We start from the raw sequence: 55,093 nt of genomic DNA on the forward strand, positions 1-55,093 counted from the left end.
GGCTCGAACCGCGCGATCCGGCGGATCGTCGAAACGGCGGGCGGCGAAGTAACGCTGCACGACGGCGGCATCGAGGATCGCAAGGGCTTGCTGGCCGCGGCGCTGCCAGGCGCGCGGATGGTCGTGTTTCCGGTCGACTGCATCGACCACGATTCGATGAACCTGCTCAAGCGCACCTGCGAGCGGCATCACATCGCGTACTACCCGCTGCGGACCGCCAGCGTGGCGAGCTTCGTCGAATTGATCGGGCGGCTCGATGCGCAGGCACGCGACGTCATCATGCCGAATGCCGCCGCGAGCGATACGTCGTCACGCTTCTGCCTGCGGCACGGGTAGGCCGGCGCGCACGTCAGCGCGACGCACCCTTCAGCGCCGCACCATTTTCGTGAGCGCGGCGATCTCGTCCGCGCAAGCCGCGTACGCGCGCGCCTCGATCCCGCGATAAAGACGGATGATTTCCTCGCCGACCGGCGTCAGCACGCTGCCGCCGCCGCTCTGCCCGCCATGCTCGGACACCGTCGCCGGCGATTTCAGCGAACGGTTCAGCTCGTCCATCAGCAGCCACGCACGCCGGTACGACATGTTCAGGCTGCGCGCCGCCGCCGAAATCGAGCCGTGCTCGCGCACCGCTTCGAGCAGCGCGACCTTGCCCGGGCCGAGCGCGATCGTGTCGGCCTGCTGGATACGCATCCTGAACCGCACCTCAGGCTTGGGGTGTGCCGAAGTCTTCATGTTGTCCGCCGTTAGATCGATGCGGGCAAGCATACACGATGGCCGGCACGGCGAATGCCGGCGGCCCACCTGCCTGGTTCAGCCCTCGGGCACGCGCGCGACGATGCCCGCCAGCCGCCTAGGACAGCACGATGTTCTTGATGACCTTCCGGATGTTCTTGTAGCTGTCGACCGACTCCGCTTTCTGGTCGGTGACCAGCGTGCCGATCCGCGCCGGTTCGCAGAAGCCGATCCGGCTGTTCGTGCCGAGCTTGCTGAAATCGGCGAGGATCGCGACTTCCGCCGCGTTGCTGACCATCGCGCGCGCCACTTCGGTTTCCATCCGGTCGTAGTTCGTCGCGCCGCGCACGTGGTCGACGCCGACCGGCGACAGCAACGCGAGATCGGCGCGATAGCGGAAGATTTCGGCGACCGTGCCGTCGCCGACCGTCGCCGCCGCGCGGCTGCCGATCATCCCGCCGAGCAGGATCGTTTCGTTCTTCGCCTGCGCCGGGTCGCCCGAGCGCATCTTCAGCGCGACGTCGATCGAATTCGTGACGATCGTGAGGCCCGACAGCTTCGCCAGTTCCTCGGCCAGCAGCGTCGTGGTCGTGCCCGCGTCGATGAACAGCGTCTGCGAGCCCGACACCAGCCGGGCGGCCGCGCGGGCGATCGCCAGCTTCGCCTTCACATGCGTCTGCGCACGCTCGGCGATCGGCGCTTCGTCGCCGACCTGCACCGCGCCGCCGTGCACGCGCTTCAGTTCACCGAGCGCCTCGAGGTCGACCAGATCGCGGCGCACGGTTTCGCGCGACACGTTCAGCTCGGCCATGATCCGGTCGGTGGAAACGCGCTGCATCTTCGATAACAGAAGCCGAATCCTCTGGTATCGCTCTTCTTGCCACATGAAATGTCCTCGGAAATGTTCGTCAATATTATTCGAATGACCGTCTACCCAGCGCTTTCCTCCAATTTTTTGATGCCGGCGAGGGTCTGCAGGGATTGACGCGCCACCTGGAACTCGCTGCTCGTCATCTTCGAAAACACCACATCGATGCGATCGTCGTCGGGCGTCGCGTCGTCCCGCTCGATGATGAACCGGACGATCCGTGCCTGGTCGATGCCGGGCATCGCCTGCAGCGACGTGAGCTTCACCGCACCGCGGCTCGCGAGAATGCGCACGCCCCAGCGCTGCCGCGTCGCGAAGAAGCGCTTCTCGATCGGCTTCAGCCCGGCCAGGATCGCCAGCACGATCGCGGTCGCGGCGATCGCGGCCACGTACATCCCGCCGCCCACGGCGAGCCCGACCGCCGCGACGACCCACAGGCTCGCGGCGGTCGTCAGCCCGCGGATGATCTCGCCGCGCAGCATGATCGACCCCGCGCCCAGAAAGCCGATGCCCGACACGACCTGCGCGGCGACGCGCGACGGGTCCAGCGACACGTTCTTCGCGTCCTGGATGTCGGCGAAGCCGAACGCCGACACGACCATCACGAGCGCGGCCCCCACAGCCACCAGCATGTGCGTGCGCAACCCGGCCGCCCACGACAGCCGTTCGCGCTCGATGCCGACGAGGCTGCCGAGCAAGGCCGCCAGCAACAGGCGGGCAATGATTTCCAGCTGACTGATCATGCGAAGTCTCCTTGTCCTGCGGTTCCACTCGATGACGCGCAGCCCGTACGGGCCGCCCCGACTTTCCCTGCCCTCGTCCCGCCCACGTCGCACGGGCCACCCGATGATTTGTATTTTTGTGCGATCTTGCGATTTTGTGCGTTCTAATATACGGTACGCAAAACGACAAAGCCAGACCCAAGTTTGTTTGTTTCATCCGATCCACACGATCAATCGTCAGACCAATCAGGTAACACGATCCGGAACACTGCTTAGGAGACCGACATGATGAAGAAGGCATGGATGCTGGCTGCAACGTTGCTGACGGCGCTGGCAACGGCCCCCGCTCACGCGTCGGAAGGCGACGTGTGCAGGAAGGTGACGCTCGGCGACGTCGGCTGGAGCGACATCGCGGCCACCACCGGCGTCGCGATGATGCTGCTGGACGGGCTCGGCTACGAGGCCACCAAGACGATCGCGTCGCCGCCGATCGTGCTGGCCGGCGTGAAGAAGGCGCAGATCGATGCCTTCCTCGGCTACTGGGATCCGAGCATGACGCCGACGGTGAAACCGTTCGTCGACGCCGGCGCCGTTCACCTGCTACCGCAGCCGAACCTGGTCGGCGCGCGCTACACGCTGGCCGTGCCGCAATACGCGTCGGACAAGGGCCTCAAGCGCTTTGCCGACATCGCCCGGTTTCGCGACCAGCTCGACGGCAAGATCTACGGGATCGGCGCCGGCAACAACGGCAACGCGCTGATCCAGCGAATGATCGACAAGAACGAGTTCGGGCTCGGCGGCTTCAAGCTGGTCGAATCGAGCGAAGCCGGGATGCTCGTGCAGGTGACGCGCGCGGTGCAGGAGCACCGGATGATCGTGTTCCTCGCGTGGGAGCCGCATCCGATGAACCTCCAATACAAGATCGCGTATCTCGATGGCGGCGACACCGTGTTCGGCCCGAACTACGGCTCCGCGAAGGTCTATACGCTGGTCTCGCCCGGCTATCTCGAACGCTGCCCGAACGTCGGCCGGCTGCTGACCAACCTGACATTCACGACCGACGAGGAGAACCAGCTGATGGTGCCGATCATGAATCACGCCGACCCGATCGCGGTCGCGAAAGAATGGGCGAAGAAGAACCCCGGCGTGCTGTCGAAGTGGCTCGACGGCGTCACGACCATCGACGGGAAGAACGCGAAGGACGCGATCGACAAACTCATCGGCGCGTGACGACGCGATACAAGGAACCACTCATGCACAAGAATCTCGCGCTGTTCGACCTCGATCACACGCTGCTGCCGCTCGACAGCGACCAGGCCTGGAGCCGCTTCATCACGCGGGTCGGGCAGGAGGACGACGCGCACACGGCGCTGATCGACGAGCACTACGGCCACTATGCGGCCGGCACGCTCGACATGGACGCGTATCTCGCCGTGACGCTCGCGCCGCTCACGCGCTACCCGCGCGAGCAGCTCGAACGCTGGCATGCGCAGTTCATGGACGAAGTGATCCGGCCGGCCATCACGCCGCAGGCGCGCGCGCTGGTCGACCGGCATCGCGAGAACGGCGACCTCTGCTGCATCGTGACGGCCACCAACGTCTTCGTCACGCGCCCGATCGCGGCCGAGTTCGGGATCGAGCATCTGCTCGGCATCGAGCTCGACACCGACGACGGCACGCCGGCCGGGCGGTTCACCGGGCGCAGCATCGGCGTGCCGAGTTTCCGCGAAGGCAAGATCGTGCGCACGGCCGCGTGGCTGGCCTCGCTCGGCTACGCGGCTTCCGATTTCGAACGGACCTACTTCTACAGCGATTCGATCAACGACGTGCCGCTGCTCGACTACGTCACGCATCCGGTCGCGACCAATCCCGACGCGAAGCTTTCCGGGGTGGCCGGCACGCGCGGCTGGCCTGTCATGAAGTTGTTCTGATTCGGGCGATATGCTCTGCTGTCCATTTTCATGTCTGGAGGGGAAATGAAATACGGAATACGCAGCATTCATTCCAATCATTCAGGAATCCGACTCGATCAGGGTCATTCACGAACCGTCCCGCCTCGCCCTGCGGCAAGCCGTATTCCGCACTGGCGCGGCGTTTTCATGATCACGCTCCTGTGCACGCTGGCCGGTTGCGGCGACGGCGACTCGAGCCCGGCCGGCAACATCGCCGCCGCGCGGGCATCGGCGCCGGCCTCGACGTCCGCGCCGGTCGTGCATTGCGCGACCGCGTGCCACTGACCGACGCACGCCCCATCCGTCACCCACGACAGAGAGCGATCATGCAAAACCCACCCACGACACGACGTCGGTTCCTTGCCGACGCGCTGAAACTCGCCGGCGCCACCGCGGTGACCGGCATGCTGCCCGAAAGCATCCTGCGCGCGCAGTCGATTCCGGCGGCGAGTGTCACCGGCACCCTCCAGGACGTCAAGCACGTCGTCATCCTGATGCAGGAAAACCGGTCGTTCGACCACTATCTCGGCACGCTGCGCGGCGCACGCGGCTTCGGCGATCCGCGGCCGGTCGTGATTTCCAGCGGCTACCCGGTGTGGCGCCAGCCGGCGCCGTTGTCCTACGTGTTTCCGTTCAATCCGTCGCCGCCCGTTTCCGGCGTCGCGAACGGCGACACGTACTACGGCGATCTCGATCACAGCTGGAATGGCACGCACAGCGCATGGAACAACGGCCGCTACGACAACTGGGTCGGCGCCAAAACCAGCGGCACGATGTACTACTTCACGCAGAACGACATCCCCTTCTACCACGCGCTGGCGAGCGCCTTCACCGTGTGCGACGCGTACCACTGCTCGATGCTCGGCCCGACGGACCCGAACCGCCTGTATCTGTGGACCGGCTGCTGCGGCAACGTCGCCGGCTATTCGCCCTACACGAACAACACGATGACCGGCACCGGCTGGACCACGATGCCGGAACGCCTGAACACGGCCGGCGTCACGTGGAAGTTCTACCAGGACAAGGGCAACGGGCTCGACGCCAGTCACGGCTACGGCGAATACAACGGCTCGAAGCGCGATCTCTGGTGGAACGGCAACTACGGCGACAACGTCATCCTGAACTTCCGGCAGTACCAGAACCTCGGCGCCAACGATCCGCTCGCGCCGGCGCTCAACGGCACGCAGATCGATCCGACCGGCGGCGGCAAGGAATACGACACGAATCTCTTCAGCCAGCTGCGGACCGACGTCGCGAACGGCACGCTGCCGCAGGTGTCGTGGATCGCCGCGCCTTACGCCTATTGCGAGCATCCGTCGTGGGCCGCGAGCGGCGGCGAATGGTACGTGAGCAACGTGCTCGATGCGCTGACGTCGAATCCGGCCGTGTGGGCCAGCACCGTGCTGCTCGTGATGTACGACGAGAACGACGGCCTGTTCGATCACGTGCCGCCGGCCGTTCCGGCGAGCGCCGCCGCCGGCACCGGCCGCTCGACGATCTCGACCGCCGCTGAATTCGTCGCGGGCGGCGGCGCCGCATCGGACGGCTCGGCGAGCGGCGACACGCCGATCGGGCTCGGCCCGCGCGTGCCGATGTTCGTGATCTCGCCGTGGTCGAAAGGCGGCAAGGTCAACTCTCAAGTGTTCGACCATACGTCGGTGATCCGCTTCCTCGAAGCGCGCTTCGGGCTGCAGGAAACCAACATCACACCGTGGCGGCGTGCCGTGTGCGGCGATCTCACTTCGGCATTCGATTTCGCGAATCCGGACCAGACGATTCCCGCGATCCCGGCCGCGACCAGCAACATGGACCCGAACGGCTCGACGGTCCTGATTCCCCCTGCCACCACCACCGCGGTGCCGGCACAAACGGCCGGCCGCACTCCCGCGTGCCGGCTGCCGTACGAGTTCTTCGTCCAGGGCAAGGTCAACCGCTCGGGCAAGACGCTCGGGTTGACGATGACGAATACCGGCGCGGCCGCCGTGCATCTGCAGGCGTGGGTCGACGGCACGAGCACGATACCGCGGCACTACACGATCGGCGCCGGCACGGGCACGTGCGTCACGGATGCGCTCGCGCTGAATTCGGGCGGCGGCTACGACTACTCGATCTACGGCCCGAACGGTTTCCTGCAGACGTTGCGCGGCAACATCGGCGCAGCGGGGAGCGCGGGTTCGACGGCCGAAGTCAGCCTCTGCTACGACGTGCAGAACGGCAACGTGCTGATCACGCTGGACAATGCCGCCGGCGCCAGCGCGACGACGTTCCAGCTCGTCGACAACGCGTACGGAATGAACAGCGCGCAGTCGGTCAGCGTGCCGGCCGGCGCGACGCGGACCGTCACGTGGTACGGCGACGCCGGCTGGTACGACGCGAGCATCCGCGATGCGAACGACCCTGGCTTCCTGCGCCGCATCGCCGGCTGCGTCCAGGCGCAATCGGGCACGTTGCTGACGGATTCGGCGATCGGCAATACGAACGGCAAGTTCGTCGCGGCACTGTCGTCGCAGGGCGCGTCGTACGGCACGCTGCGATTCGACTACGTCGTGCCGCCGTGGCGCCACAGCCCGAAGAACTGGGTCGGCATCTATCCGCGCGGCGCGCAGCCGACCAAGGGCGGCTACAAGTCGTGGGCGTACCTGCCCAAGAGCACCGGCTCGCTGCTGTTCTCGTCGACTGCGAACAGCGCGCTCGCATCGGGCCAATACGATGCGTGGTTCCTGTTCGACGACGGCTACACGCCGCTCGCCGGCCCCGTCGCGATCACTATCTGACGTCGCCCGTCCCGGCGGCGCGCAAACACGATGCGCGCCGCCGGGCGGGTCGCCCGGGCTACGCGTCGATCAGAACTTGTGACGCAGGCCGATCCGCGTGACGAACTGCGTGTTCGCGCCCGCGCTGCCGACGAACGACGGCGACGAGCCGATTTCAGCCTGTACCGGCACGACCCGGCCGTTGATCGTGTTGCTGCCCGACGCCTTCTGGTACGCCGCGCTCACGTACACGTCGGTACGCTTCGACAGCGCGTAGTCGACCGCGGCGTTGACCTGGTGCCACTTGCCGTCGTAGCGGCCGTCGAGCTTCGAGAACGTATAGCCGAGACCGCCGCTCAACGCCGGCGAGAACGCATAGCGGCCGCCGATTTCGTAGTTGTTCAGCTTCGACGATTCGCCCGACAGCGGCGTGAACTTCGTATGCGTCCAGTTCGCCCACACGAGGCCCGCCGCGATCGCATAACGCGCGCCGACGCCGACCGTCTCGAGGTCGCGCAACCCGAACGTGTTGATGTTCGCGATGCTCACGCCGAACGCCGGCGTCGCGCCGTTCGGGAAGCGGATGTTCGTGTACGCGGCGCCGATGCCGAACGGCCCTTGCGCGTAGTTCGCACCGAAGCTGTACGCGCTCGACGCACCCTGCGCGCCGTTCGTGCCGGTCGTGGTGGGCGTGCCCGCGAACTGCGTCGAGTTCGAGAACCCGTACATCGCGCCGAACGTGAGGCCCGCGAAGTTCGCGCTCTGGAACTTCACCGCGTTGTTGATGCGGCTCGACGTCAGCTGGTCGAGATCGTTGATGTGATACGCGTAGTTGCCGGCCGGCGTCTGGCTGCCCATCGTGTAGTTCGCGCCGATGTAGTCGGTCGAGAACGAGTATTGACGGCCGAACGTCAGCGAACCGATGCCGTTCTTCGACAGCCCGACGAACGCCTGCCGGCCGAACAGCGCCCCGCCCTGGCCGATCGAGCCGTCGCCGCTGCTGAAGCCGTTTTCCAGCACGAACAGCGCCTTCAGCCCGCCGCCGAGATCCTCGCTCCCGCGGATGCCCCAGCGGCTGCCCGACGCGACGCCGTCGCCGTACTTGACGAGCTTGCCGTGCCCGCCCGTCGTCGCGACCTTGTTCGAATACGTGATGCCCGCATCGATCAACCCGTAGAGCGTGACGCTGCTTTGCGCGTGCGCGGCCGTGCCGAACATCCCGAGTGTGGCCGCGGCCACGATGGTCTTCTTCATGTTGCTTCCTTTTTGTTGTGGACGCGCGCGCCTGCGTCGCGGCAGGACGCGCGGCGTGTTGACGAGAAACCGTACGACGGACGAACGCAAGCCCGCACCGGCAGACGCGCGCGTGCCTCATGCGCGTGCACGATGTTCCGTTTCGATGCCGGTGTGGGCTTGCGGAAGCGGCATGCCGCAGGGCGGCCGCTCGTGTTGCGGCGTCGGCACGCGTGCGCATCGGTGGCGCATGCGTGCCGGCGCATTGCTCCGGCGATGCAGGTCAGACGCGCTTCCGGCTGTCGTGGAGCAGATGGACGGCGTGACGCCGGACGGCATCACGACCTTCGATATATTTTTCGGAATATAACGAGTTGTCACCGAACGGTAAACAATTATTCGGGTTCCTGTCGTCATTCATCCACAGGCAAGCGTCGACGAGCCCGGCGCGAAGCCGCGATGCACGTCAGGCGTCATCGCATCGCGACGCAGCTGGCCGGCGCCGAATTCCCGCATAATCAGGCGGTCGAACGAGCGCCGCGGCCCGCGCGCGAATGCCGCAAACGTATGCGGTGTCGCCCGATCCGTCGGCCGCATGCATTCGACCGTCGCGCACGCAGCCGGTCTGTGCCGGCTCCACGCGCGACGAATTGTGCAGGTGCAAAAAACCACGCAACGACGAGAATGCGATTCGCCGCCCGTCATGGTGACGACGATCGCATCACGGACCACACCACGCCATCCCGCGAAGACAGGACACCGACATATGGACCGAGCCGAACACATCAGCATCGAACCGGCGCTCGCGCTTGCCGCCGACGAACTGGACGGATGCGATTTCTCGTTCGACATCGCGTGGGAATTGAACGCGCCGTATCAGGACTTGCTCGATCTTCGCGCGCTGCCGGTGCGACGCAAGGACTACGGCTTCGATCCGGCCGGCTGGGCGAGCGGCGCGTCGGGCCGCACGGCGCTGTTTCGCGCGACGGCCGGCGAACGGCTCGCCGGCTTCGTCGCGATCGAGGAAAGCTGGAACGGCATGGCCGAGATCGCGGAGCTGGCCGTCGACCGCCAGTACCGGCGCCAGGGGATCGGGCAGTTCCTGCTGGCAGCCGCCGAAGCGTGGGCGCGCAGCCACGGGTTCGGCTTCATGCGGCTCGAAACGCAGGCGAACAACGTCGCGGCCTGCTCGACCTATGCACGCGCGGGCTTCGCGCTCGGCGGCCACGACCGCTTCCTGTACGCCGATGGCGAGAACGCCGGGGAAGTCGCGTTGTTCTGGTACAAGGACCTGCGCGACGGGCAGACCGCGCGAAGCCGCACGGTCGACCCGGCATCGGTGCCGGCGGTGCGCTGAGGCACGGCCGGCCGTCGCGTCGATACCGCGCTACTTCCGCGTCGCCACGATGAACAGGCGCGGAAACGGCAGCAGCACCGTGCCGTCGTCCTGCGCCGGATAGCCGTCCGGCCCGGCCAGCGCGTCGCGATAGCGTGCGACGAACGCGCGCTGTTCGGGCGCGTCGAGCGCCGCGAGGAACGGCCGCAGCGCGCTGCCCTTGAACCATTCGACGACCGCATCCGCGCCGCCGCGCAGCGGGTGGTAATAGGTCGTGCGCCATACGTCCACGCGCGAACACAGCGGCGCGAGCAGCGCATGATAGTAGCGTGCGTCGAACCGCTCGGTGCGCGCCGCCCCTTTCAGCTTGTCGGCCCACGGCCCGTCCGCGGCGACTTCGCGCATCAGCCGGTGCGCCGGTTCATCGAGGTTGTCGGGCATCTGCACCGCGAGATGGCCGCCCGGCGCGAGGCGGCCGACGAGCATCGGGAACAGCGTGTCGTGCGCCGGCACCCATTGCAGCACCGCATTCGACAAGATCAGGTCATAGCCGCCCGGATCGTCCCAGGCGGCGACATCGGCAAGGTCGAAACGCAGTGCCGGCAGGCGCTTGCGCGCAGCCGCGATCATGTCCGCCGACGCGTCGATCCCGTGGATCGTCGCGTCCGGTGCGCGCGCGATCAGCGCTTCCGTCGAATTGCCCGGCCCGCAGCCGATATCGATCGCGGTATGGATCGGCGTCTTCGGCACGGCGGCCAGCAGGTCGCGCACCGGCCGCGTCCGTTCGTCCTCGAACTGCACGTACTGGGTCGCGTATTGATCGAGCGGGGTCGTCACGATGGATCTCCTGGTCGGCATGAGCGGCCGCGTTGCATCGCGCACGGCGATGCAACGGGCCATCGATTCAGCGCATTCTGCGACTGCCGCCGACCTTCAGTAAAATGAATTTAATATCGTGATTGATTCAAGATTCTGATGAAGATCGATACGCTCGGTGTCCAGGCTTTCGTCGCGATCGCCGACGGCGGCAGCTTCAGGCAGGCAGCCGACACGCTGCACGTCACGCAAACGGCGATCACGCAGCGCCTGCGCAAGCTCGAATCGTATCTCGGCGTCGCGCTCGTCGAGCGCACGACGCGCCGCACCACGCTGACCGAGATCGGCCGGCGTTTCCTGCCGCAGGCCCGCCGGCTGCTGAACGAGCTGTCCGACGCGCTGACCGAAATCCGCGAGACCGGCCTGAGCCAGCGCGGCGACGTCACGATCGCGTGCGTGCCGACGGTCGGCGTGCAGTATCTGCCGCGCATCCTGCGCGCGTTCTCCGGGCATCGGCCGCACGATCGCGTGAAGATTCTCGATCATGCGTCGGCGTCGGTGCTGCAGGCCGTGCTGCGGCGCGAAGCGGAATTCGGCATCAGCATCGCCGGCGACCAGCACCCGGAACTCGTCAGCGTACCGCTCACACATGACCCTTATGTGCTCGTGTGCCGCGACGATCACCCGCTCGCGAAGCGGCGACGCATCCGCTGGGCGGCGCTGCAGCCGCATCCACTGATCTTCGCCGGCGAAGTGAGCGGCAATCGCGGGCTGCTCGAAGGCGCGCTGAAGACGAGCGGCGTGTCGCTGCATTCGTTCTACGAGGTGCAGCGCAGCTCGACGGCGCTCGGGCTCGTCGCGGAAGGGCTCGGCGCGGCCGTCGTGCCGAAGCTCGCGATCCAGAAGAACGCGTATCCGATGATCCGTACGATCGAGCTCGTCGAACCGTCGGTGTCGCGCACGCTCGTGCTCGTCACCCGCCGGAGCGCGCAACTGTCGCCCGCGGCGCGGGCGCTGTACGACATGATCGTCGAGCGGGCAGCGCCCGGGCGGTGATCCGCGAGCGGTGCGGTACGACCCGCGTGTCACGGGATGCCAGGCAACGACCGGTTGCCGCTCAAAGCACCTTGACCATAAACACGCGCGCCGCGCCTGCCGGCTCGCACGGCACTTCGCCGAACGTCTCGTAACCGTGCTTCCGGTAGAAGTCGGGCGCCTGGAACGAGATCGTGTACAGCACCGCACGCGCGCAACCGCGCCGCTTCGCCTCCGCTTCGGCCTCGCGCAGCAGCCGGCTGCCGAAGCCGCCGCCGCGCAGCGATTCGGGCAGATAGAACAGGTCGATGAAGAACAGGCCGAGCGACGTCCGGCCGGTGAGACCGCCCAATACCTCGCCGGTCGCGGGATCGGTCACGTAGACGTCGAGCGCGGCTGCATCGGCGCGCCCCGTCATCGCATGGTTGAATTCGCCGAGCTTGCGGCTGATGAAGTCTCGGGCGGCCGGTTGCCCGGTGTCGGTCAGTTGAAGGATAACGTCGGGATGCGGTGTCATCGGAGGCGAACACGTGCGTGAATGGAGCGCCGGGTGTGCGGCAGCCGCGGCGGACGTCGCACGACTATAGCGCGTCGTCACGCGTTCACGCCATCGCGAACGCCGCCGTCGGGCCGCGACGATCGCGCCCGCCACGCCGGTATCGCGTCCGCGATGAAGCAAGTCACTTCTCGTTCAGCTCCTTCCAGCGCCGGTACACGTCGATCGCGCCGTCATGCTTTCGCTGCACCATCGGCAGCCGGCGTTCCTCGATCGGTTTCGCATATTCGGCATAGAACGTATCGAGCTCGAAATACTTGCGGTCATCCCGATAGAACGGCGCGTAATCCTCGCGCGTCGTGATGTAGATCACGCGTTTCGGGCTGCAGTAGTACAACGAACCGAGGCACATCGGACACGGGCTCGCGAGGATGTAGATCTCGCAGTCGGTCAGGTGCTCGGTGCCGAGCGTGCGGCACGCGTCGCGCACCGCGAGGATCTCCGCGTGCGCGGTCGGGTCGCTGGTCTGCGCGACGAGGTTCGGGCTCTCCGCGACGATCTCGCCGTCGCGGACGATCACCGTCGCGAACGGGCGGCCGCCCTCTTCCACGTTCTTCATCGCGAGATCGATCGTTCGTTTCACAAAATCCATGGTTGCGTCCTCGTTGAAACGGCATGGCGGGAACGTGCGCCGGCCGGCGCACGTCGGGCGGCACCGCGTGGCGGCGCCGCACCGGCGTCAGAACGGCTTGGTCGGCAGGTACTTGCCGTCGAGCGTGATCACCGCACGCGAGCCGCCTTCGGGATCGTCGACCTTCTTCACGTCGAGCCGGAAATTGATCGCGCTGATGATGCCGTCGCCGAACTTCTCGTGAACGAGCGCCTTCAGCGTCGTGCCGTACACCTGCAACATTTCGTAGAAACGGTAGATGGTCGGGTCGGTCGGCACGCGATCGTCGATGCTGCCGCGCAGCGGGATCGTCTGCAGCAGCAGCACCGCGTCGTCGTCGAGGCCGAGCTTGTCGGCGACGATGCGCGCCGCGTCGGCCGGCAACGCATGCTGGCCGAGCAGCGCGGCCGTGACGAACGCTTCGCTCAGGCCCGTGCCCTCGGTGAGCTGCGCGAACGACAGGTTCTTGCGCGCTTTCGCGAGGACGACGGTTTCCGCCAGCGCGTGGCGCGCCGTCTGACTGTGCTGGGACTGGATCATGGTAATGCCTCGTAGTGGAGTGGGAGCGATTCAGGCCGCGACGGGTAGCGTCGCGGGGGTAGCGCGGACGCCGGGATGGTCCGCGAGGGACACGAACCGGCCGGTCGCGCCGTCGTAGGCGTCGATGCAGCCCGATTCGATGTCGTAGACCCAGCCGTGCAGCGCGAGACGCCCTTCTTCGAGCGCGAGCCGCACGGCGGGGTGCGTCTTCAGGTTGGCCAGTTGCGCGACGACGTTCTCGCGCACCATCGAGTCGATCCGCTCGCGCTCGCTGCGGTGCGTGCGCGCCTCGTTCACGACCCGCGCCGAATCGGCATAGCGCAGCCAGTGGCCGACGGCCGGCATGTGATCCATGCACTGGCAGGTCGCGATCGCGGTCATCGCGCCGCAATCGGAATGCCCGCAGATCACGACGTCGGTCACGCGCAGCGCGGCGACCGCATATTCGACCGACGCCGACACGCCGCCCGGCTCCGGGCCGTACGACGGCACGATGTTGCCGGCGTTGCGGATCACGAACAGGTCGCCCGGCTCGCGCTGCGTGACAAGTTCGGGCACGAGCCGGCTGTCCGAGCACGAGATGAACAGCGCCCGCGGGTTCTGGCTGCGCGCGAGATCGCGAAACAGCGCGGCGCGCGCCGGGTAGGCGTCGCGCTGGAACTTCAGGAAGCCTTCGATGATGTCCTTCATCGCGTGTTCTCCGGTGCGGATGGAATCGATGAAGGGCAGGTTACGCCCGACTTCCGATAACGTAAAAGACTGATTTATGATCCACCGGATAAGCACGACTTATGGGAACCGCCATGCTGCTGCGTCACATCCACTACTTCCTGGCCGTCGCCGAACATCGCAGCTTCACGCGCGCGGCCGCCGCGCTGCACGTGTCGCAGCCCGCGCTGTCGCAGCAGATCCGCCAGCTCGAGGACACGCTCGGCGCGCAACTGTTCGACCGCACCGGGCGCGTCACGCGGCTGACCGATGCCGGCGACGTGTATTTCCGCTATGCGCGGCAGGCGCTGCACGATCTCGCGGAAGGCCGGCGTGCGATCCACGACGTGCAGGATCTGAGCCGCGGCTCGCTGCGCCTCGCGGTCACGCCGACCTTCACGAGCTATCTCGTCGGGCCGCTCGTCGAGGCGTTTCACGGCCGCTATCCGGACGTGTCGCTGTCGGTGCGCGAGATGTCGCAGGAGCGGATCGAGGCGCTGCTCGTCGACGACGAGCTCGATGTCGGCATCGCCTTCGAGGACGTGCAGACGGCGGATATCGACGCGCAAACGCTGCTGGTCGAAACACTCGCACTCGTCGTGAACCGCGGGCACGCGCTCGGCGGCAAACGCAAGGCCGGGTTGCGCGCGCTGCACGACGCACCGCTCGTGCTGCTCACCGCGGAATTCGCGACGCGCACGCAGATCGACCGTTATTTCCGCGCGCACGACGTGCAGCCGCGCGTGCTGATGGAAGCGAATTCGCTCGGTGCGGTGATCGAGATCGTGCGCCGCACGACGCTTGCGACGCTGTTGCCGGCGACGATCGCCGTCGAGCACGACGATCTCGTTGCCGTCGCGCTCGATCCGGCGGTGCTGCGGCGCACGGCCGTGCTGTTGCAGCGCCGGGGCGCGTATCGGAGTGCGGCCGCGCGTGCGTTCGTCGAGCTGGCGCTCGCGCACGGGGCGGAAAGATCGAGGCGGGAAGGCAGCGCGCGTGCGACGCGCAACAAGGCGTCCGGCTGAATGCCGTCATGCGCGACGGCAAGCAACGCCGTCCCGCGCGGACGTCCGGCGTTTCACTCGACCGAAACGCCCGCGTGACGTTGATCCGACGCGCAGGGAACGCGCGTCAGTTGTACCCGAGGATCGCCACCGCCGCGACCTCCGGCCGGTCGATCGCGCCGCCGACGAGCGACGTCGTCGGCTCCTGCAGCACGGCCTGATACGAAGTGACGCGCCCCGCTTCCGGCGCGCCGGCTTCGTCCCGAACCGGTTGATCGAAGGCATCGATGCCGCTGAGGCAGTCGGATTGCGTTTGCATGAAAGTCATCTCCATTCCTTTGCTTTGATATGTCGTTGATGGTCTAGCTGGCCTGCTTCAACGCAACCGCCTGCACAGGCGCGCCGTCGTGCGCCGCCTCGGACCGCGCCAGCTGGGCGCGCGTGCGCCGCGTGATGTGGATCACCGCGAACACGACCGGCGCGATCAACAGCCCTTCCGCCAGTTCGGGATCGACCGGCAGGTTCATCACGTGCAGCGCCTTGAACGCCGCGGTCGCGAGCGACAGCACGTAGTACGAAATGGCGGCCACCGACAGCCCTTCGACCGCGTGCTGCAAATGAAGCTGGTTGCGCGCGGTGCGCTCCATGCCGGCCAGGAGCCGCGTGACGTCCTTTTCCTGCGCGAGATTCACGCGGGTGCGCAGCAGGTCGACCGCCCGCGCGATTCGCGCGGCGATCTGTTCGTGGCGCGCCCACACGCTGCGGCAGGTTTCCATCGCCGGCGCGAAGCGCCGCTCCATGAATTCGGCGAGCGTCGGCATGCCTTCGATACGCTCCTCGCGCAACTCCTGAATACGCGCGAGCACGAGCTTTTCGTACGCACGCGACGCGCTGAAGCGCGCCCCCGATCCCGACAACGATTCGACCCGCACCGCGAGATGCGTGAGCTTGACGAGCAACGCCGCGTCGTCGCCGTCGGCGCCGCTCGCGTCCATCCGCTGCATCAGCGCATGCAGCGCCGCATGGATCTCGTCGAGCTCGCGGCTCATCCGGCGCGCGACGGGCAGCGCAAGCAGCGCCATCATCCGGTACGTCTCGATTTCGTACAGACGCTGCAACAGCCGGCCGCCCTGCTCCTCGCGGAAATCCTCGTCGACGACGAGAAAGCGCATGAAGCCGTCGTCGCGCACGTGCCAGTCGCAGAACACCTTGCCGCCGCCGAGCACGTGGCTGCCGACGAGCGCGGGCCCGTCGATCCAGCGCCGCAGGTCGCCGCACACGCGCCGCGCGGCGTCGCCCGACAGCAGTTCCATCCGTACCGCGACGAAGCGGATGCCGGCCAGCCGCGCGAACCACGCGGCCGGAATGCCGGCGATCGCGCGATCGTCGAAATAACCGGTGTCGCGACGCGGCGCGACGAACGTGAAGGTCGAGAATTCGGTGTGGCGCTCCCACTTCAGGTACCAGCCGCACGGCGACTGCACCGCATGGTGCGTCGCGCCTTCGTGCGGCGCGTCGATCCCCGTGTCGCGGCACAGCGCGTGCAGCAGCGTTTCGTGGATGTCGGGCTGGCCGTCCGCATAGATCGCGTAATGCGTGAGCGACACGGCTTCGGCGAGCCGCAGGAACGGCCGGGCATGCAATTCCGCGGCCAGTGCGGCGCGCAACGGATGGTCGATCATCGATACACCACGCTTCCTTGTTCGGTGCTGCACGCCGGATCAACCGGCCTGAACGCCGCGCCGCCCTGGGGCGAAACACCAGCGTGATCGCACTATGGCAGACACACAGCAACAATAAAAACGCATAATGCTGATCGTTACGTTCAGTTTTCCTGATACCCATGAAGATGCTCGATCACGACGTGCTGGCCACCGTCGTCGCCGTCGCGGAAACCGGCAACATGACCCGCGCGGCCGAGGCCGTGAACCGCTCGCAGTCGGCCGTGAGCATGCAGATCAAGAGCCTGGAGGACGCGATCGGCCGGCCGCTGTTCGTGCGCAAGCCGCGCAGCATCGTGCTGACGCGCGAGGGCGAGGTGCTGCTGGGATTCGCCAGACGAATGCTGGCGCTGCGCGACGAGGCATGGGCGGCCGTGGTGCGGCCGGAAGTGACCGGCAAGGTCGTGATCGGCGTGCCGGACGACTATGCGTCGTCGCTGCTGCCGTCGGTGCTGAAGAAATTCTCCGCGACCTACCCGAAGGTCGAGATCCAGGTGATGGGGCTGCCGAGCAGCGCGCTCGCGCCGCTGATCAAGGAAGGCACCGTCGATCTCGTGTGCGGCACGCGCATCAAGGGGCTGTCGGGCGATTTCATTCGCCACGAGCCGATGGCGTGGGCCGCGATGACGAACGGGCCGCGCGTCTGGGAGGAACGGCCGCTGCCGATCGCGGTGTTCATGCCGGGCAGCGTCGCGCGCGAGAACGCGATCCGCAGCCTCGAACGCGCGAAAGTCCCCTATCGCACGTCGTATGAAAGCCCGAGCCTGCTCGGGCTGCTCAGCATGGTCGAGGCCGGCCTCGCGGTCGCGCCGCTCGCGCGCTGCGCGATTCCCGCGCAACTGTCGATGCTCGGCCGCTCGCACGGGCTGCCCGACCTGCCGCCGCTCGAGCTGATCCTCGCGCGCAGCACCAAGTCGAAACGGCCGCCGTGCGACTTCCTCGCGGAACAATTGATGGAAGACCTGCAGCGGCAGACCGGGCAGACCGGCGACGCGTGAGCACGCCGGCGCCGGCTCGCAGCAAGGTCAGCGATGGCCGGTCGCGCCATGCCCGGCCGCGCGCAACGCCGCGTTGACGATGCCGGCCACCGTATCGACGAGCGCTTCCAGCGTGTCGCCGTGCACGTGTCGCCCGGCAGGCGGAACGTGCTCGCTGCGCCGGCCGCCCCACTGCGAGCCGGCCGTGACCGACAGCGTCGCGCTGAACCGCTGGCCGTGCCGGCGGCCGAAGATGCCGATACGCCGTTCGGCGACGTAAGCCTGTTCGGGAAGAAACAATCGGATCTCGACCGCCGCTTGATCGGGGTCGGCCGCACACGCATCCGCATCGAACGCCGGTGCGAATGCCTTGACGATGCGGAACGTCACGTGGGAATCCCACGCGGCGAGCGGCCCGCCGGCCGCGTCGACGCGTTCGGCGTCGACCGACCACTGATGGCGATCGGGCACGCGAATCGCCTGGCGCAGCAGCACGTCCGCCGCGCGAACCGTCACCGTCAACTGCCGGGCAAGCTGCCTGCCCGACGGCAACGCCGCGGTATGCGCGCGACGGGCAGCCGGGCGCGCAACACGCACTTCTTCCGTAAGGTACATGGGCCCTCCCTGTTCAGGGGTCGCGCCGCGTTCGACGCAGCGCACAAACGTCCACCATCGCCAGCCGGCGAACAGCGCCGCGGCCGGCGAATCGGCGGCGGATTAGCCAAGCAATCGCCGTTCCCGGCTCAGCGGGCGTCGGCCGGGAGCCGCAACCGGCGCGCGATCGGCCCGATTACCGCATCGACTTGCTGCGCGATCAGCGTGTGCAGCGTGAAATCCAGATCTTCCGCGGCGATGTCGAAATGCACATGGATCACGTTGCGCACCGCGCGGGCGCTGACGACGTACACGCCGAGCGGGGAATGCAGCAATGCGGCAAGCCGGGCGTGCGCGGCCGCGGCGGAGCCGGCCGTCAGCGTGACCGGCAGTTGCAGGCGCGGGCGCGGCGGCGCGAACGGTACGACGTGGCCGGATGGGCCGGCGCGCAACCGGCGGCCGGCGACATCGAACGCGGGAAAGGGATGAATGAAGGTCATGGCGCGGACGGAAGCCGTCCCGGCTGTCAACACGTCCCCAGCTTAGAAGGGACCATATAAACGCCGTGCAAAAAAACGGTGTGCCCGTGCAAAAAACGGCATGCCGGCCGGGCCCTGGCCCGTCTTGACGACGTGATACGGCCGCTCGGCCGTCGCGCGTGCCCGTCAACCATGACAGGTCGACAGCCGGCGATCCGCCGATACACTGTGAGCCGTCCCGACGGCCTCGATCGATGTCACCGATGCCTGCCGCCGGCTTCGATCGCGCACGGCCTGCCGCTTCCCGCCCGCCCCGCGCACCGTCCGCACCTTTCCAAGGAGTTGCACTTGAAGCCCTGGCGCCCTGCGCTGCTCGCCTTCGCCGGCCTCCTGGCCGCCGCGTCTTCCGGCGCCCATCCCGTCTGCACGGTCGTCGCCGACGCCGCCACCGGCAGGGTGCTCGTGCAGCGGGGCGATTGCACGACCCGCGTGACGCCGGCATCGACGTTCAAGGTCGCAATCGGCCTGATGGGCTTCGACGCCGGCGTGCTGAAGGACGCGCACACGCCCACGCTCGATTTCCATGCCGGCTACCCCGACTGGGGCGGTGCGCCGTGGCGCGAGCCGACCGACCCGGCACGCTGGATGAAGCTGTCGATCTTCTGGTATTCGCAGCAGGTCACGCAGGCGCTGGGGCAAGCGCGCTTCCAGCAGTACACGAGCGCGTTCGGCTACGGCAACGCCGACGTCACCAGCAACGAGGGCGAACGGCCCGGCGTGATGGGCGCGTGGGTCAATGCGTCGCTACGCATCTCGCCGCTCGAACAGGTCGCGTTCATGCGCAGGATCGCGCAACGGACGCTGCCCGTCAGCGCGCACGCGTACGACATGATGGCGCGCATCACGCTGATCGACGCGCAACCGGGCGGCTGGACGGTACACGGCAAGACCGGCACCGGCTCGCCCGGTATCCAGTACGACGCCGCACACGCATACGGCTGGTTCGTCGGCTGGGCGACGCAGGGTGCGCGCACGCTGGTGTTCGCGAACCTGATCCAGGACGACGCGCGGCAGACGCCGAATGCCGGCCTGCGCGCGCGCGACACGTTCCTCGCGGCGCTGCCGACGCTCGCCGAACCGGCCCGGCCGCAATGAGCGCCGCGCCCCGCAACGCCCGCATCGACCTGCTGCGCGGCATCTCGATCCTGCTCGTGCTGCTGCATCACTTCAACATCGCGTATTCGCTGCGCGACACCGCGCTCGCGCGCGTGCCCGGCTGGGACACGATCCATGCGATCGTGCGCAACGGCAACTACGGCGTGACCATGTTCTTCGCGATCTCGGGCTACCTGATCACGTCGAACGCGCGCCGCCGCTGGGGCAGCCTCGGCGCGCTCGACGTGCGCGCGTTCTACGTGTCGCGCATCGCGCGGATCGTCCCGTGCCTGCTTCTGCTGCTCGCGCTCGTCAACGGCCTCGCGGCGGCCGGCGTGCCGATCTTCGCGAACCACGCGCCGCAGGGCGTCGCCGTGTCGTACTGGCTCGTGAATCTGGCGTCGCTCACGTTCTGGATGAACGTGCTGATCGGCGCGTACGGATGGGTCAACTACGCGCTCGGCGTGCTGTGGTCGCTGTCGGTCGAAGAGGTGTTCTACCTGTCGTTTCCGCTGCTGTGCATCGCACTGCGTCGCGACACGCGGTTGCTCGCGTTCTGGCTGCTGATCGCCGCGATCGGTCCCGTGTACCGCTACACGCATCCGGGTGACGAAGGCGGGTTCCTCTATGCGTACTTCGCGTGCTTCGACGGCATCGCGATCGGCTGCTGCACCGCGCTGCTCGCCGAACGCGCGCAATGGCGCAAGCTTGCAGCCACGCCCGTGCAGTGGCTTGTCGCGACACTGATGACCGCGCTCTATCTCGCGTGGCCGATCGCCGAAAGCCATGTGCTCGGCGTGTCCGCGATGGCGCTCGGCACGGCCGTGCTGCTGATCGGCGCCCATGCGGAACGCGCCCCCGCTCGCGGTCGCCTGCTCGCGCCGCTGCGCTGGAGCGGCCGGCTCAGCTACGAGCTGTATCTGTTCCATCTGATCGTGCTCGGCGCGCTGCGCACGTTCTGGCCGCCGTCTGCCACGCATGGCGACGGCAAGCTGGTGCTGCTCGTCGCGTATCTGGCGCTGTCGGCCGGCGTGAGTGCGGTCATCGCGCGCGGCTATGCGACGCCGCTCGACCGCTTCATCAAGCGTGCCGCGTCGCGGCCCGCGGCGCCAGTGACGGACAGCGTGCGCGTCTAGCTTCCCGCACGTCGCGGCGAACAAGGCGGAAGCGGCCAGGGCCACGCGGTATCGCCTGCACGATACCGGCCGGCCCGACCGCAAGCGCCGCTTGCGCCGCGTCGCTCAATCGAGATAGTCCGCGTATTCCTTGCGCGAATAGCCGGCGAGCGTCTGCCACGGCAACGGGTCCCGCCGCGCGGCCGGCGCCGGCGTCAACGTCAGCTTGCGCGTCACGCGGCCGTCCGCGCTGCGGTATTCGACCGACAGCGGCGCCTGCAACCGCTCGCTCCACAGAATCCGGTTCGCGCCGCGCGCGCCGGGCGTGTCCACGGCCTGCTCGTACCAGACGGTGCCGGGCGCGTCGCCACGCTTGGCGACCGCGAGCCGCTTCAACTGCGACGGCGGCGTCACGTAGTACGCGTTGTCCCACGAGCCGTCGAAGCCCGTGGTTTCGTACTCGGCCGGCGGCACGCTGACGACCGTCCGGTTCGCCACGTCCACGTACTCGATGCGAGCCGACTTGCCGTCGTACGTGACGTGCCGCGCGGCGGCCTGGAAGTTGAAATGCTTGTGGCCGGCGTGGGCCGCGGCCGGTTTTACCCCGGCGCGGCGACCCGCATCGTGATCGTGGTCATGACCGTGATCGTCGCCATGCTCGCCACCGGCCGCCGCCGCGGGCAGCACGCGCTCGACCCACACGTGGTCGTCGCGCCGCACCATCCGTTCACGATACAGCGTCGTGCGCGTCACGCCGTCGGCCGTGACCGTGCGGCTTTCGTGCTGCAGCACGGCGTCGAGATCGGCGGCGGCCACCGCGGGCAGTGACACCCACCCGCAAGCGAGCACGCAGAGAAGCTGACGTTTCATCGTGACGTCACCCGGCTCAGAAGCCGAACGCCGAGCGCACGAGACCGAACACCTTCGTGTTGTCGATCGTGCCCTTGAACGCCTTCGCGTCCGCGCCGTCGGCGAACAGCATCACGTCGCCGCCGCCGTGCGTCTCCGATCCCGCGCTGCCCATCCGCACGCCGACTTCCTGCAGGTACGCTTCGTTCATCGCGGTGGCCGAATCGACCGACGCGCGCACGTTCGGCCGGTTGGCGCCGTTGCCGAACACCAGCGTCGTGTAGGTATTGCCGTCGGCATCCTTGCTCGGCTGACCGTCGCGATAGTTGCGGCTGATGTCGAGAATCGGGTTGCCGCGCTTCGAATAGCCGTTGATCGTCATCGTGTGGTCGTGGTCGGCCGTCACGACGATCAGCGTATTCGCCAGGTCGACCTTCGACAGCGCGACGCGGATCGCTTCGTCGAACGCCGCCGTGTCTTCGAGCGCGCGCCTCGCGTTAGTGCCGTGCAGCGCGTGATCGATCCGGCCGCCTTCGACCATCAGGAAATAGCCGTTCGAATTCTTCGACAGCACGTCGATCGCCTTCGACGTCATGTCGGCCAGGCTCGGCTGCGTCGGCCCTTCGCCCTTGCCCGCGACGCGATCGAGTTCGTACTCGAGATGGCTCGTCGAGCTGAAGAGACCGACCAGCTTGCCGTTGCCGGCCTGCGCGAGCTGATCCCGGGTCGCGACGACCGTGTAGCCCTTCGCCTTCATCTCGTCGAGCAGGTTGCGCCCGTCGGCACGGCCGCGCTTGTTCGACACCGGGTCGAACGGCGTCCAGTGGTTGCGGCCGCCGCCCATTAGCACGTCGACGCCGTCGCCGAGCGCCGCGTTGTAGCCCGCGCCGCCGGGCACGGCCTGCGCGGCGATGTCGTACTGCGCATCGCGATGGCAGATGTGCGAATAGGTCGCGGCCGGCGTCGCATGCGTGAGCTCGGTGGTCGTGATCGCGCCGACCGCCTTGCCGCGCGCCTTCGCCAGTTCCAGCAGCGTCGCGACCGGCTGGCCGTTGCCCGGTGCGCAATGGTTGACGGTCTTGTTGCCGTTGACGTCGCTGCCCGGCGCGACCGCGCGCGTGTCGGACGACATCGACAGCACTTCGTTGTTCATCTTCACGCCGGTCATGTACGCGGCCATCGACGGCGCGCTGTCGGTCGTCTGCGCGTCGTTCGAGAAGGTCTTGACGCGCGCGGTGCGGGCCAGCTTCTCCATCGTCAGTTGCCCCGACTCGCCGACCTTGTAGATCCGGCTCGCGGTCACGGTCGTCGGCCCCATGCCGTCGCCGAGAAAGAAGATCACGTTCTTCGCCTGGCCGGCGGCCTGCGCCGCGCCGCACGCGAAACCCGCGACAGCCAGCGCCGCCGCGATGCACTTGATGGTCGACATCCTGTATTCCCCTGTACCCGTGTTGTCGGCGCTCAAAGCTGCACCGCGTTGCGCACCAGCTCGAAGACCTTGTTGTTCTCGATCACGCCGTGGAACGCATCCGCGCCGCGACCGATCGCACCCAGGAACACATCAGTGCCGCCGTGCGTCTCGTTGCCCTTGTCCATTCGCACGACCGCCTCCTGGCGATAGTCGTCGGCGCCCGTCACCGCATCGGTCAGCGCGGTGCCCGCGCGGCTGCCCTGCACGCGGTTCTCGCCGTTGCCGAAGCCGATGATCGTGTACGGCGCGCCGTCCGCGTCCTTCGCGATCGCGCCCGTCTGGTAGCTGCGCAGCACGCCCAGCACGCCGGGCTTGCCCGCTTCCGTCTTGCCGGTGCGCGCCGCATAGCCGTTCAGCACCAGCGTGTGATCGTGATCGGCCGTGACGACGATCAGCGTGTTCGTCAGGTTGGGATCGGTCTTGCGGACCTTGTCGAGCGTCGCCTTGATCGCGTTGTCGAACGCGATCGTGTCCTGCAGCGCGCGCTTCGCATTGGTGTCGTGCAGCGCGTGATCGATCCGGCCGCCCTCGACCATCAGGAAATAGCCGTTCGGGTTGGCCTGCAGCACGTCGAGCGCGCGCGTGGCCATGTCGGCGAGGCTCGGCTCCCTGGTCGCGCCGCGATCGAGGTCGTAGCTCATGTGGCTCGACGCGAACAGGCCGACCAGCTTGCCGCGCTTCGTCGCATCGGCGGCCAGCAGGTCGTCGCGGTTCTGCGCGAACGCGTAGCCTTTCGCCTTCAGTTCGTTGACCAGGTTGCGGCCATCGGTGCGCTTGCCGCCGCCGTCCTTCGGCACGAAGAATTGCGCGCCGCCGCCGAGCACGACGTCGACGCCGTCGCCCAGCGCGCCGTTGTAGCCCGCGCCGCCCGGCACGAGCTGCGCGGCGATGTCGTTCTCGGCATCGCGGTGGCACACGTGCGCATACGTCGCGGCGGGCGTCGCGTGCGTGACGCGCGTGGTCGTCACGACGCCGGTCGCCATCCCGTTCGCCTTCGCGATTTCGAGCAGCGTCGACACCGACTTGCCGTTGTTCGCGCCGCAGTTGCCGGTGAGGCCCGCGCTCGGCTCGATCGCCTTCGTGTCGGGCGACATCGAGATCACTTCGTTGTTGGTCTTGACCCCGGTCATGTACGCCGACATCGACGGCGCGCTGTCCGTCACCTGCGCATCGTTCGAATAGGTCTTCACGAACGCGGATTCCGGCAACGTATCGATCGTCAGCGCGCCGTCTTCACCGACGCCGTAGATGCGTGCCGCCGTCAGCGTCGTCATCCCCATCCCGTCGCCGAGGAAAAAGATCACGTTGCGCGCCGCCGTCTTCACCGGGGTGGGTGTCGAGCTGGACGGGCCGTCGTCGCTGCCGCATCCGGCCAGCGCAAAGGCGCCGGCACACAGCAGCGCCGCCATTTTGATTCGATTCATGTTGCCGATCTCCCCCGCCGTTGATGCTTTCGAAATGAAAGGCGATGGTAGGAAGCCGATGTGACGGCAAGATGAATGGAAACTGGAAGGATCGGTATGGCTGATGAAAGGATGGAACGAGGCGCCGCGTCCGGGCGCCCCGCGCGACCGGGCTCAGCCGGCGTATGCGGCGGCGGCGCAGCGCACGGTGACGATTCGTGCAGGTGGAAGATTGGCCCAGACGATCCGGCTGCCGCTGGCAACGAATGCCGAGTCGCCGAGCGGATGACGGCCTGGCGGGCGCAGGTCGTAGGTGAATTGAATCATCACGCCGTCGGCCGACAGCACGCGATGGCATTGACCGACGATCGCCGCCACGGCTTCACGGGGCAGCGTGCGCAGCGGCAGGCACGACACGATCGCGTCGACCGTCGCGCCCGGCGGCAGCAACCGCTCGAGCTGCCGTGCGTCGCCCGACACGATCGAGATACCGGGAAAGTGCCGTCGCAGATGCTGCACGAACGCCGGCGAGCGTTCGACGACGACGAGACGCCGGGGCGCGACGCCGCGTTCCAGCAGCGCCGCGGTGATCGCGCCGGTGCCGCCGCCGAGTTCGACGACCAGCCCGTCGCCATCCGGCACCGCGTCGGCCATCTCGCGCGCCAGATGCCGCGAACTCGGGCACAACGCGCCCACCGCGGCCGGCCGGCCGACCCACTCGCGCACGAACAGTGCCGAGACACGCCACGCGTTCGGCCACGTCATAGGCGGGCCTCCGGCGCGTGCGCGGTCGGCGGCGACAGGCCGACGACTGCGCGGGACAGGGCTACGGCGACACGGGCAAGGTTCATGCGCATCCTCCTGGGCGAATCGGTCCGCCGCGGGACACGCGACGATCAATCGATTCTAGGAAACGCAAACTTAAGACGACGTGAAGATTGACCCTGATTCTCCTGACCAATTCGTGCCGGATCGGCCGTCGATTGCCGATCCCTCATCGATGCGCTGACGCGAGTGCGCGGGATAACGCGCGTCGACCAACCGGGCCTGCCGCAGCGCCGTGTCGACCGCGGCGCGATCGCCGGCCGTCAGCGGTACGGCGGCCGAAATGGGGCCAGCATTTCGGCCGCCATATCGTTGTCCCCCGCCGTTCATCGAAACCGTGCGCAAGTGGGCGGTACAGCCCCGCCTGCGAACCGCGCGCCACGCTCGCCGCACGACGCGCGATACACCGTCACCGCAAGTTGGTTCTCGCCAGTTCGACGATCTCGTCGCCGCGCCCGCTGAGAATCGCGCGCAGCATGAACAGGCTGAAGCCCTTCGCATGCGCGAGCTCGATCTTCGGCGGCATCGCGAGCTCGTACTTCGACGTGACGACGTCGACCACCGCCGGCCCGTCATGCTCGAACGCGGTGCGCAATGCGTGTTCGACGTTCTCCGAATGCTCGACGCGCACGCTGAAGATGCCGGCGCCCTTCGCGATCGCCGCGAAGTCGGTCGGGCTCAGGTCGACGTTCGTGTCGAGATAGCCGGCCGCCTTCAGCTCCATCGACACGAAGCCGAGCAGGCTGTTGTTGTACACGACGATCTTGATCGGCAGCTTGAGCTGGCGCGCGCTCAGCAGATCGCCGAGCAGCATCGACAGCCCGCCGTCGCCCGACAGCGACACGACCTGCCGCCCCGGATGCGCACCTTGCGCGCCGAGCGCCTGCGGCATCGCATTCGCCATCGACCCATGGTTGAACGAGCCGTGCAGTTGCCGCTTGCCGTTCATCGTCAGGTAGCGCGCCGCCCAAAGCGTCGGCGTGCCGACGTCGGCCGTGAAGATCGCATCGTCGGCCGCGACTTCGTCGATGATCTTCGTCAGGTACTGCGGATGGATCGCGCGGCCCGGCGGCTCGGCCACCGCGAGATCGTCGAGCCCCTTGCGCGCGGCCGCGTAGTGCTTCAGCGCATTCTCGAGGAAGCGCCGCTGCGTCTTGCGCGTGAGCCGCGGCAGCAGCGCCGCGATCGTTTCCTTCACGGTGCCCACCAGCCCGAGCGCGAGCGGCGCGCGATGGCCGAGCTGCGAGCCCTTCCAGTCGATCTGCGCGATCTTCGCGTGGGCCGGATAGAACGGCCTGTACGGGAAATCCGTGCCGAGCATCAGCAACGTGTCGCACGACTCCATCGCGTGATAGCCGGAACTGAAACCGATCAGCCCCGTCATCCCGACGTCGAACGGGTTGTCCCATTCGACGAACTGCTTGCCGCGCAGCGCATGCACGACCGGCGCGCCGAGCGCGTCGGCCAGCGCGACCACCTCGTCGTGCGCGCCCTGCGTGCCGCTGCCGCACAGCAGCGTGACCGCATCCGACCCGTTGAGCAGCGCCGCGAGCCGGTCGAGGTCGGCATCGGCCGGCAGGATCGCCGGCGGCGCCGCGTCGCTCCACGCGGGCGCTTCGTCGGGGCCGTCGCCGAGCGCGATGTCGCCCGGCAGCACGATCACCGCCACGCCGCGCTCGTCGATCGCGGTACGCATCGCGCGCGCCAGCACGCGCGGGAACTGCGACGCGTTCGTCACGAGTTCGGCGAAGTGGCTGCATTCGCGGAACAGCTCCTGCGGATGGGTTTCCTGGAAATAGCCGAGACCGATCTCGGTGGACGGGATGTGCGCGGCGATCGCGAGCACCGGCTGGTGATTGCGGTGGCAGTCGTACAGCCCGTTGATCAGGTGCAGGTTGCCGGGCCCGCAACTGCCCGCGCACACCGCGAGCCGCCCGGTCGACGCGGCGTCGGCGCCGGCCGCGAACGCCGCGCTTTCCTCGTGCCGCGTGTGCATCCAGCGGATCGAGCCGAGCTGGCTCAGGCTGAACGACAGGCCGTTCAGGCTGTCGCCCGTCACGCCCCAGATGCGCTCGACGCCCGCTGCCGCCAGCGTCTTCGCCAGGTATTCCGCCATCGTCTGTCTTGCCATGATGCCCTCACAGTTGGGTTGTCGCGACATGCAGCCACTGCCCTGCATCGGCGCATGATAGTCAAGGACGCGAACTGACGTATGAACGGTGCAATTGCGATTCGTTCCGCGCGGCCGACCGACGCGAAACCGGCCGTCCCGCCGCGCTACAGCGGCAACGCATGGGTCGACAGGATCTCCTTGAGCACCATGAACGAACGCACCTGCCGTACGCCCGGCAGGTACAGCAGTTGTTCCGCGTGCAGCCGATTGAAGCTGTCGTTGTCGCGCGTGCGCACGAGCATGAAATAGTCGAACTCGCCGGTCACGACATGGCACTCGACGCACCCCGACACCTTCTGCGCGGCCTTCTCGAACGCGGCAAACGTTTCCGGCGTCGAGCGATCGAGCACGAAGCCGATCACGACCAGCATCCCGGCGCCGAGCGGCTTCGGGTCGAGCAACGCGACGATGCCGCGAATCAGCCCCATTTCCTTCAGCCGCTCGACGCGCCTTAGGCACGCCGGCGCGCTCAGCTTCACTTTCGCCGCGAGGCTCACGTTCGAGATCGACGCGTCCTGCTGCAATTGCCGCAGGATCGCGCGGTCGATGCGGTCGAGCGCCGGTGCGGCGTCGGCCGGCGATGCACTGCTTCGATCTAATTTCATTGCGCAAACCTCGTTTTAGACGAATTGAAATTGTTTATCTTCCGCTCATATCGTCGATAACGTAGGTTGCCGCAATTGATTTCGCAAGCTCATTTCCCGTGCTTCTGCCTATCATTTTCGTCATCGGAGCACGGCCTGCCGGCCGCGCCCGAACGATCCGATTTCCGCCTCGCCCCCTGTTCCGGAGCCCCGCCGATGAATCTGCAACGCTTCCCCCGTTACCCGCTGACGTTCGGCCCGACGCCCATCCAGCCGCTCAAGCGCCTGAGCGCGCATCTCGGCGGCAAGGTCGAGCTGTATGCGAAGCGCGAGGACTGCAACAGCGGCCTCGCATTCGGCGGCAACAAGACGCGCAAGCTCGAATATCTCGTTCCCGACGCGCTCACTCAAGGCGCGGATACGCTCGTGTCGATCGGCGGCGTGCAGTCGAACCAGACGCGCCAGGTCGCGGCCGTCGCCGCGCATCTCGGGATGAAGTGCGTGCTCGTGCAGGAGCACTGGGTCAACTATGAAGATCCGGTGTACGACCGGGTCGGCAACATCCAGTTGTCGCGGATGATGGGCGCCGACGTGCGGCTCGTAGCCGACGGCTTCGACATCGGCATTCGCCGTAGTTGGGAAGAAGCGATGGAGAGCGTGCGACAGGCGGGCGGCAAGCCGTATCCGATTCCGGCCGGCTGTTCCGAGCATCCGCTCGGCGGCCTCGGGTTCGTCGGCTTCGCCGAAGAAGTGCGCGCGCAGGAAGCCGAGCTCGGCTTCAGGTTCGACTACGTCGTCGTCTGCTCGGTGACGGGCAGCACGCAGGCAGGGATGGTCGTCGGCTTCGCGGCCGACGGGCGCGCGGACCGCGTGATCGGCATCGATGCTTCGGCGAAGCCGGAACAGACGCGCGAACAGATCACGCGCATCGCACGGCATACGGCCGAGCTAGTCGGGCTCGGCCGCGATATCGTCGAACGGGATGTCGTGCTCGACACGCGTTACGGCGGCCCGGAATATGGGCTACCGAGTGACGGCACGCTGGAAGCAATTCGGCTGTGCGCGCGGTTGGAAGGCATGCTGACGGATCCCGTTTATGAAGGAAAATCGATGCACGGGATGATCGACAAGGTGCGGCTCGGGGAATTCGAGCCGGGGTCGAAGGTGTTGTACGCGCATCTCGGCGGGGCGCCGGCGTTGAGTGCGTATAACGGGATTTTTCGCAACGGGTGACGTCGCTTTTCGAGACAGTTCGCACTTAACGGCCCCGGTACCCAAACCGACACACGTATAAATTGAAATGCCGCCGGCAAGCCGGCGGCGAAAGATGCAGCCGCATATCACGTGGCGCACCTGAGGCACTCGATTCGACGTACTCGGATCGTGCTAGTTGCAACGACTCGCGCAATGCAGCAGCGGGCAACGCGCCCGCCTAATTCTGCGTGAGCGGATTTAGCGTCGTGCACAGGAAGCCCGTGCAGTTCTTCGGCGTGAAATAGAACGATGCCATCACCGGCGTGGGGGTGCCCAGAGCCAGATCGCTCAGATAGGCGCCTCCTTGCGCGCCGAACGCATTGGCCTGCTGCACGAAGCTCGCGCCGGTCGACTGGATCGCGGCCGACTGGTACGTGAAGGTCGGCGACTGCGTCTGGTCCTTCACGTAGATCCACGAGATCGCGGTACCGAATGCCATGCCGCCCTTCGCGCGATAACCCTTCGCCCCTTCGCTGTTGGCCTGTGCAATGAAGTCGTTGACGGTCGACGTCGGCGCCAGCGCGTCGTACGTATAGGTCGCGTTCGACGCGTTATTCTTCATGTACACGTTCGCCTGCACGGCGCCCACCATCAGCGGGCCGAGCAACCAGTAGCCCGACTGGCCCTGGCCGTTCGCCTGCGTGAGGAACGCGTTGGCATCGGCCGGCAGGCTAGTCGTCGTGTACGTGTAGGTGGCGGATGAACCGCCATCCTTTCGATAGAGATCGCCGTACGTGAGCGGCCCTTCGTAGCGGTAGCCGCTCGCCCCCTGCGCGTTGGCCGCATTAACGAAGGACGTCATGTCGGCCGGTGCCGTCTGCAACTGGTATGTGTAGGTCTGCGCGCTGCCATCGTTCACGAAGATCGACTGCGTTCCGCCATTGCCCGCAGTGTAGAAGTAGTCACCCAGATAGCGATAGCCCTTCGCGCCTTCGTTGTTGATCAGCGTCAGGAAGCTCGCCTTGTCGGCCGCGACAGGCTGCGCCTCGTAGCGCCACGTCAGCGTGACGCCGCCCGAGCCACCCGAACCGCCGCTGCCGCCGGAACCCGTGCCGCCCGTCCCGCCGCTGCCGCCGTTGTTGGTCGTGCCCGATCCGCCGGACGCCGCGGGCGAGGAATTGTCGTCGCCACCGCCGCAAGCGGTCAGTGCCAGGCAGGTCAATGCAATCAGTGCAACGGCTTTCATCGGGATCACCTTCGGAACGAACAGGACGAACGCAGCCGGTGCGCGCGCATCGTGCCGCACGCACCGACCCTCACGAATCGGACATCAGGAATCAAGGCAATCGGCCGGCGGCCCTCGCCGGCCCGGCGACGTCAGTTGACCTGCAGCTGGCCACCGCGGCCCAGCCCGCCCTTGACGTCCTGCGCCTTGTAGCTGCGCAGCGCGACGACCATCTTGTTGTACGCATCGATGAACGCGACGACCGTCGCCTTGCCTTCCGGCGTCGACGAGAAACCCGCCAGCGCCCCACCCACGCCGCCACCGAAGCCGCCCAGCGCCGCGCCGTAGTTGGTCGCCGTCGAGCTGCCTTCCGACGCCGCGATCTGCACCGCCGAGCGCACGTCGAACAGCGTCAGCGTCACGACCGACGCCTTCGTCTGCAGGTGGCCCGCCACCGCCGCCACCGCGCTGTTGCCGATCAGCCCGCCGATCATGCTGCCGATCCCGCCGATCGGCGAATCGTTGATCACGATCTGCGGCTCCATGTAGTAGTCGGCCGCGACACGCTGGCCCTTCTGCTGCTTCGAGCCCGCGCGGTATTCGCCCGAGTTGCGCTGCAGCTGCGTGATGCGCGACAGGCGCGCGTCGCTCTTCTGGTTGCCGATCGACGTGATCACGAAGCAGTTCGACTGCTGCACCGCCAGGCGCAGCAGCGGGTCGATCGTGGTCATCTTGGTCGCGCTGCCGAACGGGCCCCACCAGTCGGCATTGCGGCCGTCGTCGACCGCGATCGTGCCGAGCGGCGACGTGCAGCGCTGCAGTTGCGAATCGGCACCGGCGCTCGCGCCGCCAGCCGCGGCGCCCGTCACGCCGGCGTTCTGCCCGCCGGGCGTCACCACGCCGCCGCAACCCGCGACGGACGCGCCAAGCGCTGCAACCAGCGCACCTTGAGTGAGACGTTGGAGAAGGTTGGTCTTCATTGTCGTTGTCGATCGATTAGAGTCGTTGTTCGGCTTATGTGTCCGTGCGAACTTCGATAAGCCCCCCGGCGTGGCGCGCGATGGTGGTCTCCCCGCGGCTGCCCCCGTTGCTCGATGCCCGGTCAGTAGTACCAGTACGTCTGCTGCCAGACGCCGTAGTACGGATAGCCCGAGTACCAGTAGCCGTAATAGACGTCACGCCATTGCGTGCGCCATTTCCAGTCTTCTTCGTCTTCCTTCTTGGCCTTGCGCGCGAGATCGAGCAGCTTTTTCGATTCCTTGTCGCCGCGGCCGACCGCGATCGACAGCCACTTCTCCGCTTCGCGCGCATCCGAGCCCATTTCCTCGAGGCCGAACAGGTAGAAACTGCCGAGCGCCTTCTGCGCGTTCAGGTCGCCGCGTTCGGCGGCCTCGCGCATCCACTTGAGCGCCTGGTAGCTGTCCTGGCGCACGCCGTCGCCGCGGAAATAGCGCAGGCCGAGGTCGTAGGCGGCCTTCGGCTGGGTCTTCGCGGTCTGCTTGAGCGCGGCGATGCGCGGCTCTTCGCGGTCTTCCGCCTCGTCCCTTTTTTGATAGGAGACCTGATCTTTAGGGCGATCGGAACAACCTGTGTCGTCGCAGATCCGTACCGTGTTCCCGGTGACGGACGGATCCTGCGCGCACGCGGCCAACAGCAACAACAGCCCCGGTGCGAGTAAACGGCGATACATGGGTACTTTCCTCAAATTTTTATCGGCGCCGCAATGCTTCGAGCTATCCCACCCCGCGAGCTCGTACCCGGTTGCGCGCGGCGCAGCGGATACAATTCCATCCGCCAACGCCGACACGCAGTCCTAGGCTCTCTCAGGTTCTCTCTTCGAATCGTTCCATCACTACTTCATTGCTGCCGCTTTTCGCTGTCCGACCAAGGCCGGAATCGATCTCCAAACATGACGCAACAAACAATAGTGACGTGGTGAGCAATAATAATGGAGAAAAACGGCATGTCAAGGCCCTTAGCGTGTTTGAAGTTTGCGTGACACGTCAGCTTTGATATGCTCTACCTCGCCCAAAACCCCTGGAGACCCCATCGAGATGTCCACCACCGAGCAGGCCAACGTCGATCTCATCACCGCCAACAAGGTGCGCGATCTCCTGAACCGGAACGGCATTCCGCCGCGCAGTCACAATACGACGATCGCGAACGTGCTCGGCCTGAGCTTCTCGGTCGTCACGCGCAAGATGAAAGGCCTGATCCCGTGGAACCTGTCGCAGTTGCAGGACATCGCGACGCACTTCGGCGTGCCGCCCGCGATCCTGCTCGACGACAAGGGCACGCAGCCGGCCGCGGCCGAGATGATCGACGCGACGTTCGTGATCGAGTCGAAGCGCTTTCGCTGCCGCGCCGCGATCTCGACGAAGGCGACCAGCCAGATCGAAACGGATTTCGTCGCGCTGCAATGGCAAGGCGAATGGATCGTCACCGAACGCGAGCACGCGCGCGAGGGCCGCACGTATCCGGTCGACGTGATCGAGCTGCGCTCGGCGCAGCCGAACGTGTACGCGGCGCGCATCGCCGTGGTCGACGATTCGCACGACGTCGCCGAAACGGTCTGTGAATACTTCATCGAGAAAGGCGTGAACGCGATTCCGTACTTCGACGGCGCAAGCTTCCGCAAGGCGCTAGAGGTCGAGGATTTCGATGGCTACATCCTCGACTGGATGCTCGGCGACCAGACGGCGGCCGAACTCGTGCGCGGCATCCGCTCGAGCGAGAACAGCGGCGCGCCGATCTTCCTGCTGACCGGCAAGATCTCGACCGGCGAAGCGAGCGAGGACGAGATTGCGCACATCGTGTCGCACTACAACGCGCGCTGCGAAGAAAAGCCCGTGCGCCTGCCGATCCTGTTCGCGGAAGTCGCCCGCGAACTGAAACTCACGCTGCCGGCGGCAGCGGCCGCGACGAACTGAGCACCGAGCACGGAAACGGCGACCAGCGCGACAACCCGCTACACGCACCATAAGACCGAGGGAAAAACATGCGCATTTCAACCATCTGGATCAAAAGCCTGCTGACAACCTGCCTGCTCGGGATGGCCACCGCGGCGTGGGCCGCGTCGTCGTTCACGTTCACCGTCGACGGCAAGATCAGCAAGAGCAACCAGCAGGGAAAGATGAGCTACGTCTTTTCCGAGCAGGCGCTGATGGCGCTGCCGCAGCATACGATCGTCACGTCGACGAGCTGGACGCCGAAGGCGACCTTCACCGGCCCGCGCCTGTCCGACGTGCTGAAGACGGTCGGCGCGCACGGCACGCAGATCGAATTTCGCTGCATCGACGAATACACGTTCACGATTCCCGTGTCGGACGCCGACAAGTACGGCGTGATCCTCGCGCGGACGATGAACGGCAAGGTGCTCGGCAACGACAACTACGGCCCGTTGTGGATCATGTATCCGCGAGACCAGTATCCCGACGAGCTGAAGACGCCGCTCGGCGAAGCCAAGTTCGCGTGGCAGATCATCGGTCTGACCGTGAAGTGACATGACGCGGCGGCGATGGAAAAATAGAAAAATCATCCTGGTCCTCGGCTCGCTGTGGATCATGGGGTTCGCCGCGTGGGCGTTCCTGCTGTGGGATCTCCTCGCCACCTCGGTCAACGAGGGCGTGCTCGAGGGGCCGCGCGAAGGCGTGTTCTGGACCGCCGCGCAATACCGAAACGTCTATACGCGCTTCGATCGTCAGCTGATTCTTTACGCGACGCGCGAGGACGACGACTTCGATCACCTGCAGATGCAGCTCGACAGCCTGTCGGTGTCGTTCGGGTTCCTGCAGCGGCCGTCGGAAGTGTCCCAATACTGGCTGCGCATCCCGCGCGCGCGCAACGAGATCGACGCGCTCGGCGAATTCATGATGCGCCTGAAGCGCGAGGTGCCGCTGCTGCGCGAGTCGCCGAAGCAGGCGCGGCAGGTGATCGACGAAGTCAACGCGTACTGGCCGAAGGTCAACGGCCTCGCGAACTACTTCCGCGCGATCGAAATGGCGCAGCGCGATTTCACGTTCCATCAACTGAAGGACAAGCAGCGCGCGATCCTGATCCTCGGCATCGTGCTCGGCGTGATCCTGTGCGCGCTGTTCCTGCTGCTGTTCTATACGATGCGCACGCGCGACGACCTGCTCGAACGGCAAAACGCGGCGCTCGATGCGGAACGCAAGGCGTCAGACCGCGCGTTCGAGATGATCGAGGCGAAGAACGCGTTCCTCGGGATGGTCAGCCACGAACTGCGCACGCCGCTGCAGGCGATCTGCGGATCGATCGAGATCCTGCTCGCGCGCCCGCAGTCCGACGCGAACCTGAAGACGATCCGGCGGCTGCAGAATTCGGCGCTGTCGCTGGAGGCGCTCGTCAAGGACCTCACCGACTACATCAAGCTGCGCTCGACGAAGCGCGTCGCCGAACTGGATACCGTCGGCATCGCGCCGCTGCTCGCCGAAGCGCTCGAACCGCTACGCGAGAAGATCGTCGCGAAACGGATCGCGGTCACGCAGCTCGTCGAGCCGCCCGGCCTCGCGATCCGCTCCGATCGCAAGCTGCTGCGACAGGTGCTGTCGAATCTGATCGAGAACTCGGTCAAGTACACTGTCGGCGGCTCGATCACGGTCGCGATCACGCTTGCCGACGCGGCGGCCGGCCAGCAATTGAAGATCGCCGTGCGCGACACCGGCGCCGGCATCGCGAAACAACATCTGTCGAAAATCTTCGAGCCGTTCTATCGCGCGAACGACGCGGTCGGGCTGCACGTCGACGGGATCGGCATGGGGCTCGCGGTCGTGCGCGAAATCGTGACGACGCTACGCGGGCATGTGGACGTGCGCAGCGTGGTCGGCGAAGGCAGCGAGTTCGTCGTGACGCTGCCGGTCGAAGTGCCGGGCGTCGATACGGCCGGCACTGCCGCCGGCGATGCGCCCGCGCCGCCGCCCGCGCTGGCGTACCACGGCCGGCGCGCGCTGGTGGTCGACGACAACGACAACGCGCGCGAAACGCTCGGCGCGATGCTCTCGGCGCTCGGCGTCGACGCCGATCTGTGCGGCACCGGGCAGGAAGGCGTCGCGCGCTTCGGCACGGGTCGCTACGACCTCGTCGTGCTCGATCTCGAACTGCCGGACCTGAGCGGATTCGACGTGGCGCGGCGTATTCGGGCGGTGGCGGAACCCGACGACAACGGTCGGCATCCGGCGATCCTCGGCGTCAGCGCGTATGAATCGGCGGCGCTGCGCGAGAACCAGCGGGTGTTCGACGCGTTCCTGCCGAAGCCGGTCCACCTGCGCGAGCTCGGCGCGCTCGTCGAGACACTGCTCGCCTGAGCCGCGCGCCGGCGCGGCATCACGCGTGCCCGTTGCCCGGCGATTCGCCTACTCGCCTACTCGCCTACTCGCCGAGCAGATGCAGCACGATATCGCGCCGGTGCGCCGCGCGACGATGCTCGAACAGATAGATCCCCTGCCACGTGCCGAGCACCATGCGTCCGTGCTCGACCGGGATCGATAGTTGCACCTGCGTGAGCGCCGTGCGCAGATGCGCGGGCATGTCGTCGACGCCTTCGGTGTCGTGCTCGTAGCGCGTGTCGTCCTCGGGCGCGAGCGTCGCGAAATAGCGTTCGATATCGCGCTGCACCGACGGATCCGCGTTCTCCTGGATCAGCAGCGACGCCGACGTATGGCGGCAGAACACCGTGAGCAGGCCGGTTCGGATCGCCTGCTGGTCGACGAACGCGCGCACCTGCGGCGTAATTTCGACGAGGCCGCCGCCGCGCGTGTCGACGCCGACGTGCGTGATGGCCTGTTGCATCGCCATGACCTCAGGCCAGCGCGGCGAAGCCGTCGGCTTCGATCTGTTTCGCGTCGGCGGGGCGCACGACGCGTGCGACTTCGACCCCGTCGCGCAGGAACACCAGCGTCGGCCACAGCTTCACGCCGAACGAGCGGCCGAGCGGACGGCCGGGGCCGTCCTCGATCTTCAAGTGCCGCACGGCAGGATGCGCGGAGAACGACGCCGTGATCGCGGGCTGCGCGCCTGCGCAGATCCCGCACCAGTTCGCGCCGAATTCGATGACGGTTGCGCCGCCCAGTGCGTCGACTTCCGCGCGGGTCGGCGCGTTGGCGGTGTAGCGTTGCTCGGTGTCCATCAGGCCCTCGTGTGCGTTGGCGGAACGTGACTGCACGCGCCGGCGCGATGCGGGCGGGTGCGGCCTTCGATTTCTTACTGTAGCGGAAAAGCCCGCGCGCTGCCGGCGCGGTCCGCGCGCATCGTCCGGAATGACACGACAAGATTCGGAGCGCCGCATCGCCGCGACGGGATCAGCATGGGAACCGATCCCGTCAACAAAGGCCTCGACCATGAATGCACCGCATTGCGTCACCGAACCGAACATCCTCTACTTCGGCACGCCCGTCGTGCTGGTCAGCACGCTGAACGAAAACGGCACGGCCAATCTCGCGCCGATCTCGTCCGCGTTCTGGCTCGGCTGGCGCGGCGTGATCGGCATCGCTGCCAGTTCGCAGACCACCCGCAACCTGCTGCGCACCGGCGAATGCGTGCTGAACCTGCCGTCGTCGGCGCAGGCGGACGCGGTCGACCGGATCGCGCGCACGACGGGCACGTACCCGGTACCCGACGGCAAACGCGCGAAGGGCTACGTATTCGAACCGGACAAGTTCGGCACGGCTGGGCTGACCGAAGCGGCATCGCAAACCGTCACGCCGCCGCGCGCGCTCGAATGCCCAGTGCACATGGAGGCGATCGTCGCGGCCACCTACGGAATCGGCGACGACACGCCCGACCTGCGCGGCCGCATCCGCGTGTTCGAGCTGCGCATCCAGCGCGTGCACGCGCATCCCGACCTGCTGATGGACGGTCATCCGGACCGCATCGATCCGGACAAGTGGTCGCCGCTGATCATGAGCTTCCAGAAGTTCTACGGGCTGGCGCCGCGGCAGGTGCATCCGTCGCGGCTCGCCGAGATTCCCGAACGCGCGTATCGCAGCCCCGACATCGAGCGTTCGCGCGACGCGGGCACGCTGGCCGGTAGCGCACGGTAATGAAGCGCGCGGGAGAACGCCTGTGAATCCGATACGCCGCCCTGCTGCCCCCCGGGCGGCCGATGTCGCCGCGCCGGCCCGGCATCGCCTCGTGCTGCCGGCGCTGTGCATCGCCGTGCTGATCGCGCAGATCGACACGGCGATCGTCAATCTCGCGACCGAACCGATCGGCGCCGCGTTCGGCGCCCGCGTCAGCGCGCTGCAGTGGGTGATCGACGCGTACAACCTCGCGTATGCGGTGCTGCTGCTCACGGGCGGCCTGATCGGCGACCTGTACGGTCGGCGGCGTGCATTCGTGCTCGGCGCGACGGTGTTGAGCGGCGCGTCGGTCGTGTGCGCGCTCGCGCCGACGCTGGGCGTGCTGATCGCGGGCCGCGCGCTCGCCGGCGCGGGCGCCGCGCTGCTGATCCCCGCGTCGCTCGCGATCGTCCGCGTGCTCTGGCGCGATCCGGCCGAACGCGCACGCGCGCTCGGCATCTGGGCCGCGTGCGGCGGCATCGCGATGATCGTCGGCCCGACGCTCGGCGGCGTGCTGATCCACGCGTTCGGCTGGCGCAGCATCTTCGGCGTCGTGATTCCGTTCGGCATCGCCGCGATCGCACTCGCCAGCGCCGTCGTGCCGGAATCGGCCGATCCGCGGGGCCGGCGCTTCGATCCGGCCGCGCAGGTGCTCGGTGCGATCGCGATCGGCTGCGTCGTATTCGCGACGATCGACGCGCGCCACGACCCGCTGCGCGCGGCGCTGCTGATCGGGACCGGCGCGGCCGCGATCGCGCTGTTCGTACGGATCGAACGGCGACTCGGCACGGCCGCGCTCGTGCCGCTCGACCTGTTCGCGAATCGCACGTTCCGCGGGATGCTGGTCGGCAACGGCGCGATGACGTTCGGCGGCTACGGGATGCTGTTCGTGCTGCCGCTCGCATGGCAAAGCCACCACGTGCTCGACGCCACTGGTGCCGGCCTCGCGCTGCTGCCGATGTCGGTGCCGTTCGCGCTCGTGTCGTTCGGCTCCGGTGCCGTTGCGGCCCGCGTCGGCGCACGCACGGCCGGCGCGGGCGGCGTCGCGCTGATGGGGCTCGGGCTCGCCGCGATCGGCATCGGCGCGGCCGGGTCGACGAATCCGCACGCGCCGATGCTCGCGTGGGCCGAGGCGGGGCTCGCGCTGACCGGCACGGGCCTCGGCCTCGCGGTCGGCTCGCTGGCCGCGACGGCCGTCGGCGCGGTCGACGCCGCGCGCGCCGGCACCGCGGCATCGCTGATGAACGTGACGCGGATGATCGGCGCGGTCTTCGGCGTCGCGCTGCTGGGCGCGCTGTACGACGCGTGCGGCGGCGGCGCGTCGGGGCTGCGGGTCGCGATGCTGACGGGCAGCGCGCTGCAGCTCGGGGGCGCGGCGCTCGCGTGGCGCACGGCCGGCACCGGCACGCAGGCCGGCGCACCGAGGCCGATCGGATAAGATACGGCCGGCCACGCACCTTGGCCCATGACCGAACCGACGGAGTGTTTTCAGTGATTCAACCGACCCCAGTATTCAAGGACAACCTCGCGCAACTGCCGGCCATCGACGGCATCGCGCGCATCGATCTCGTCGGCGCGAACGGCGACGTGGTCGCGACCATCGAGAACCAGCCAGGCAAGCAGGGCTCGCTCGCGGTGTACCACTATCTGAAGCAGGCGTTCGGCACGCTCGACGCGAAAGCGGCCGAGCACGGGCTCGCGGTGTTCGCCGAGCATACGGCCGACGCACGCAATCGTCCGGGCGCGCACCCGAACGTCGATCGTCTGCTGGCGATCGTGGCCGGCGGCGACGCACTGCGCATCGACGTCGTCGCGAAGGACTGAGTCGGCGGCGACACGTACGCGTGCCGCCAGGCGGCGCGCGCGACCGTGACGGACGGGCGAAAAAGCGCTTGCCGCGCCCGTCCCACTTTCCCCGGAGACAAACAGCGTGCTTCCTTCCGTTGCCTCGCCGCTCACCCGGCATCTGGCGTCGATCGTTTCGGTCGCGGTATTTGCCGGCGCCACGTTCGGCGGCACGGCATCGGCCGAGCCGCTGCGCACGGCCTCCGATATCGCCGGAGCGTCGCTCGTGCCGCTCGGCAAGCTGCCGCACTCGCCTGAAAGAGGTTCGCTCGATCCGTTCTGCACGCAATATCGCGCGAAGCCGACCACGGCGGCCGGCCGCGAAGTCGCGAAGCGCGACTGGATCGTGACATCCGAGGCACCGCTTGGGCGCTACACGGTCGTGAGCTTCGCGAGCGGATTCAACGCCGGCACGAGCGCAATCTGTTTCGCGCGCAACGGCAACCTCGGCGTATTCGACGGCGCGACGCTCGTCGCGCTGGGCTACACGGCGCGCAAGGCAGGCTGGCAGCTCGGCTCGGTCGATCGTCTGGAGAATGGTGCACTGCTCGTCTGGGGCGGCGACGGCCCCGGAGCGCCTGTCGGCGAGCTGCACGAGGAAAACGGCGGCCTGCGGCTGACCCGCGTCGCCGCCGAAAGCACGCACTGCAGCGGCCGCGCGGTCGTGCCGAACGTATACGGCAAGCCGCTCGACGCGGCCCGCAAGATACTGATCGCGCATGGCTGGCAACCGCTGCGGCCGCGCGAGAAGCCGGACGCGATGGACGGGGCTGCAACGCTCGCGAAGCACGGCATTATCGAAGCCGAAGCGTGCTCGGGCACCGGCATCGGGTATTGCGCGCTGCGCTACCGGAATGCGGCCGGCGTGCTCGGCGTGACGACGGTGGGCGGCGAGCCGGACCGGCCTTCCGAGAACACCGTGATCGACTATCAGGTTGCCTGTCGCAAGCAGTGAACGGCGTGCAGGCGGCGCATGCGCGATGCATGCGTCATGCGATCCGTGCCGCCAGGCCATCGTCCGTTCGCTCGATTGACCGGCTTCGCCCGCCCTCCTAAACTGGATTCCCTTTTACGCCGCACCCGCAAAAGGGACTGCCATGATCGACTTCTCCACGCTCGCGCTGTTCTCCGGCGCGTGTCTCGCGCTGACCATTACGCCGGGCCCCGACATGTTGCTGATCGCGTCCCGCAGTGTGAGCCAGGGGCGACGCGCCGGCTTCGCGACGCTCGCGGGCATCCAGGCCGGCACCTACTGCCACGCGCTCGCGGCCGCGTTCGGTCTGTCGCAGCTGTTCGTTGCGGTGCCGCTCGCCTATGACGCGGTGCGCTTCGCAGGCGCCGCGTATCTGCTGTATCTCGCGTGGAAAACCTTCCGTTCGAGTGCGACCGCGTTGTCGCCCGTCGCGTCGCCACGTCGCCATTCGACCGCGACGATCTTTCGCCAAGGGCTGACGACGAACCTGCTGAACCCGAAGATGGCGCTGTTCGTGCTCGCGCTGTTCCCGCAGTTCGTGCGGCCCGAGCACGGCTCGATCGCCGTGCAGATTCTCGTGCTCGCGACGGTGCTCAACCTAATCGGGATCGTCGTGAACGGCGCGGTGATTCTGTCCGCGAGCCGGCTGAGCCAGCGGATCGGCGCGCGCCGCCGGCCGTCGAAAGTACCGCAGTATCTGCTGGGGTGGGTGTTCGTGGGGCTGGCGGCGCGGCTCGCGATAGCGGGACGGCACTGAGGGCAGCCAGCAGCGCGAACGGAACCGTGCGCGCCCCGACGACACGCGAGGCCGTCAGTCGTCGCGACCGGTACCCGAATCACGCGTGTCCATCACCACGCGCAACGCACCGCTATCGAGGATGCTTGCCGGCGTCACCGTGCGGCGGTGCCACGGAATCCGGCCGAAATACCAGATCCTCCAGAAGCCGAGCGGATGATCGGGATTCCGGTGCAGCAGCGTGTAGAAGGTCTCGACGTCGCCGAGCACGATCCGCGTCGCCTCGCACACGACCTCGCGCACGAAACGTGAGCAAAACTGCCGGCGCGACGCGAGATTGAAACCCGTGTCGTAGACCACACCGATCCGGCGCATCGCCGCGGCGACGAGTTCGCGACGCTGCGCGGCGTCGAGCGGCTGCCTGAGCCGCGCGATCACGCATGCGCCGCGATCGGAGCGCGCGAGAAACCGCGACATCGTCGTGACGCGCGACAGCGGAAACGTGCTTTCGGCGATCAGCGTCTCGCCGCCACGCTCGCCGACGACGATGCCGACGTGATTCGTCCATGAACGCGTCGCGCTCGCCACTTCGAGAAACGGCCGCACGGTGACGCGGATGAAGACGATGTCGCCGATTTCCGGTTCGGCCGGCAACGGCTCGGCAAGCGAGTCGGGAGCGCCGGCGAAAAGGAGCCGCCGGCGCGCGCCGGGCGAACGGATCAGAAGCGGCTGGCGGCCGGTGTCGACGACCATACGAACCTCGCGCGAGTGGACATGGCGCGAGCATGGCAGGCGCAGCCGCACGCCGCATCCGCTTCATCTGCAAGGGCGGGAATCCGCGCCGCCGGGTGGCGGATTTCGATACTGGCGTGACACGCGAAGCGCCCGAACCCAGCACCCTTCAGCGCGTCGCACCCAGCGCCACGCGCAGCCGCTCCATCAACCGCGTGTAATGCCGCAGCACGTCGTCCTTCGACACGACATTCGCGGTCGAGAAACGCTCGGACCACGCCGGCTTCCATTGATACGAACCGTGCACGCTGCGATCGCCGTCGGGCGCCTGGATCAGCGAGCGGATCCGCGCGTCGCGGCCGGGCCCCGTATGCATCTCGAACAGCGCGTGGATGAACCTGTGATACGCGTCGTACACGTCGTCGTCGAACAGGTAGCGGTAGATGTGGAACGTGCGGTCGAGGTCACGCTTCGCGCGGATCACGTCGTCCGGCGAGATGTCCTTCCAGTAACCGATCCACGTGTAGAAGCACAGCAGCGCATTGAGCTGCGGCGCGACCGTGTCGTACAGCGAGAGCCGCTTCTCGATCAGCCGCTGGTTGGTCCACTGCACGAGCTCGAGCCGCTTCAGTCGGCGCGCGACGAGCCAGCCGAGACAGGCGACCGACAACGGCGTCAGCACACCGAGCGCGAGCTTGACGATTTCCAGCGAATTCCACGGCGTATTGAATGGCTGCATGTAGGGCTCGACAGGAAGAAACGCATCCTCTGCGACGCGCTGCCCGGCGCGCCACGCAGCGCCGCTGGGCCGATCGCGTCGGCATTGACCGTTAGTTGCTTGCACATCGAACAGTACGCGAGCGCACCGGCACTCCGTGCGACGCGACTCACCCCGTCAGTGTATCGGGCGATTGTCACCGCGCGATGACCGCGCGTCGACGCGCCACCGCGCGCCCGCTTCGCGCTAGGTCGGTAGCGCCGACGTGAGCTTGACCTTCTGCATCGGAATGTCGGTCTTCACGCTGAGCACGCCGGGGATGCGCGTCAGGTATTCCATCTGGAAGCGCCGGTAATCGTCGATGTCGGCCGCGACGACGCGCAGCAGGAAATCGCAGTCGCCGGCCATCAGGTGGCATTCGACGACTTCCGGCATCTGCTGGACGGCCTCGGCGAAACGGTTCACCGATTCCGCGTCCTGCCCCTTCAGCCACACGCGCGTGAAGATCGTCAGCCCCTTGCCGACCTTCGCCGGGTTCAGCACGGCCACGTACTTCTCGATCACGCCGGCTTCCTCGAGCAGCCGCACGCGCCGCAGGCACGGCGACGGCGACAGGCCCACCTCGTGCGCGAGCTCCACGTTTTGCATACGGCCGTCGCGCTGCAGCGCGCGCAGGATCCGGCGGTCGATAGCGTCAAGTTTCATTTGGCATCCGATTCCAAAAAATTCGTGTATCACGCGTTCAATGCCAAATTCTGAGAAAAATCTGGCGACAACGCAACCCGATTCGAGTCAAAAAAGCAGACAATTCCTCCCCCGAAGGAGGAGTGATGAGCAGTAGCGTTTCAACGTCGTCCGGGCTTCGCGACAAGCCCGCCTATGTCGCCGAGATGGGTCGCGGTTTGCGCGCGGCGCTGCCCGTCATGCTCGGTTTCGTGCCGTTCGCGCTGGTGCTGGGCGCGCAGGCGGCGCAGAAAGGACTGAGCCTGTTCGAGGTGCCGATGATGACGGGCCTGAACTTCGGCGGCGGCTCCGAATTCGCGGCGATCCATCTGTGGACGTCGCCGCCGCACATCGCGCTGATCGTCGCGATGTCGTTCCTCGTGAATTCGCGCCACATCCTGATGGGCGCCGCGTTCGAGCCGTATATCCGGCGCCTGCCGCGCCGCCGCGCGTTCGTCGCGCTGTTCTTCATGTGCGACGAGAGCTGGGCGATGTCGCTCGCCGACGCGCGCGAGCGCTCGGCCACACACATCAGCGTGCCCTATTACGCGGGCATCTGCATGGGGCTCTACCTGACGTGGATCTCGATGACGACGCTCGGCGCGGCGGTCGGCCCGACGATCGGCAACGTCGAACAGTACGGCTTCGACATGGCGTTCACGGCCGTGTTTCTGGTGCTGCTGCGCGGCATGTGGAAAGGCGTGCGTGCGAGCCGCCCGTGGTTCGTGAGCCTCGTCGTCGCGGCGGTCACCCATCTCGCGCTGCCCGGTGCGTGGTACGTCGCGGCCGGCGCTTGCGCGGGGCTGATCGCCGCGCTGCTGTGGGAGCCGCGCGATGCCTGAGCTTCCGGATTTCGGCACGGTCGCGACGATCGTGCTGATGGCGTCGACCACCTACCTGTCGCGCATTCTCGGCTACGTGCTGCTGCGCAACCGCACGCTGAGCCCGCGGATGGCGTCGGTGATGGAGAACGTGCCCGGCTGCGTGCTGATCTCGGTGATCGCGCCGGCCTTCGTGTCGACGCGCCCGGCCGACCTGCTCGCGCTTGCGCTCACGCTGCTTGCGGCGACGCGCCTGTCGATCCTGCCGACCGTCATCGTCGGCGTCGTGTCGGCAGGCCTGCTGCGCTACCTGCTCGGCTGAGCGGTGCCGCCGGCCACCCCGGCACCGCATTCCACGACACGACGAACGGGCGCGCGATGCGCCCGTTTTCACGTCCACGCCGGCCGGCGTCATGCGCGCGACACGACGATCCTCGCGCGGGAGTGCTAGCCTTGTGGCTTGCGCCACGCCGCACTTCCCGTCTCATTGCCCTTCGCGAGGATCGTCCCGATGCAAGCAACCCGCCCGCTGTTCGACCGTGTCCTGCTCACCAACGACGACGGATTCGACGCTCCCGGCCTCGACATACTCGAACAGGTCGCCACGCAACTCGCCCGCGAAGTGTGGATCGTCGCGCCCGCCGAAGACCAGAGCGGCACGTCGCATTCGCTGAGCCTGCACGAACCGCTGCGCGTGCATCGCAAGGGCGAGCGCCGCTTCGCGGTGCGCGGCACGCCCGGCGACTGCGTCGCGATCGCGGTCAGCCACCTGATGAAGGGCGCGCGGCCCGACGTCGTGCTGTCCGGCGTGAATCGCGGCGCGAACCTCGGCACCGAAACGGTGTTTTCCGGCACGGTCGGCGCGGCGATGACGAGCATGCTGGTCGGTGTGCCGGCCATCGCGCTGAGCCAGGCCTTCACCGATCGCAATGCGGTGCCGTGGGGCACCGCGCTCGCGCATGCGCCGGACGTCATCCGCCGGCTCGTCGCCGCCGGCTGGGACAGCGACGCGTGCCTCAACGTGAATTTCCCGCCGCGGCCGGCCGACGACGTGCGCGACCTGAAGGTGACGAACCAGGGCGCCGGCACGCTGCAAGGCGTCGAGATCGTGTCGGGACGCGACCCGCGCGAGATCGACTATCACTGGCTGAAGCTCGCGCGCGCGCCGCGCGACGACGATGCGGATTCGGAAACGGTCGCGCTGGGCGAAGGGTACATCGCGGTCACGCCGCTGAAGTTCGAGCGCACGCACGATCAGGCGCTCGCACGGCTGCGGTCGAACCTCGGCTGATCGATCGCGCGTTCGAACGGACCCGGCGGTGGCGCATACGATGCGCGCGCCGCCGGTTCACCGCGTCAGCCGTCGCCCGTCACCCCATCAAGTCAGGTTCAACCCGCCGTCGAGCATCACGATCTCGCCCGTCACGTAATCGGACGCGACGAGCATCGCGACCGTCTGCGCGATATCGTCCGGCGTCGCCGCGCGACGCATCGGCGCGCGCTCGCGCCAGAGCTGCTGCGCGTCCGTCCAGTCGGCGGTCAGCGGCGTATCGACGAGCCCCGGCGCGACCGCGTTGACGCGAATCGCCGGCGCGAGCGTGCGGGCGAGCAGCCGTGTCGTGTGATTGAGCGCGGCCTTCGCGGCCGCATACGGAATCGACGCGCCCTTCGGCCGCACGCCGGCATGCGAGCTGACGTTCACCACACATCCGGCCCGCCCGCGCGACGCCGACTCGCGCAGCGCGGCCTCCGCTTCGGCCACCAGCCGGAACGGCGCGATCACGTTGATTTCGTGCATCTCGCGCCACACGTCGGGCGTGGCGGCCGCGAGGTCGTCATGCGCGATCACGCGGCTGACGCCCGCGTTGTTGACGAGCACGTCGAGCCGCCCGTGCACGGCGAGCGCGTCGCGAATCAATCTCACGCGCTCGGCATCGTCGGCGAGATCGGCCTGCACGTAAGCCGCGCCGAGTTCGCGCGCCATCGCACGCCCGGTCTCGGCCGAGCGACGCGAATGCAGGATCACCGCGTAGCCGTCGGCCGCGAGACGCCGCGCGACGGCCGCGCCGATCCCCGACGTCGAGCCGGTGACGAGCGCGACCGGCCGGTGCAGGCGCGCCGCGCGCGGCTCGCCGGCGGTTTCGGTTTCAGGTGCCGTTTCGGCAATCGGGGCAGACATCGGCGGCAGCGGCGCGTCCATGGCGTGGAACCCAGTCAGTGGCGTTCCCGCATCATAAGCGCGACGAGGCACAGGATCGAGGCGCAATCGATCCGGCCCCTTCGTGCCTGCCGCGCGCGCTGCTACTGCGCGCGGGTCGTGCCGCCGGCCGCCAGCAGCGACGGCGCCAGCGCGCTGTTCGGGTCGTGGCCGTTCCACTGGCCGACCCACGCATCGTTCGGGGTCGAGCCCATCACGAAATCGAGCCTGCCGCCGGCCTTGATCTCGTCATAGGTGATGTACGGCCGATGCAGCGGCGCGCCGTTCAGGCTGACCGACTGCACGTAGCGATTGACCGACGACGGTGCGGCGCCCGACGCGGTATGCGCGGTGATCGTGAAGCGTCGCGCACCGCCGAACGTCAACGCGCCGCCGGCGCCGCTGCCTGATGCCATCGGGATGTCGACCGATGCCTCCTCGAACAGCGGCGTGCCGAAATAGAACACGCCGCCCACCGGATTCAGCGAATAGATGCCGAGCGCGGACAGCACGTACCACGCGGACAACTGGCCGCAGTCGTCGTTGCCGGGAATCGCCGCATCGCGCACGCGCCGCGGATCGTTCAGCGCGGCCTTCAGGCTGTCGCCGCTCAGCAATGCACGATCGCCGGCCGTGAGCGTCAGCGAGTACATGTCGTCCATCACCGTGCGCACGCGGTCCTGCGTCTTCGACGGCATGCCGGCGACGTCGTACAGGTACGGCAGGTGGTTCGCCGGTTCGTTGCCCGCGAAGTACTGGCCGCTGCGGCCGGTCAGGTCCGGGAAGCCCTGGTTGTACTGGAAGGTCAGCGGGTTGGCCGGATCGAACGTGCGGTCGAGCTGCGCGACGAACTGGCTTGTGCCACCGAGCAGCGTGATCAACCCCGGGAAGTCGTGGAAGATGTTCCACGTGTCGACCCACGAATTCGATTCGGAGAAGTCGGTCTTCTCGGCGGCCGTCGGATCGAAGCCCGCGACCCAGTTGCCCTGCGCATTCTTCGGCTGCGAGAACTTCCAGCCGTTGTTCGGCGCCGGGTTGAACACGTTCCGGTAGTTCTGGCTGCGCGTCAGATAAGGCTGGTAGTCGGCCGTGCTCTTGCCGGCCGCCTTGCCGACCGCGGCCGTCGCCCAGTCGTCGAACGCATAGTCCTGCGTGGTCGACACCGACGCGTTGTCGCCCGCATAGACGTAGCCGCGCTGGCGATACTGGTCGAAGCCGTGCGCGCTCGCGCGCTGCGTGGTCGTCAACGCGGTCCAGATGTCGTCGATGCCCGCGCTCGTCAGGTGCTTCAGGTACGCATCCGCGATCATCGGAATCGACGGGTGGCCGGCCATCGTGAAGGTTTCCGTTTGCGCCAGCGGCCACACCGGCAGCTCGCCCTTGCCGTTCTGCGCGAACTGCGTCAGCAGCGACTTGACCCAGCCGTCGACGCGCTCGGGCTGCACCAGCGTCATCAGCGGCGCCTCGGCGCGGAACGTGTCCCACAGCGAGAACGTCGACGAATAGTCGAAGCCCGGGTTCGCATGCTTGCTGGTGGTCGGCGGTGACGTCGTGCCGTCGTTCGACGAATCCATGCCGACGTAGCTGCCGTCCGCGTTGTTGTAGACCGTCGGCGCGAGCATCGTGCGGTACAGCGACGTGTAGAACATCGTCCGCTGGTCGGCGCTGCCGCCCTTGATCCGGACCCGGTCGAGCGCGGCGCTCCACACGCGCTCCGCCGCGCCGCGCACCTGGTCGAACGACTTCGCGCCGACTTCCGACGCGAGATTGGCCTGCGCATCCGCGATGCTTGACGGCGAGATGCCGACCTTCACCGTGACCGCGCCGCCGTCGCCGCCGTCGGCGAACGTCAGGTACGCCTTGAAGCCGTCCGCGCTGAACGCGACGTGCTGCGTATCGAACGGCTTCGAGAACCGCGCGACGAAATACGTCGGCTTGTCGTTCGCCCAGTTGTTGGTGAACTGCCAGCCGGCGATCGTCCGCGCGTCGACGACCTGGATCTTGCCGCTCGCGGTCGAGCCGCCGATCGGGTTGTCGATGCTCACGATCATGCTGCGTTTCTGCGTCGCCGCGCTCGGGAAGTACGTGTAGCGATGCACGCCCGCGTGCGTGGTCGCCGTCATTTCCGCGAGAATCTTCGCGCCCTGCACGTTCCACGGCGTGTTGCCGCTGCCGACCGGCGCCAGCTTCACCCGGTAGTAGCCGGGGCTCGCGGTTTCGTCGTCGTGGCTGAACGACGCGTCGTAGGTGATCGATGCATCGGCGGCAACCTTGGCCAGCGTCGCGGTATCGACCGGCGCGAGCGTCGGCAGGAACCGCACTTCGCCGCCCGAGCCGATGCCGGTCCCCGACAGGTGCGTATGCGTGAAGCCGGTAATGAACGGATCGTCGTACTGGTAGCCGGATGTGCGATCCCAGTTCCACGGCAGCGTATGCGCGCCGCCGGCCGTGTCCGGCCCGAGCTGCACCATGCCGAACGGCACGGTCGCGCCCGGATACACGTGGCCGTGGCCGCGCACGCCGCTGCTCCAGTCCGCGTTGATGTCGAGGTTGGCCGTGCCGATCATCGGATCGACGCTGCGCAACACCGATCGCTTGTGCGCGCCGCCGTTTTCCCCCTGATCGTTCTGATCGCCCTGGTCGTTCTGGTTGCCTTGATCGTTCTGGTTGCCCGGTGCGTTCGACATCTGCGCCAGCACGCTCGCGTCCGTCGCCCCCTGATCGCCCCCGCACCCCGACAACACGGCAAGGCATCCGATACCCACCACGTGACGTAGCTTCATCCGTTCGTCCCTCCCTCTCTCTGCGTCGATCCTGTCGGCAAGACCCGCTCTTCGATCCTCCCGCCCTATTGCGCGCCCGCCGCCCGCGGGAACGACGGCATCGTGGATGCATCGGCGCCCCACGTCGCGGCGCTCGCATCCGCCGTCATCGCATACGTCAGCTTCCCGCCCTTCGCGATGTGCTCGAGCGGCAGCCACGCGGCGGGCCACGACGTGCCGTTCAGCTTCAGCGACTTCACGTAGAACGACGCGCTGTCGCCCGAACCCGCGCCCGGCGCGGCGATGTGCAGCAGGCGGTAGCTGCCGTCCTGCTGCCCGACGCGCACCGTGATCGCCTCGAACTGCGGGCTCGACAGCGCAACGCCGCTCACACCCGGCACGACCGGGTAGAGACCGAGCGCGGCCCACACGTACCAGCCGGACAGTGCGCCGAGATCGTCGTTGCCGGGCAGCCCCGCCGCGCCGGGGCCAAATGCGTTGGCGAGCGACGCGTGCAGCACGCGCTGCGTATGCGACGGCGCGCCGGCCCACGCGTAGACCCACGGCACGGCCATCGTCACTTCGTTGCCGACGTAGAAATACGGCTGCTCGGTGCCGATGTTCAGGTGCGTGAAGAACGTGTCGAGCCGCTTGACGACCGGCGCGGCGCCGCCCGCCTGCGCGATCACGCCGGCGAGATCGTGCGGCACGTACCACGTGTATTGCTCGGCATTGCCCTCCATGAAGCCCGACCCGTCGGTGACCCACGCGCCGGCCGACGTCTTCGGCCGGATCACGTCGCGATCGAACAGGTGTTGCCAGTTGCTGCTCGACTTCAGCAGCGCGCCGGCCGTCGCCGTGTCGCCAAGCGCCGTCGCGAAGCGCGACACCGCGAAATCGCGCAGGGCGTATTCGAGCGTGTTCGACGCGGTCTGGTTGTCGCCGCTGCCCGATGCGGGCACGTAGCCGAGCCGGTCGTAGTCCGCGCGGCTGCCCATCACCGGCGTGCCCGCGCACGCGGCGCCCGGTGCGGTGCTGGCTTTCATGATCGCCAGCGCGGCCTGCGTATCGAAGTGCGTCGCGCCGAACGCATACGCGTTCGCCGTGATGATCGAGCCCGCATCGCCGGGCATCACGGCCGTCTCCGTATTGAAGTACGCCCAGCGCGGGAACGCGCCGCAGGCCTTCGCATCGAGCACGAGCGACTGCACGATGTCGCTGGTGCGCACCGGATCGAGCAGCGCCTGCAACTGGATGAACGAACGGTCGATGTCCCAGCCGGAGAAATTCGCGTACATCGTGCGGCCGTTTTCGACCCGACGCGTCGGCGCGGTCGATGCGCCGTTCGACGCGTAGAAATCCGGATACTGGCCGTTCACGTCGTTGAACACGTTCGGATGCAGCGACGCGTGATACAGCGCGGTATAGAACTTGGTCTTGTCGGCATCGCTGCCGCCCGCGACCTGGATCGCGTTCAGGCGCGCGTTCCATGCGGCGCTCGCCGCGCGGCGCACCTTGTCGAAACGCCAGTTCCGTTCGCCTCGCGCATCCGTTGCCGGATTCTCCGCACGCAGGTTCGCCTTCGCGTTCGCTTCGCTGACGAACGAGATGCCGAGCTTCATCATCACGTCCGGATGCTTGCTGTCGACGTTGAAGGTCAGCGTGACGGGGCGGTTGTTCGACAGCGCCGGCTTCACCGCGAACGGCTGGCTGAATTCCGCGTAGTAGTAGACGGGCACCGCATGTCCGGCCCAGCAGAATCCGCCGCCCGCGATCGTGCCCGACAGCGCGCGGTCGCCGACCTCGCTGACCGTGTCACTCGTCGTGCCTTGCGCGCGGTTGTTCAGCACGGTCGGATCGATCGCGATCGTCGCCTGCTGGCCCTGCGCGAGCGCCGGGTACGTGAAGCGCGCGAAGCCGGTGCGCAACGTCGTCGTCAGCTCGGCCTTGATGCCGTTGCCGAGCGTGACGCCGTAATAGCCGGCCTGCGCGGTTTCGTTCGCGTGATCGAACGTGGCCGGCGTGCCGGCGTCGCCGGGCGCGAGCTGCGGCATCACGTTCAGGTAGCCGCCGTTCGCCCAGCAGCCGGTGCCGCTCAGATGCAGGATGCTGAATGCGTTGATCGACGTGTCGCCGTACCAGTAGCCGCCGGAGAAACCGGAGCCGTCGCCCTTGCGCCCGTCGTATTGCGCGGTGGGCGTCATCGGGCTCCACTGCATCATCCCGAACGGCACCGTCGGCCCGGGGAACGTGCCGCCGCCGAGACCCGAGCCGACCGGGTCGGCCGGCTGGTCGGTCGCGTAGTCGGTGCCGATCAGCGGGTTGACGTACTGGACGACGCGGATGTCGGCGTTTTTCCTTGCCGCTTCGTTGCCGTTGCCGTTGCCGTTGCTGTTGTCGTTGCCGCCGTTGCCGTTCTCATTGCCCTGCGACTGCGTGGACGTCGACATGTTCGCCGCCACGGCCGACGGCGAATCGCCATCGCCGCCGCAAGAAGCCACGGCCACGCACAGCGCCAGCAGCGCCGTTCCCAACCCCCAGTTCCTCGACATCGCCTGTCTCCGTTTCGTTCTTGAATCAAGCCATTGGTTCGAACTACTGAGCTTTCGATCAGGAATCTTTTCGTGACTTGTCGCGCACCCGTGCAATCGGTCGAAAATGCCGGGCGCGTATTTATTTCCGCATTCTGGTATCCGAAAAAAGCTGCGCCGACCTATCGAAATACCGGCACCCAGAAACGGACAATGGACACCAGCGTGCCCAAATAAACGCGTTTTCTCTACCCCGTGTTTTTACGAATTTTTATTTTGTTTATCTAAACAAAAGGCGATTGATTCGATTTTTATACGGAATCCGTCACGGCGAATGCAATTCGTCATTACGGCTGTTTCGGCAGCTCGACATACTCCTCGAGCTCGCCCGCAATATAAAGCCGCTTGCCGATGCGCGGGTATTCGCACACGTCGTGCTCGAGCCGCTGGCCGCCGACGAGCAGCTCCAGCGGCGCATCGCCGGTGTTCTGCACCGTATGCGCGTCACCGCCGCGCGGAAAGCCGATGAAATCGCCGGGCCCGATTTCGCTGGCGTGCTCGCCGATCGTCACCGCGCCGGTGCCGGACAGCACGTACACGAATTCCTCTTCGTACAGGTGGCGGTGATATTCGGCCGATTCGTGACCGGGCATCAGCGTGAGCAGGTGAACGCCGAATTGGGTCAGCCCGGTCAGGTCGCTGAGCGGGCGCTTGAGACGAACGGCATTGGGATTGAGCGAATGCACCGCGCGCGTCGGTTCCATCTTCGCGATATCGGCGGCCTTCAGCAGTTCCCGGGGAAAGGGAGTCGACATGGGGATCTCGCAAGCGTGAATGCTTCGGTTGAACGCACGGCGCCAGCGCGGCGCGCGCAGCGGCCATTGTCCGACATTTTCACGCTGGCAAGGGCGCGCCGAACCGCACCCGGCGACGCAGTCAACGCGCGCAATCGGCCAGCAGGTTCGCCAGCACCGACGCGCCTTGCGCGAGGTGCACCGGATCGGCATCTTCCGCTTCGTTGTGGCTGAGCCCGGCCTTGCACGGCACGAACACCATCGCGGAAGGCGCGACGTATGACAGGTTCACCGCGTCGTGCCCCGCGCCGCTGCACATCTCCAGGTATGGATAGCCGGCGGCGGCCGTCGCCTGCCGCACGCGCGCGACGCAGTCCGCATCGAACACCACCGGCGCGTATTCGGCGATCGTCTCCACCTGCACGCGCGTGCCACGCAGCGCGGTGCGCTCCATGCAGATCGCCTCGATATCGGCGACGAGTTGCTGCAGCGCCGGCCGCGACGGGTGGCGCACGTCGACGCTGAAGCGCACCTTGCCCGGTATCGTGCTCGGTGAATTCGGCTCGCACGCGACATGGCCGACGGTCACGCGCGCATCGGCATCGAACGCATGGCCGTGCTCGACGATCGCGGCGATCATCGCGGCCGCCACGCCCATCGCGTCGCGGCGCACGCTCATCGGCGTCGTGCCCGCATGCGACTCGAAGCCGGTCACCGTGACGTCGAGCTCGTAAATGCCCTGCACCCCCGTCACGACGCCGATCGGCAAGCCGGCCTGCTCCAGCACCGGCCCCTGCTCGATATGCGCTTCGAAATACGCTTTCGGCATCTGTCGCTCGCGCGCGGGGCCGGCGAAACCGGTACGTTCGAGTTCGTCGCGCAGCAGCACGCCCGTCCGCATGCACGGGCGCGCCAGTGCGTAATCGAGATCGAGCGCGCCCGCATAGACGGCCGAGCCCATCATGCCTGGCGTGAAGCGCGACCCCTCTTCATTGGTCCACGCGACGACGTCGATCGGGTGCCGCGTCGCGACGCCGTGCTCGTTCAGCGTGCGGATCGCCTCGAGGCCCGCGAGCACGCCATAGACGCCGTCGAAGCGGCCGCCGAGCGGCTGGGTGTCGAGATGACTGCCGCACATCACGGCCGGCAAGCCGGGCTGCGTGCCGGACCGGCGCGCGAACACGTTGCCGATTGGATCGATGCGGATCTCGCAGCCGGCTGCCTCGCACCAGGCGATGAAGCGGCGCCGGCCTTGCGCATCGTCGTCGCTCAGCGCGAGCCGGCAACTGCCGCCGTGCGCGGTCGCGCCGATCGTCGCCATCTCCATCAGCGAATCCCACAGCCTCTGCTGGTTCACGCGCATCATCGTCGCCGCTCCTGAAAAGCACCGAGCATATACACTCGAACCAATAAGAAAAATCCAAGATTTCGTTGTGGACGATAATTTTTACTTGTCACCCGGCGCTCCGCCCGGAGCCCCGCGCTTTCTTTCTCATCGGATCGATCGCCCATGAAGCTCAAGCAACTCGATGCGTTTCTCGCGGTCGCCGAGCATCGCACCATTCGCGGCGCGGCGCGTGCGCTCGGCGTCACGCAGCCGGCCGTCAGCGGCATCGTGCGCGAGCTCGAACACGAGCTGGGCGTGCCGCTCGTCGTGCGCAGCGTCAAGGGGATCGCGCTGACCGATTACGGCAGCGCATTCGCGATTCGCGCGCGGCTGATCGTCGAGGAGATCCAGCGCACGCGCGACGAGATCGAACAGTTGCGGCTGGGCACGACCGGCTCGGTATCGATCGCGGTCAGCCCGACCGTCGCGTTGACGATCCTGCCGCGCGCGTTCGCGGCCTTCACGCGCGACCTGCCCGGCGCGACGCTGAACGTCGACGATGCACTGACCGCGACGGACCTCGCGCGGCTGCGCGACGGCTCGCTCGACTTCATCGTCACGCACCAACTGTCGAACGCGCTGCCGGACCCGGACGAATTCGCGAGCATTCCGTTGTTCCGCACGGCGTTCGCGGTCGTCGCGCGAAGCCGGCATCGGCTCGCGCGGGCCCGCTCGTTGCGCGAGCTCGTCGATGCGCACTGGTGCGTGCCGCGCTACGGCGAAGGCGGCGATGACCTGATCCGCTCGATCTTCATGCCGTTCGGCCTCGACGTACCGAAACGCGTGGTGCACTGCCCGTCGTTTGCCGCGACGCTCGGGCTCGTGTCGCAGACGGAGGCGCTCGGCGTGTTCGCGCGACCGCTCGCCGAGGTCGAACGCCAGTCGCGCGGGATCGTCGCGTTGAATCTCGCCGAGCCGATGCCGGCGCTGACGGTCGCGATCGTGATGCGGCGGCATGCGTTGCTGACGCCGGCCGCACTGCACTTCATCGAGTGCCTGAAGGGTGCGTCCGCAACCGTGTCGGCCGCGGACGACGCGTGACGCTCAACCCACGTGCACGCCGCGCAGCTTCGTCAGCAACGCGACGAGACGATCGATGTGCGCGTCCTCGGTGCGCCACGACGACACGCTGATCCGGAACGCCGGCCGCCCTTGCCACACGGTCGCG

57 protein-coding genes (2 of these 57 running past the window's edge) are annotated in these 55,093 nt (G+C 67.3%); 24 read left to right on the top strand and 33 right to left on the bottom strand.

Annotated features, from left to right (window positions below; all coding sequences use genetic code 11):
• On the top strand, positions 1-336 hold the 3' portion of the coding sequence (locus DFS13_RS12545; RefSeq protein WP_060212928.1) for a DUF2325 domain-containing protein. The gene continues 1,014 nt to the left of window position 1, outside the view; 336 of the gene's 1,350 nt are visible here — the last part of the coding sequence; the start codon falls outside the window, past its left edge; it ends in the stop codon at positions 334-336.
• 30 nt (positions 337-366) lie between these two features.
• Here the strand turns inward: DFS13_RS12545 and DFS13_RS12550 are convergent, their stop codons facing one another.
• The 3 genes from DFS13_RS12550 to DFS13_RS12560 form a co-directional block, all read right to left on the bottom strand.
• Positions 367-690 (bottom strand): winged helix-turn-helix domain-containing protein, encoded by a 324-nt coding sequence (locus DFS13_RS12550; protein WP_006495828.1) that lies wholly within the window; start codon positions 688-690, stop codon positions 367-369.
• Positions 691-850: 160 nt separating this feature from the next.
• Positions 851-1,618, bottom strand: coding sequence for a DeoR/GlpR family DNA-binding transcription regulator (locus DFS13_RS12555; RefSeq protein WP_006482225.1), 768 nt, complete (start codon positions 1,616-1,618; stop codon positions 851-853).
• A gap of 44 nt (positions 1,619-1,662) precedes the next feature.
• Positions 1,663-2,343, bottom strand: coding sequence for an MgtC/SapB family protein (locus tag DFS13_RS12560; protein WP_060212929.1), 681 nt, complete (start codon positions 2,341-2,343; stop codon positions 1,663-1,665).
• A gap of 264 nt (positions 2,344-2,607) precedes the next feature.
• Between DFS13_RS12560 and DFS13_RS12565 the strand changes: the two genes are divergently transcribed.
• The 4 genes from DFS13_RS12565 to DFS13_RS12580 all read left to right on the top strand — a co-directional run bounded on the left by DFS13_RS12565 (position 2,608) and on the right by DFS13_RS12580 (position 7,048).
• The gene (locus DFS13_RS12565) at positions 2,608-3,552 is read left to right on the top strand and encodes a choline ABC transporter substrate-binding protein (RefSeq protein ID WP_006482222.1); all 945 of its coding nucleotides are present in this window, start codon (positions 2,608-2,610) and stop codon (positions 3,550-3,552) included.
• 23 nt (positions 3,553-3,575) lie between these two features.
• Entirely contained in the window at positions 3,576-4,253 is a 678-nt protein-coding gene (locus tag DFS13_RS12570; RefSeq protein WP_006482220.1) for an HAD family phosphatase, read from the top strand.
• A gap of 168 nt (positions 4,254-4,421) precedes the next feature.
• Positions 4,422-4,559, top strand: a complete 138-nt coding sequence (locus tag DFS13_RS40825) for a hypothetical protein (protein WP_230205477.1) — start codon at positions 4,422-4,424, stop codon at positions 4,557-4,559.
• A 41-nt stretch (positions 4,560-4,600) separates the two neighbouring features.
• Positions 4,601-7,048: a phosphocholine-specific phospholipase C gene (locus DFS13_RS12580; protein ID WP_111441758.1), complete on the top strand. Its 2,448-nt coding sequence runs from the start codon at positions 4,601-4,603 to the stop codon at positions 7,046-7,048.
• Positions 7,049-7,117: 69 nt separating this feature from the next.
• Here the strand turns inward: DFS13_RS12580 and DFS13_RS12585 are convergent, their stop codons facing one another.
• Complete coding sequence (locus tag DFS13_RS12585; protein ID WP_060267338.1) at positions 7,118-8,281, bottom strand: porin; 1,164 nt, start codon at positions 8,279-8,281, stop codon at positions 7,118-7,120.
• 745 nt (positions 8,282-9,026) lie between these two features.
• On the opposite strand from DFS13_RS12585, the gene DFS13_RS12595 reads away from it, so the two are divergent.
• Entirely contained in the window at positions 9,027-9,617 is a 591-nt protein-coding gene (locus tag DFS13_RS12595; RefSeq protein ID WP_012493090.1) for a GNAT family N-acetyltransferase, read from the top strand.
• Positions 9,618-9,647: 30 nt separating this feature from the next.
• On the opposite strand, the gene tam is transcribed toward DFS13_RS12595, so the two are convergent.
• Complete coding sequence (tam, locus tag DFS13_RS12600; RefSeq protein WP_006495838.1) at positions 9,648-10,433, bottom strand: trans-aconitate 2-methyltransferase; 786 nt, start codon at positions 10,431-10,433, stop codon at positions 9,648-9,650.
• Positions 10,434-10,571: 138 nt separating this feature from the next.
• Between tam and DFS13_RS12605 the strand changes: the two genes are divergently transcribed.
• Positions 10,572-11,468, top strand: a complete 897-nt coding sequence (locus tag DFS13_RS12605; protein WP_006485476.1) for a LysR family transcriptional regulator — start codon at positions 10,572-10,574, stop codon at positions 11,466-11,468.
• Positions 11,469-11,529: 61 nt separating this feature from the next.
• On the opposite strand, the gene DFS13_RS12610 is transcribed toward DFS13_RS12605, so the two are convergent.
• From DFS13_RS12610 to DFS13_RS12625, 4 genes are all read right to left on the bottom strand, one after another.
• Entirely contained in the window at positions 11,530-11,964 is a 435-nt protein-coding gene (locus DFS13_RS12610) for a GNAT family N-acetyltransferase (RefSeq protein WP_043205092.1), read from the bottom strand.
• A 163-nt stretch (positions 11,965-12,127) separates the two neighbouring features.
• On the bottom strand, positions 12,128-12,595 hold the full coding sequence (locus tag DFS13_RS12615) for a nucleoside deaminase (protein WP_006495840.1): 468 nt from the start codon (positions 12,593-12,595) through the stop codon (positions 12,128-12,130).
• A gap of 87 nt (positions 12,596-12,682) precedes the next feature.
• Positions 12,683-13,153 (bottom strand): cyanase, encoded by a 471-nt coding sequence (gene cynS, locus DFS13_RS12620; protein ID WP_006495841.1) that lies wholly within the window; start codon positions 13,151-13,153, stop codon positions 12,683-12,685.
• A gap of 30 nt (positions 13,154-13,183) precedes the next feature.
• Positions 13,184-13,843, bottom strand: a complete 660-nt coding sequence (locus tag DFS13_RS12625; protein WP_006485475.1) for a carbonic anhydrase — start codon at positions 13,841-13,843, stop codon at positions 13,184-13,186.
• Between the two features lie 113 nt (positions 13,844-13,956).
• Here DFS13_RS12625 and cynR point away from each other — a divergent pair, with 113 nt between their 5' ends.
• The gene (gene cynR / locus DFS13_RS12630; protein ID WP_006495842.1) at positions 13,957-14,886 is read left to right on the top strand and encodes a transcriptional regulator CynR; all 930 of its coding nucleotides are present in this window, start codon (positions 13,957-13,959) and stop codon (positions 14,884-14,886) included.
• 106 nt (positions 14,887-14,992) lie between these two features.
• Here the strand turns inward: cynR and DFS13_RS12635 are convergent, their stop codons facing one another.
• Positions 14,993-15,193 (bottom strand): hypothetical protein, encoded by a 201-nt coding sequence (locus tag DFS13_RS12635; protein WP_058902663.1) that lies wholly within the window; start codon positions 15,191-15,193, stop codon positions 14,993-14,995.
• A gap of 34 nt (positions 15,194-15,227) precedes the next feature.
• Positions 15,228-16,547, bottom strand: coding sequence for a DUF3422 family protein (locus tag DFS13_RS12640; RefSeq protein WP_006495844.1), 1,320 nt, complete (start codon positions 16,545-16,547; stop codon positions 15,228-15,230).
• 161 nt (positions 16,548-16,708) lie between these two features.
• Between DFS13_RS12640 and DFS13_RS12645 the strand changes: the two genes are divergently transcribed.
• Positions 16,709-17,584 carry a LysR family transcriptional regulator gene (locus DFS13_RS12645; protein ID WP_006485479.1) on the top strand — a complete coding sequence of 292 codons (876 nt, stop codon included), beginning with the start codon at positions 16,709-16,711 and terminating at the stop codon, positions 17,582-17,584.
• Between the two features lie 27 nt (positions 17,585-17,611).
• On the opposite strand, the gene DFS13_RS12650 is transcribed toward DFS13_RS12645, so the two are convergent.
• Both DFS13_RS12650 and DFS13_RS12655 read right to left on the bottom strand, forming a co-directional pair.
• A complete protein-coding gene (locus DFS13_RS12650) occupies positions 17,612-18,178 on the bottom strand; it encodes a hypothetical protein (RefSeq protein WP_006492966.1) in 567 nt (188 codons plus the stop codon).
• Between the two features lie 128 nt (positions 18,179-18,306).
• Entirely contained in the window at positions 18,307-18,657 is a 351-nt protein-coding gene (locus DFS13_RS12655) for a hypothetical protein (protein WP_060212949.1), read from the bottom strand.
• Positions 18,658-18,984: 327 nt separating this feature from the next.
• Between DFS13_RS12655 and blaOXA the strand changes: the two genes are divergently transcribed.
• Together blaOXA and DFS13_RS12665 are read left to right on the top strand one after the other, a co-directional pair.
• A complete protein-coding gene (gene blaOXA / locus DFS13_RS12660; protein ID WP_111441759.1) occupies positions 18,985-19,791 on the top strand; it encodes an OXA-1043 family class D beta-lactamase in 807 nt (268 codons plus the stop codon).
• Entirely contained in the window at positions 19,788-20,927 is a 1,140-nt protein-coding gene (locus DFS13_RS12665; RefSeq protein ID WP_111441760.1) for an acyltransferase, read from the top strand. Before blaOXA ends, DFS13_RS12665 begins: the two co-directional genes overlap by 4 nt.
• A 105-nt stretch (positions 20,928-21,032) precedes the next feature.
• Here DFS13_RS12665 and DFS13_RS12670 read toward each other — a convergent pair whose 3' ends face one another.
• From DFS13_RS12670 to DFS13_RS12695, 6 genes are all read right to left on the bottom strand, one after another.
• On the bottom strand, positions 21,033-21,776 hold the full coding sequence (locus DFS13_RS12670) for a hypothetical protein (protein WP_111441761.1): 744 nt from the start codon (positions 21,774-21,776) through the stop codon (positions 21,033-21,035).
• A 16-nt stretch (positions 21,777-21,792) separates the two neighbouring features.
• Positions 21,793-23,184 carry an alkaline phosphatase gene (locus tag DFS13_RS12675; RefSeq protein ID WP_111441762.1) on the bottom strand — a complete coding sequence of 464 codons (1,392 nt, stop codon included), beginning with the start codon at positions 23,182-23,184 and terminating at the stop codon, positions 21,793-21,795.
• A 32-nt stretch (positions 23,185-23,216) separates the two neighbouring features.
• A complete protein-coding gene (locus tag DFS13_RS12680) occupies positions 23,217-24,650 on the bottom strand; it encodes an alkaline phosphatase (RefSeq protein ID WP_111441763.1) in 1,434 nt (477 codons plus the stop codon).
• 153 nt (positions 24,651-24,803) lie between these two features.
• Positions 24,804-25,394 (bottom strand): class I SAM-dependent methyltransferase, encoded by a 591-nt coding sequence (locus DFS13_RS12685; protein ID WP_111441764.1) that lies wholly within the window; start codon positions 25,392-25,394, stop codon positions 24,804-24,806.
• A gap of 469 nt (positions 25,395-25,863) precedes the next feature.
• The gene (gene poxB / locus DFS13_RS12690; RefSeq protein WP_060212958.1) at positions 25,864-27,585 is read right to left on the bottom strand and encodes a ubiquinone-dependent pyruvate dehydrogenase; all 1,722 of its coding nucleotides are present in this window, start codon (positions 27,583-27,585) and stop codon (positions 25,864-25,866) included.
• Positions 27,586-27,731: 146 nt separating this feature from the next.
• Positions 27,732-28,232 carry an Lrp/AsnC family transcriptional regulator gene (locus DFS13_RS12695; protein ID WP_006495856.1) on the bottom strand — a complete coding sequence of 167 codons (501 nt, stop codon included), beginning with the start codon at positions 28,230-28,232 and terminating at the stop codon, positions 27,732-27,734.
• Positions 28,233-28,427: 195 nt separating this feature from the next.
• On the opposite strand from DFS13_RS12695, the gene DFS13_RS12700 reads away from it, so the two are divergent.
• A complete protein-coding gene (locus DFS13_RS12700) occupies positions 28,428-29,444 on the top strand; it encodes a 1-aminocyclopropane-1-carboxylate deaminase (RefSeq protein ID WP_111441765.1) in 1,017 nt (338 codons plus the stop codon).
• A 199-nt stretch (positions 29,445-29,643) separates the two neighbouring features.
• On the opposite strand, the gene DFS13_RS12705 is transcribed toward DFS13_RS12700, so the two are convergent.
• From DFS13_RS12705 to DFS13_RS12715, 3 genes are all read right to left on the bottom strand, one after another.
• Positions 29,644-30,651 carry a hypothetical protein gene (locus DFS13_RS12705; RefSeq protein WP_111441796.1) on the bottom strand — a complete coding sequence of 336 codons (1,008 nt, stop codon included), beginning with the start codon at positions 30,649-30,651 and terminating at the stop codon, positions 29,644-29,646.
• A 131-nt stretch (positions 30,652-30,782) separates the two neighbouring features.
• Complete coding sequence (locus DFS13_RS12710; RefSeq protein WP_006498538.1) at positions 30,783-31,610, bottom strand: hypothetical protein; 828 nt, start codon at positions 31,608-31,610, stop codon at positions 30,783-30,785.
• A 122-nt stretch (positions 31,611-31,732) separates the two neighbouring features.
• Positions 31,733-32,320, bottom strand: a complete 588-nt coding sequence (locus tag DFS13_RS12715; protein ID WP_111441766.1) for a tetratricopeptide repeat protein — start codon at positions 32,318-32,320, stop codon at positions 31,733-31,735.
• A gap of 364 nt (positions 32,321-32,684) precedes the next feature.
• On the opposite strand from DFS13_RS12715, the gene DFS13_RS12720 reads away from it, so the two are divergent.
• The 3 genes from DFS13_RS12720 to atsR all read left to right on the top strand — a co-directional run bounded on the left by DFS13_RS12720 (position 32,685) and on the right by atsR (position 35,954).
• Positions 32,685-33,560, top strand: coding sequence for a helix-turn-helix domain-containing protein (locus DFS13_RS12720; RefSeq protein ID WP_006485493.1), 876 nt, complete (start codon positions 32,685-32,687; stop codon positions 33,558-33,560).
• Between the two features lie 68 nt (positions 33,561-33,628).
• The gene (locus tag DFS13_RS12725; RefSeq protein ID WP_006485477.1) at positions 33,629-34,132 is read left to right on the top strand and encodes a molybdopterin-dependent oxidoreductase; all 504 of its coding nucleotides are present in this window, start codon (positions 33,629-33,631) and stop codon (positions 34,130-34,132) included.
• Between the two features lies 1 nt (position 34,133).
• Positions 34,134-35,954 (top strand): hybrid sensor histidine kinase/response regulator AtsR, encoded by a 1,821-nt coding sequence (atsR, locus tag DFS13_RS12730; protein ID WP_111441767.1) that lies wholly within the window; start codon positions 34,134-34,136, stop codon positions 35,952-35,954.
• 64 nt (positions 35,955-36,018) lie between these two features.
• On the opposite strand, the gene DFS13_RS12735 is transcribed toward atsR, so the two are convergent.
• A complete protein-coding gene (locus DFS13_RS12735) occupies positions 36,019-36,438 on the bottom strand; it encodes a secondary thiamine-phosphate synthase enzyme YjbQ (RefSeq protein ID WP_111441797.1) in 420 nt (139 codons plus the stop codon).
• Positions 36,439-36,448: 10 nt separating this feature from the next.
• The gene (locus DFS13_RS12740; protein ID WP_006485487.1) at positions 36,449-36,775 is read right to left on the bottom strand and encodes a thioredoxin family protein; all 327 of its coding nucleotides are present in this window, start codon (positions 36,773-36,775) and stop codon (positions 36,449-36,451) included.
• Positions 36,776-36,986: 211 nt separating this feature from the next.
• On the opposite strand from DFS13_RS12740, the gene DFS13_RS12745 reads away from it, so the two are divergent.
• The 5 genes from DFS13_RS12745 to DFS13_RS12765 all read left to right on the top strand — a co-directional run bounded on the left by DFS13_RS12745 (position 36,987) and on the right by DFS13_RS12765 (position 41,281).
• Positions 36,987-37,688 (top strand): flavin reductase family protein, encoded by a 702-nt coding sequence (locus DFS13_RS12745; RefSeq protein ID WP_077020766.1) that lies wholly within the window; start codon positions 36,987-36,989, stop codon positions 37,686-37,688.
• Between the two features lie 22 nt (positions 37,689-37,710).
• A complete protein-coding gene (locus DFS13_RS12750) occupies positions 37,711-39,144 on the top strand; it encodes an MFS transporter (RefSeq protein WP_111441768.1) in 1,434 nt (477 codons plus the stop codon).
• 53 nt (positions 39,145-39,197) lie between these two features.
• The gene (locus tag DFS13_RS12755; protein ID WP_006493310.1) at positions 39,198-39,530 is read left to right on the top strand and encodes a DUF2322 family protein; all 333 of its coding nucleotides are present in this window, start codon (positions 39,198-39,200) and stop codon (positions 39,528-39,530) included.
• A 106-nt stretch (positions 39,531-39,636) separates the two neighbouring features.
• A complete protein-coding gene (locus DFS13_RS12760; RefSeq protein ID WP_077020764.1) occupies positions 39,637-40,506 on the top strand; it encodes a PASTA domain-containing protein in 870 nt (289 codons plus the stop codon).
• Positions 40,507-40,648: 142 nt separating this feature from the next.
• Positions 40,649-41,281 (top strand): LysE family translocator, encoded by a 633-nt coding sequence (locus DFS13_RS12765; RefSeq protein ID WP_077020763.1) that lies wholly within the window; start codon positions 40,649-40,651, stop codon positions 41,279-41,281.
• Between the two features lie 54 nt (positions 41,282-41,335).
• On the opposite strand, the gene DFS13_RS12770 is transcribed toward DFS13_RS12765, so the two are convergent.
• From DFS13_RS12770 to DFS13_RS12780, 3 genes are all read right to left on the bottom strand, one after another.
• Positions 41,336-42,013 carry a YebB family permuted papain-like enzyme gene (locus DFS13_RS12770; protein ID WP_006486296.1) on the bottom strand — a complete coding sequence of 226 codons (678 nt, stop codon included), beginning with the start codon at positions 42,011-42,013 and terminating at the stop codon, positions 41,336-41,338.
• A 148-nt stretch (positions 42,014-42,161) separates the two neighbouring features.
• A complete protein-coding gene (locus DFS13_RS12775) occupies positions 42,162-42,731 on the bottom strand; it encodes a hypothetical protein (RefSeq protein WP_077020762.1) in 570 nt (189 codons plus the stop codon).
• A gap of 225 nt (positions 42,732-42,956) precedes the next feature.
• Positions 42,957-43,415: an Lrp/AsnC family transcriptional regulator gene (locus DFS13_RS12780; RefSeq protein ID WP_111441769.1), complete on the bottom strand. Its 459-nt coding sequence runs from the start codon at positions 43,413-43,415 to the stop codon at positions 42,957-42,959.
• 125 nt (positions 43,416-43,540) lie between these two features.
• On the opposite strand from DFS13_RS12780, the gene DFS13_RS12785 reads away from it, so the two are divergent.
• The 3 genes from DFS13_RS12785 to surE all read left to right on the top strand — a co-directional run bounded on the left by DFS13_RS12785 (position 43,541) and on the right by surE (position 45,545).
• The gene (locus DFS13_RS12785; RefSeq protein ID WP_111441770.1) at positions 43,541-44,275 is read left to right on the top strand and encodes an AzlC family ABC transporter permease; all 735 of its coding nucleotides are present in this window, start codon (positions 43,541-43,543) and stop codon (positions 44,273-44,275) included.
• Positions 44,268-44,576 (top strand): AzlD family protein, encoded by a 309-nt coding sequence (locus DFS13_RS12790; protein WP_006486305.1) that lies wholly within the window; start codon positions 44,268-44,270, stop codon positions 44,574-44,576. The genes DFS13_RS12785 and DFS13_RS12790 overlap by 8 nt, the downstream gene beginning before the upstream one ends.
• A gap of 189 nt (positions 44,577-44,765) precedes the next feature.
• Positions 44,766-45,545: a 5'/3'-nucleotidase SurE gene (gene surE, locus DFS13_RS12795; RefSeq protein ID WP_077020761.1), complete on the top strand. Its 780-nt coding sequence runs from the start codon at positions 44,766-44,768 to the stop codon at positions 45,543-45,545.
• An 87-nt stretch (positions 45,546-45,632) separates the two neighbouring features.
• Here the strand turns inward: surE and DFS13_RS12800 are convergent, their stop codons facing one another.
• The 5 genes from DFS13_RS12800 to DFS13_RS12820 form a co-directional block, all read right to left on the bottom strand.
• A complete protein-coding gene (locus DFS13_RS12800) occupies positions 45,633-46,454 on the bottom strand; it encodes an SDR family NAD(P)-dependent oxidoreductase (protein ID WP_006493314.1) in 822 nt (273 codons plus the stop codon).
• Between the two features lie 101 nt (positions 46,455-46,555).
• Positions 46,556-49,234: a GH92 family glycosyl hydrolase gene (locus DFS13_RS12805; protein WP_111441771.1), complete on the bottom strand. Its 2,679-nt coding sequence runs from the start codon at positions 49,232-49,234 to the stop codon at positions 46,556-46,558.
• 65 nt (positions 49,235-49,299) lie between these two features.
• On the bottom strand, positions 49,300-51,765 hold the full coding sequence (locus DFS13_RS12810; RefSeq protein WP_111441772.1) for a GH92 family glycosyl hydrolase: 2,466 nt from the start codon (positions 51,763-51,765) through the stop codon (positions 49,300-49,302).
• A 326-nt stretch (positions 51,766-52,091) separates the two neighbouring features.
• A complete protein-coding gene (locus DFS13_RS12815; RefSeq protein ID WP_006488377.1) occupies positions 52,092-52,559 on the bottom strand; it encodes a cupin domain-containing protein in 468 nt (155 codons plus the stop codon).
• Positions 52,560-52,680: 121 nt separating this feature from the next.
• Positions 52,681-53,904, bottom strand: coding sequence for a Zn-dependent hydrolase (locus DFS13_RS12820; RefSeq protein WP_111441773.1), 1,224 nt, complete (start codon positions 53,902-53,904; stop codon positions 52,681-52,683).
• 144 nt (positions 53,905-54,048) lie between these two features.
• Between DFS13_RS12820 and DFS13_RS12825 the strand changes: the two genes are divergently transcribed.
• The gene (locus DFS13_RS12825) at positions 54,049-54,966 is read left to right on the top strand and encodes a LysR family transcriptional regulator (protein ID WP_006488454.1); all 918 of its coding nucleotides are present in this window, start codon (positions 54,049-54,051) and stop codon (positions 54,964-54,966) included.
• Between the two features lie 3 nt (positions 54,967-54,969).
• Here DFS13_RS12825 and DFS13_RS12830 read toward each other — a convergent pair whose 3' ends face one another.
• A protein-coding gene (locus DFS13_RS12830) for a pyridoxal-dependent decarboxylase (protein WP_111441774.1) crosses the window boundary here: on the bottom strand, positions 54,970-55,093 show its final stretch. Its footprint extends 1,229 nt past the window's final position; 124 of the gene's 1,353 nt are visible here — the last part of the coding sequence; its start codon lies beyond the right edge, outside the window — the gene reads right to left on this strand; it ends in the stop codon at positions 54,970-54,972.

Source organism: Burkholderia sp. 28_3 (genome assembly GCF_003253915.1).
GTDB classification, from domain to species: domain Bacteria; phylum Pseudomonadota; class Gammaproteobacteria; order Burkholderiales; family Burkholderiaceae; genus Burkholderia; species Burkholderia cenocepacia.

What these genes read in the sequence shown, in the direction of transcription:
- DFS13_RS12550 (WP_006495828.1), bottom strand. Translation starts at nt 690, where the DNA reads ATGCGTATCCAGCAGGCCGACACGATCGCGCTCGGCCCGGGCAAGGTC.
- DFS13_RS12555 (WP_006482225.1), bottom strand. Translation starts at nt 1,618, where the DNA reads ATGTGGCAAGAAGAGCGATACCAGAGGATTCGGCTTCTGTTATCGAAG.
- DFS13_RS12560 (WP_060212929.1), bottom strand. Translation starts at nt 2,343, where the DNA reads ATGATCAGTCAGCTGGAAATCATTGCCCGCCTGTTGCTGGCGGCCTTG.
- DFS13_RS12565 (WP_006482222.1), top strand. Translation starts at nt 2,608, where the DNA reads ATGATGAAGAAGGCATGGATGCTGGCTGCAACGTTGCTGACGGCGCTG.
- DFS13_RS12570 (WP_006482220.1), top strand. Translation starts at nt 3,576, where the DNA reads ATGCACAAGAATCTCGCGCTGTTCGACCTCGATCACACGCTGCTGCCG.
- DFS13_RS40825 (WP_230205477.1), top strand. Translation starts at nt 4,422, where the DNA reads ATGATCACGCTCCTGTGCACGCTGGCCGGTTGCGGCGACGGCGACTCG.
- DFS13_RS12580 (WP_111441758.1), top strand. Translation starts at nt 4,601, where the DNA reads ATGCAAAACCCACCCACGACACGACGTCGGTTCCTTGCCGACGCGCTG.
- DFS13_RS12585 (WP_060267338.1), bottom strand. Translation starts at nt 8,281, where the DNA reads ATGAAGAAGACCATCGTGGCCGCGGCCACACTCGGGATGTTCGGCACG.
- DFS13_RS12595 (WP_012493090.1), top strand. Translation starts at nt 9,027, where the DNA reads ATGGACCGAGCCGAACACATCAGCATCGAACCGGCGCTCGCGCTTGCC.
- DFS13_RS12605 (WP_006485476.1), top strand. Translation starts at nt 10,572, where the DNA reads ATGAAGATCGATACGCTCGGTGTCCAGGCTTTCGTCGCGATCGCCGAC.
- DFS13_RS12610 (WP_043205092.1), bottom strand. Translation starts at nt 11,964, where the DNA reads ATGACACCGCATCCCGACGTTATCCTTCAACTGACCGACACCGGGCAA.
- DFS13_RS12615 (WP_006495840.1), bottom strand. Translation starts at nt 12,595, where the DNA reads ATGGATTTTGTGAAACGAACGATCGATCTCGCGATGAAGAACGTGGAA.
- cynS (WP_006495841.1), bottom strand. Translation starts at nt 13,153, where the DNA reads ATGATCCAGTCCCAGCACAGTCAGACGGCGCGCCACGCGCTGGCGGAA.
- DFS13_RS12625 (WP_006485475.1), bottom strand. Translation starts at nt 13,843, where the DNA reads ATGAAGGACATCATCGAAGGCTTCCTGAAGTTCCAGCGCGACGCCTAC.
- cynR (WP_006495842.1), top strand. Translation starts at nt 13,957, where the DNA reads ATGCTGCTGCGTCACATCCACTACTTCCTGGCCGTCGCCGAACATCGC.
- DFS13_RS12635 (WP_058902663.1), bottom strand. Translation starts at nt 15,193, where the DNA reads ATGACTTTCATGCAAACGCAATCCGACTGCCTCAGCGGCATCGATGCC.
- DFS13_RS12640 (WP_006495844.1), bottom strand. Translation starts at nt 16,547, where the DNA reads ATGATCGACCATCCGTTGCGCGCCGCACTGGCCGCGGAATTGCATGCC.
- DFS13_RS12645 (WP_006485479.1), top strand. Translation starts at nt 16,709, where the DNA reads ATGAAGATGCTCGATCACGACGTGCTGGCCACCGTCGTCGCCGTCGCG.
- DFS13_RS12650 (WP_006492966.1), bottom strand. Translation starts at nt 18,178, where the DNA reads ATGTACCTTACGGAAGAAGTGCGTGTTGCGCGCCCGGCTGCCCGTCGC.
- DFS13_RS12655 (WP_060212949.1), bottom strand. Translation starts at nt 18,657, where the DNA reads ATGACCTTCATTCATCCCTTTCCCGCGTTCGATGTCGCCGGCCGCCGG.
- DFS13_RS12665 (WP_111441760.1), top strand. Translation starts at nt 19,788, where the DNA reads ATGAGCGCCGCGCCCCGCAACGCCCGCATCGACCTGCTGCGCGGCATC.
- DFS13_RS12670 (WP_111441761.1), bottom strand. Translation starts at nt 21,776, where the DNA reads ATGAAACGTCAGCTTCTCTGCGTGCTCGCTTGCGGGTGGGTGTCACTG.
- DFS13_RS12675 (WP_111441762.1), bottom strand. Translation starts at nt 23,184, where the DNA reads ATGTCGACCATCAAGTGCATCGCGGCGGCGCTGGCTGTCGCGGGTTTC.
- DFS13_RS12680 (WP_111441763.1), bottom strand. Translation starts at nt 24,650, where the DNA reads ATGAATCGAATCAAAATGGCGGCGCTGCTGTGTGCCGGCGCCTTTGCG.
- DFS13_RS12685 (WP_111441764.1), bottom strand. Translation starts at nt 25,394, where the DNA reads ATGACGTGGCCGAACGCGTGGCGTGTCTCGGCACTGTTCGTGCGCGAG.
- poxB (WP_060212958.1), bottom strand. Translation starts at nt 27,585, where the DNA reads ATGGCAAGACAGACGATGGCGGAATACCTGGCGAAGACGCTGGCGGCA.
- DFS13_RS12695 (WP_006495856.1), bottom strand. Translation starts at nt 28,232, where the DNA reads ATGAAATTAGATCGAAGCAGTGCATCGCCGGCCGACGCCGCACCGGCG.
- DFS13_RS12700 (WP_111441765.1), top strand. Translation starts at nt 28,428, where the DNA reads ATGAATCTGCAACGCTTCCCCCGTTACCCGCTGACGTTCGGCCCGACG.
- DFS13_RS12705 (WP_111441796.1), bottom strand. Translation starts at nt 30,651, where the DNA reads ATGAAAGCCGTTGCACTGATTGCATTGACCTGCCTGGCACTGACCGCT.
- DFS13_RS12710 (WP_006498538.1), bottom strand. Translation starts at nt 31,610, where the DNA reads ATGAAGACCAACCTTCTCCAACGTCTCACTCAAGGTGCGCTGGTTGCA.
- DFS13_RS12715 (WP_111441766.1), bottom strand. Translation starts at nt 32,320, where the DNA reads ATGTATCGCCGTTTACTCGCACCGGGGCTGTTGTTGCTGTTGGCCGCG.
- DFS13_RS12720 (WP_006485493.1), top strand. Translation starts at nt 32,685, where the DNA reads ATGTCCACCACCGAGCAGGCCAACGTCGATCTCATCACCGCCAACAAG.
- DFS13_RS12725 (WP_006485477.1), top strand. Translation starts at nt 33,629, where the DNA reads ATGCGCATTTCAACCATCTGGATCAAAAGCCTGCTGACAACCTGCCTG.
- atsR (WP_111441767.1), top strand. Translation starts at nt 34,134, where the DNA reads ATGACGCGGCGGCGATGGAAAAATAGAAAAATCATCCTGGTCCTCGGC.
- DFS13_RS12735 (WP_111441797.1), bottom strand. Translation starts at nt 36,438, where the DNA reads ATGCAACAGGCCATCACGCACGTCGGCGTCGACACGCGCGGCGGCGGC.
- DFS13_RS12740 (WP_006485487.1), bottom strand. Translation starts at nt 36,775, where the DNA reads ATGGACACCGAGCAACGCTACACCGCCAACGCGCCGACCCGCGCGGAA.
- DFS13_RS12745 (WP_077020766.1), top strand. Translation starts at nt 36,987, where the DNA reads ATGAATGCACCGCATTGCGTCACCGAACCGAACATCCTCTACTTCGGC.
- DFS13_RS12765 (WP_077020763.1), top strand. Translation starts at nt 40,649, where the DNA reads ATGATCGACTTCTCCACGCTCGCGCTGTTCTCCGGCGCGTGTCTCGCG.
- DFS13_RS12770 (WP_006486296.1), bottom strand. Translation starts at nt 42,013, where the DNA reads ATGGTCGTCGACACCGGCCGCCAGCCGCTTCTGATCCGTTCGCCCGGC.
- DFS13_RS12775 (WP_077020762.1), bottom strand. Translation starts at nt 42,731, where the DNA reads ATGCAGCCATTCAATACGCCGTGGAATTCGCTGGAAATCGTCAAGCTC.
- DFS13_RS12780 (WP_111441769.1), bottom strand. Translation starts at nt 43,415, where the DNA reads ATGAAACTTGACGCTATCGACCGCCGGATCCTGCGCGCGCTGCAGCGC.
- DFS13_RS12785 (WP_111441770.1), top strand. Translation starts at nt 43,541, where the DNA reads ATGAGCAGTAGCGTTTCAACGTCGTCCGGGCTTCGCGACAAGCCCGCC.
- DFS13_RS12790 (WP_006486305.1), top strand. Translation starts at nt 44,268, where the DNA reads ATGCCTGAGCTTCCGGATTTCGGCACGGTCGCGACGATCGTGCTGATG.
- surE (WP_077020761.1), top strand. Translation starts at nt 44,766, where the DNA reads ATGCAAGCAACCCGCCCGCTGTTCGACCGTGTCCTGCTCACCAACGAC.
- DFS13_RS12800 (WP_006493314.1), bottom strand. Translation starts at nt 46,454, where the DNA reads ATGGACGCGCCGCTGCCGCCGATGTCTGCCCCGATTGCCGAAACGGCA.
- DFS13_RS12805 (WP_111441771.1), bottom strand. Translation starts at nt 49,234, where the DNA reads ATGAAGCTACGTCACGTGGTGGGTATCGGATGCCTTGCCGTGTTGTCG.
- DFS13_RS12810 (WP_111441772.1), bottom strand. Translation starts at nt 51,765, where the DNA reads ATGTCGAGGAACTGGGGGTTGGGAACGGCGCTGCTGGCGCTGTGCGTG.
- DFS13_RS12815 (WP_006488377.1), bottom strand. Translation starts at nt 52,559, where the DNA reads ATGTCGACTCCCTTTCCCCGGGAACTGCTGAAGGCCGCCGATATCGCG.
- DFS13_RS12820 (WP_111441773.1), bottom strand. Translation starts at nt 53,904, where the DNA reads ATGATGCGCGTGAACCAGCAGAGGCTGTGGGATTCGCTGATGGAGATG.
- DFS13_RS12825 (WP_006488454.1), top strand. Translation starts at nt 54,049, where the DNA reads ATGAAGCTCAAGCAACTCGATGCGTTTCTCGCGGTCGCCGAGCATCGC.